The 57,202-nt window shown below is 62.4% G+C and carries 51 protein-coding genes (1 of these 51 only partly in view); 20 read left to right on the top strand and 31 right to left on the bottom strand.

What is annotated here, in order from left to right; genetic code table 11:
* Positions 1 to 157: 157 nt before the first annotated feature.
* Positions 158 to 661 carry a hypothetical protein gene (locus tag BSY16_RS28160; RefSeq protein ID WP_150130169.1) on the top strand — a complete coding sequence of 168 codons (504 nt, stop codon included), beginning with the start codon at positions 158 to 160 and terminating at the stop codon, positions 659 to 661.
* A 12-nt stretch (positions 662 to 673) separates the two neighbouring features.
* On the opposite strand, the gene BSY16_RS28155 is transcribed toward BSY16_RS28160, so the two are convergent.
* From BSY16_RS28155 to BSY16_RS28115, 9 genes are all read right to left on the bottom strand, one after another.
* Complete coding sequence (locus BSY16_RS28155) at positions 674 to 1,186, bottom strand: 2'-5' RNA ligase family protein (RefSeq protein WP_083243244.1); 513 nt, start codon at positions 1,184 to 1,186, stop codon at positions 674 to 676.
* A gap of 110 nt (positions 1,187 to 1,296) precedes the next feature.
* Positions 1,297 to 3,456 (bottom strand): adenylate cyclase, encoded by a 2,160-nt coding sequence (locus BSY16_RS28150; protein ID WP_069063756.1) that lies wholly within the window; start codon positions 3,454 to 3,456, stop codon positions 1,297 to 1,299.
* A 216-nt stretch (positions 3,457 to 3,672) separates the two neighbouring features.
* Positions 3,673 to 4,551 (bottom strand): DMT family transporter, encoded by an 879-nt coding sequence (locus BSY16_RS28145; protein WP_069063063.1) that lies wholly within the window; start codon positions 4,549 to 4,551, stop codon positions 3,673 to 3,675.
* Between the two features lie 151 nt (positions 4,552 to 4,702).
* A complete protein-coding gene (locus BSY16_RS28140; protein ID WP_069063062.1) occupies positions 4,703 to 6,136 on the bottom strand; it encodes an aldehyde dehydrogenase family protein in 1,434 nt (477 codons plus the stop codon).
* Between the two features lie 12 nt (positions 6,137 to 6,148).
* Complete coding sequence (locus BSY16_RS28135) at positions 6,149 to 6,880, bottom strand: MBL fold metallo-hydrolase (protein ID WP_069063061.1); 732 nt, start codon at positions 6,878 to 6,880, stop codon at positions 6,149 to 6,151.
* Positions 6,880 to 7,971 (bottom strand): ABC transporter ATP-binding protein, encoded by a 1,092-nt coding sequence (locus tag BSY16_RS33195; protein WP_069063060.1) that lies wholly within the window; start codon positions 7,969 to 7,971, stop codon positions 6,880 to 6,882. Before BSY16_RS33195 ends, BSY16_RS28135 begins: the two co-directional genes overlap by 1 nt.
* Entirely contained in the window at positions 7,968 to 8,756 is a 789-nt protein-coding gene (locus tag BSY16_RS28125; protein WP_069063059.1) for an ABC transporter permease, read from the bottom strand. Before BSY16_RS28125 ends, BSY16_RS33195 begins: the two co-directional genes overlap by 4 nt.
* A 1-nt stretch (position 8,757) precedes the next feature.
* The gene (locus BSY16_RS28120; RefSeq protein WP_069063058.1) at positions 8,758 to 9,621 is read right to left on the bottom strand and encodes an ABC transporter permease; all 864 of its coding nucleotides are present in this window, start codon (positions 9,619 to 9,621) and stop codon (positions 8,758 to 8,760) included.
* 185 nt (positions 9,622 to 9,806) lie between these two features.
* Positions 9,807 to 10,883, bottom strand: a complete 1,077-nt coding sequence (locus tag BSY16_RS28115) for a polyamine ABC transporter substrate-binding protein (protein WP_069063057.1) — start codon at positions 10,881 to 10,883, stop codon at positions 9,807 to 9,809.
* A gap of 129 nt (positions 10,884 to 11,012) precedes the next feature.
* Here BSY16_RS28115 and BSY16_RS28110 point away from each other — a divergent pair, with 129 nt between their 5' ends.
* The 3 genes from BSY16_RS28110 (at position 11,013) to BSY16_RS28100 (ending at position 13,284) form a co-directional block, all read left to right on the top strand.
* Entirely contained in the window at positions 11,013 to 11,639 is a 627-nt protein-coding gene (locus BSY16_RS28110; protein ID WP_069063056.1) for a TetR/AcrR family transcriptional regulator, read from the top strand.
* Between the two features lie 7 nt (positions 11,640 to 11,646).
* Positions 11,647 to 12,039 carry a YybH family protein gene (locus tag BSY16_RS28105; RefSeq protein WP_069063055.1) on the top strand — a complete coding sequence of 131 codons (393 nt, stop codon included), beginning with the start codon at positions 11,647 to 11,649 and terminating at the stop codon, positions 12,037 to 12,039.
* A gap of 261 nt (positions 12,040 to 12,300) precedes the next feature.
* Positions 12,301 to 13,284, top strand: coding sequence for an N-acetylmuramoyl-L-alanine amidase (locus BSY16_RS28100; protein ID WP_069063054.1), 984 nt, complete (start codon positions 12,301 to 12,303; stop codon positions 13,282 to 13,284).
* Positions 13,285 to 13,433: 149 nt separating this feature from the next.
* On the opposite strand, the gene BSY16_RS28095 is transcribed toward BSY16_RS28100, so the two are convergent.
* Positions 13,434 to 14,606 (bottom strand): aminotransferase, encoded by a 1,173-nt coding sequence (locus tag BSY16_RS28095; RefSeq protein ID WP_150130168.1) that lies wholly within the window; start codon positions 14,604 to 14,606, stop codon positions 13,434 to 13,436.
* 17 nt (positions 14,607 to 14,623) lie between these two features.
* Positions 14,624 to 15,640: a LysR substrate-binding domain-containing protein gene (locus tag BSY16_RS28090; RefSeq protein ID WP_069063052.1), complete on the bottom strand. Its 1,017-nt coding sequence runs from the start codon at positions 15,638 to 15,640 to the stop codon at positions 14,624 to 14,626.
* Between the two features lie 297 nt (positions 15,641 to 15,937).
* On the opposite strand from BSY16_RS28090, the gene BSY16_RS28085 reads away from it, so the two are divergent.
* The 5 genes from BSY16_RS28085 (at position 15,938) to BSY16_RS28065 (ending at position 20,614) form a co-directional block, all read left to right on the top strand.
* The gene (locus BSY16_RS28085) at positions 15,938 to 17,026 is read left to right on the top strand and encodes an ABC transporter substrate-binding protein (protein WP_069063051.1); all 1,089 of its coding nucleotides are present in this window, start codon (positions 15,938 to 15,940) and stop codon (positions 17,024 to 17,026) included.
* Positions 17,027 to 17,102: 76 nt separating this feature from the next.
* Complete coding sequence (locus BSY16_RS28080; protein WP_069063050.1) at positions 17,103 to 18,137, top strand: ABC transporter ATP-binding protein; 1,035 nt, start codon at positions 17,103 to 17,105, stop codon at positions 18,135 to 18,137.
* Complete coding sequence (locus BSY16_RS28075) at positions 18,134 to 18,988, top strand: ABC transporter permease (RefSeq protein ID WP_069063049.1); 855 nt, start codon at positions 18,134 to 18,136, stop codon at positions 18,986 to 18,988. Before BSY16_RS28080 ends, BSY16_RS28075 begins: the two co-directional genes overlap by 4 nt.
* Positions 18,985 to 19,782: an ABC transporter permease gene (locus tag BSY16_RS28070; RefSeq protein ID WP_069063048.1), complete on the top strand. Its 798-nt coding sequence runs from the start codon at positions 18,985 to 18,987 to the stop codon at positions 19,780 to 19,782. The genes BSY16_RS28075 and BSY16_RS28070 overlap by 4 nt, the downstream gene beginning before the upstream one ends.
* A 49-nt stretch (positions 19,783 to 19,831) precedes the next feature.
* Positions 19,832 to 20,614 (top strand): carbon-nitrogen hydrolase family protein, encoded by a 783-nt coding sequence (locus BSY16_RS28065; RefSeq protein ID WP_069063047.1) that lies wholly within the window; start codon positions 19,832 to 19,834, stop codon positions 20,612 to 20,614.
* Here the strand turns inward: BSY16_RS28065 and BSY16_RS28060 are convergent.
* From BSY16_RS28060 to BSY16_RS28030, 7 genes are all read right to left on the bottom strand, one after another.
* The gene (locus tag BSY16_RS28060; RefSeq protein ID WP_069063046.1) at positions 20,611 to 21,489 is read right to left on the bottom strand and encodes a DMT family transporter; all 879 of its coding nucleotides are present in this window, start codon (positions 21,487 to 21,489) and stop codon (positions 20,611 to 20,613) included. The genes BSY16_RS28065 and BSY16_RS28060 overlap by 4 nt on opposite strands.
* 72 nt (positions 21,490 to 21,561) lie before the next feature.
* A complete protein-coding gene (locus BSY16_RS28055; RefSeq protein WP_069063045.1) occupies positions 21,562 to 23,232 on the bottom strand; it encodes an amidohydrolase in 1,671 nt (556 codons plus the stop codon).
* Positions 23,233 to 23,253: 21 nt separating this feature from the next.
* Positions 23,254 to 24,435 (bottom strand): serine hydrolase domain-containing protein, encoded by a 1,182-nt coding sequence (locus BSY16_RS28050; protein ID WP_069063755.1) that lies wholly within the window; start codon positions 24,433 to 24,435, stop codon positions 23,254 to 23,256.
* Between the two features lie 77 nt (positions 24,436 to 24,512).
* Complete coding sequence (locus BSY16_RS28045; RefSeq protein WP_069063044.1) at positions 24,513 to 25,547, bottom strand: extracellular solute-binding protein; 1,035 nt, start codon at positions 25,545 to 25,547, stop codon at positions 24,513 to 24,515.
* 16 nt (positions 25,548 to 25,563) lie between these two features.
* The gene (locus tag BSY16_RS28040; protein ID WP_069063043.1) at positions 25,564 to 26,376 is read right to left on the bottom strand and encodes an ABC transporter permease; all 813 of its coding nucleotides are present in this window, start codon (positions 26,374 to 26,376) and stop codon (positions 25,564 to 25,566) included.
* A complete protein-coding gene (locus BSY16_RS28035; protein WP_069063042.1) occupies positions 26,369 to 27,295 on the bottom strand; it encodes an ABC transporter permease in 927 nt (308 codons plus the stop codon). Before BSY16_RS28035 ends, BSY16_RS28040 begins: the two co-directional genes overlap by 8 nt.
* 2 nt (positions 27,296 to 27,297) lie before the next feature.
* Positions 27,298 to 28,395: an ABC transporter ATP-binding protein gene (locus BSY16_RS28030; RefSeq protein WP_069063041.1), complete on the bottom strand. Its 1,098-nt coding sequence runs from the start codon at positions 28,393 to 28,395 to the stop codon at positions 27,298 to 27,300.
* A gap of 255 nt (positions 28,396 to 28,650) precedes the next feature.
* On the opposite strand from BSY16_RS28030, the gene BSY16_RS28025 reads away from it, so the two are divergent.
* Together BSY16_RS28025 and BSY16_RS32575 are read left to right on the top strand one after the other, a co-directional pair.
* Complete coding sequence (locus BSY16_RS28025) at positions 28,651 to 29,337, top strand: GntR family transcriptional regulator (protein WP_069063040.1); 687 nt, start codon at positions 28,651 to 28,653, stop codon at positions 29,335 to 29,337.
* 87 nt (positions 29,338 to 29,424) lie between these two features.
* On the top strand, positions 29,425 to 29,592 hold the full coding sequence (locus tag BSY16_RS32575) for a hypothetical protein (RefSeq protein WP_171902492.1): 168 nt from the start codon (positions 29,425 to 29,427) through the stop codon (positions 29,590 to 29,592).
* A gap of 121 nt (positions 29,593 to 29,713) precedes the next feature.
* Here BSY16_RS32575 and BSY16_RS28015 read toward each other — a convergent pair whose 3' ends face one another.
* From BSY16_RS28015 to BSY16_RS28005, 3 genes are all read right to left on the bottom strand, one after another.
* Positions 29,714 to 30,979, bottom strand: a complete 1,266-nt coding sequence (locus tag BSY16_RS28015; protein WP_069063038.1) for an FAD/NAD(P)-binding protein — start codon at positions 30,977 to 30,979, stop codon at positions 29,714 to 29,716.
* 112 nt (positions 30,980 to 31,091) lie between these two features.
* On the bottom strand, positions 31,092 to 31,562 hold the full coding sequence (locus BSY16_RS28010; RefSeq protein ID WP_069063037.1) for an RrF2 family transcriptional regulator: 471 nt from the start codon (positions 31,560 to 31,562) through the stop codon (positions 31,092 to 31,094).
* A gap of 43 nt (positions 31,563 to 31,605) precedes the next feature.
* The gene (locus tag BSY16_RS28005) at positions 31,606 to 32,967 is read right to left on the bottom strand and encodes an FAD/NAD(P)-binding protein (RefSeq protein ID WP_069063036.1); all 1,362 of its coding nucleotides are present in this window, start codon (positions 32,965 to 32,967) and stop codon (positions 31,606 to 31,608) included.
* Positions 32,968 to 33,417: 450 nt separating this feature from the next.
* On the opposite strand from BSY16_RS28005, the gene BSY16_RS28000 reads away from it, so the two are divergent.
* From BSY16_RS28000 to BSY16_RS27960, 9 genes are all read left to right on the top strand, one after another.
* A complete protein-coding gene (locus BSY16_RS28000) occupies positions 33,418 to 34,524 on the top strand; it encodes an acyl-CoA dehydrogenase family protein (RefSeq protein WP_069063035.1) in 1,107 nt (368 codons plus the stop codon).
* A gap of 232 nt (positions 34,525 to 34,756) precedes the next feature.
* Positions 34,757 to 35,374, top strand: coding sequence for a helix-turn-helix domain-containing protein (locus tag BSY16_RS27995; protein WP_069063034.1), 618 nt, complete (start codon positions 34,757 to 34,759; stop codon positions 35,372 to 35,374).
* Between the two features lie 39 nt (positions 35,375 to 35,413).
* Complete coding sequence (locus tag BSY16_RS27990) at positions 35,414 to 36,490, top strand: extracellular solute-binding protein (RefSeq protein ID WP_069063033.1); 1,077 nt, start codon at positions 35,414 to 35,416, stop codon at positions 36,488 to 36,490.
* 59 nt (positions 36,491 to 36,549) lie between these two features.
* Positions 36,550 to 37,437, top strand: a complete 888-nt coding sequence (locus tag BSY16_RS27985; protein WP_069063032.1) for an ABC transporter permease — start codon at positions 36,550 to 36,552, stop codon at positions 37,435 to 37,437.
* 4 nt (positions 37,438 to 37,441) lie between these two features.
* Positions 37,442 to 38,227 carry an ABC transporter permease gene (locus BSY16_RS27980; protein ID WP_069063031.1) on the top strand — a complete coding sequence of 262 codons (786 nt, stop codon included), beginning with the start codon at positions 37,442 to 37,444 and terminating at the stop codon, positions 38,225 to 38,227.
* Positions 38,228 to 38,229: 2 nt separating this feature from the next.
* Positions 38,230 to 39,345 carry an ABC transporter ATP-binding protein gene (locus BSY16_RS27975; protein WP_069063030.1) on the top strand — a complete coding sequence of 372 codons (1,116 nt, stop codon included), beginning with the start codon at positions 38,230 to 38,232 and terminating at the stop codon, positions 39,343 to 39,345.
* Positions 39,346 to 39,361: 16 nt separating this feature from the next.
* Positions 39,362 to 40,747, top strand: a complete 1,386-nt coding sequence (locus tag BSY16_RS27970; RefSeq protein ID WP_069063029.1) for an NAD(P)/FAD-dependent oxidoreductase — start codon at positions 39,362 to 39,364, stop codon at positions 40,745 to 40,747.
* A 27-nt stretch (positions 40,748 to 40,774) separates the two neighbouring features.
* Complete coding sequence (locus tag BSY16_RS27965) at positions 40,775 to 41,134, top strand: cupin domain-containing protein (protein ID WP_069063754.1); 360 nt, start codon at positions 40,775 to 40,777, stop codon at positions 41,132 to 41,134.
* A gap of 465 nt (positions 41,135 to 41,599) precedes the next feature.
* Positions 41,600 to 45,106: a FecR domain-containing protein gene (locus tag BSY16_RS27960; protein WP_150130233.1), complete on the top strand. Its 3,507-nt coding sequence runs from the start codon at positions 41,600 to 41,602 to the stop codon at positions 45,104 to 45,106.
* 91 nt (positions 45,107 to 45,197) lie between these two features.
* Here the strand turns inward: BSY16_RS27960 and BSY16_RS27955 are convergent, their stop codons facing one another.
* The 10 genes from BSY16_RS27955 to BSY16_RS27910 form a co-directional block, all read right to left on the bottom strand.
* On the bottom strand, positions 45,198 to 45,539 hold the full coding sequence (locus BSY16_RS27955; RefSeq protein WP_069063028.1) for a RidA family protein: 342 nt from the start codon (positions 45,537 to 45,539) through the stop codon (positions 45,198 to 45,200).
* A gap of 19 nt (positions 45,540 to 45,558) precedes the next feature.
* Positions 45,559 to 47,346 (bottom strand): alanine racemase, encoded by a 1,788-nt coding sequence (locus BSY16_RS27950; protein ID WP_069063027.1) that lies wholly within the window; start codon positions 47,344 to 47,346, stop codon positions 45,559 to 45,561.
* 3 nt (positions 47,347 to 47,349) lie between these two features.
* On the bottom strand, positions 47,350 to 48,597 hold the full coding sequence (locus BSY16_RS27945; RefSeq protein WP_069063026.1) for a D-amino acid dehydrogenase: 1,248 nt from the start codon (positions 48,595 to 48,597) through the stop codon (positions 47,350 to 47,352).
* Between the two features lie 64 nt (positions 48,598 to 48,661).
* The gene (locus BSY16_RS27940) at positions 48,662 to 49,681 is read right to left on the bottom strand and encodes a C45 family autoproteolytic acyltransferase/hydrolase (RefSeq protein WP_069063025.1); all 1,020 of its coding nucleotides are present in this window, start codon (positions 49,679 to 49,681) and stop codon (positions 48,662 to 48,664) included.
* Between the two features lie 6 nt (positions 49,682 to 49,687).
* Positions 49,688 to 51,142 carry a biotin carboxylase gene (locus tag BSY16_RS27935; RefSeq protein ID WP_069063752.1) on the bottom strand — a complete coding sequence of 485 codons (1,455 nt, stop codon included), beginning with the start codon at positions 51,140 to 51,142 and terminating at the stop codon, positions 49,688 to 49,690.
* 106 nt (positions 51,143 to 51,248) lie between these two features.
* On the bottom strand, positions 51,249 to 52,691 hold the full coding sequence (locus tag BSY16_RS27930; RefSeq protein WP_069063024.1) for an aldehyde dehydrogenase family protein: 1,443 nt from the start codon (positions 52,689 to 52,691) through the stop codon (positions 51,249 to 51,251).
* Between the two features lie 7 nt (positions 52,692 to 52,698).
* On the bottom strand, positions 52,699 to 54,321 hold the full coding sequence (locus tag BSY16_RS27925) for a 5-guanidino-2-oxopentanoate decarboxylase (protein WP_069063023.1): 1,623 nt from the start codon (positions 54,319 to 54,321) through the stop codon (positions 52,699 to 52,701).
* A 3-nt stretch (positions 54,322 to 54,324) separates the two neighbouring features.
* Positions 54,325 to 55,278: an agmatinase gene (speB, locus tag BSY16_RS27920; RefSeq protein ID WP_069063022.1), complete on the bottom strand. Its 954-nt coding sequence runs from the start codon at positions 55,276 to 55,278 to the stop codon at positions 54,325 to 54,327.
* 96 nt (positions 55,279 to 55,374) lie between these two features.
* Positions 55,375 to 56,247, bottom strand: a complete 873-nt coding sequence (locus tag BSY16_RS27915; protein ID WP_069063021.1) for a universal stress protein — start codon at positions 56,245 to 56,247, stop codon at positions 55,375 to 55,377.
* Positions 56,244 to 57,202, bottom strand: the 3' portion of a protein-coding gene (locus BSY16_RS27910; protein ID WP_069063020.1) for an APC family permease. Its footprint extends 535 nt past the window's final position; 959 of the gene's 1,494 nt are visible here — the last part of the coding sequence; the start codon falls outside the window, past its right edge — the gene reads right to left on this strand; it ends in the stop codon at positions 56,244 to 56,246. Before BSY16_RS27910 ends, BSY16_RS27915 begins: the two co-directional genes overlap by 4 nt.

Genomic DNA, 57,202 nt, shown 5'->3' with positions numbered 1-57,202 from the left:
GGGGATCAGGTGGGCGGCAACGTGGTTACTTCCAAGGGCGCCATCTTTCTTTCCGGCACCGTCGACTAGAAGAGCCCGGGCTTGGAAAGCAGTTTGCCGCGCGCCGCGCGCGTGCTAGGCAGTCGCGCTTTGATCGAAGGGCTGCGGGCGAGGTTTCATGAGCGTTGGATTGTATGCTGATTACGTCGCGGACTTGAGGGCGCTGTTTTCCGAGCTGGATCGGCATCCCGACCTCTTCCAGAGTTTTGACACACGCCTCGAACTGGCGGCCGCCGGCGGCCTTGTCGTCTACGAGACGAAACGGCGCAAAGGTCAGACGGACAGCCTCTATTATGGCCGTTCCGCTGAGACCGCCGCCAACCAGCAGATTTCACAGGCGGCGTCCTTTGCGGCGATCGACCGTTTTTTCGCTCTTGGCCAGTTCGTGGCCCTGACTGGTAACGGGACGCAGGCGCGCGCGTTGGATGGACAATATCCGCATTGCGCGGTCAATTTTTCCTATCGCAAGAAGGGCCAGTCCAAGGCCAGGTCCATGCTCATGGTGTTTATCGGTTTCAACGATGAAGCGGACGCATTGGCCTATGTGTCGGCGAACGACGATCCATCCGCCCTTGTTGCCGAGCGGCCGTACCGCGGGGTGCGGGCCTTCGAGTGGAAGTAAAGAGCCGGCTAATCAGCTGCGCGCAGAAAACAGGCACGATTCAAGCGGCGCCCATGGCCCGTCGAGATACTGCCAGATATCGATGCCGATGATCCTGATCTGGCAGGGAACGAAGTCCTCCGACAGCATCTCGAAGAGCACATCGGCCTGGGTGTGGGGCACGCCGTTCTGCACGGTGATGTGCGGCCGCCACGTCTGACGGTCCTGTGGGCCGAGCGTCGGCAAAAGATGCGCCCGGAGATTTGACCGAATTTCCATCAATTCCGGGGATGTGATCGTGAAAGCGGTTCCCGCACCGAGATGACGGACGGCACTGACTTCCGCCAGGATCGGCCGGTGCCCGGCTGCCTCGGTGCGAACGCATGCACGAATGTTTTCAACCTCTTCGCAGGGTAATTTATGAAACATCGTGAGGTGGGCGCGCAGAAAATTGCGTTTGGCTGGGAAATGCCGGCTGCGAAGCGCGTCGAACGGAAGGAGGTCTGCCTGCTCGATCCGCGCCGTGATGATGACCGGAGCCTTCAAAACCTTCACCTCAAAATGGCAGCCGCTCTGCCGGCCTGGCGGTCTAGGTATACCGCGGCCGCATCACGAACAGCTCTGAGCGAAGGAAGTGGCGTGTCGCATCTTGTCCGTCAAGGAGAAGAAAAAACGGCTGCTGCTGAACCCCTGACGGGAGCGACGCTGCCGGATACGGGCATTCCCGCTTTGCGAAACACTGAGAGCAGACTGACCTGATCCTTTGACGGGATCTTTCCTATCTTGAGCTCCGCCGCAATGTTCCGGAGGAAATCCGGCCGCATCCGAGTGAATGTCTTGCTTGCCTGTCGCGCGTCCTCCCGCAGTCCGGCGCCGAAGACTGCCGCCTGAGAGTCACCAAGCATATGGGCCGCGAGCACGCGGGTTCCGTGATAATGTCCGTCCCCGCCCGGGTTGAGGGCAAGCGCCTGATCCAGAAGTGCCGCACCTCGGTCCCATTGCCCAGCGATGGCCAGCCTGGTTCCGAATTCCCCGATCAGTTCCGTATCGTTCGGATTTGCCGCCAGTGCCTGTTCTCCGACCCGTATCGCCTCGGCTACTTGCCGATCGAAGAACAGCGCCGTCATCAGCGCCTGAAGGCCACGAACGTTGGCGGGGTCCAGCTGGATGGCGGAGCGTGCTGCCTGAAGTGCTCGTTGCAGAGGTGCAGCGTCATCGGATTTCGGATTGAACCCAAACCGCTCCTCATCGAGATAGAGAACGGAAAGGATTGCCCAGGCAGTGGCGTATCCAGGATAGCGTGCGACAGCCCCCTCCAGACAGTTACGAACGTCTGCATGACGCTCCGCGCTCAACGCCTTGCGATATGTGTAGAAGTTCAAGGTGCAGGCATAGACCCCAAGATCATCGGGCGGCAGTTTGGTGTTACTTGCCTGGGCAATAATGCCGTATGGCTGCGCGATGGTCGCCGCCACCTTGTTTGCCACGTCGGTCTGTATGGCGAAGAGGTCGCGGGAGCGCAGGTCATTCTCATAGTCCTTCGACCACAGGATTGCACCATTGCTGGTATCAAGAAGCCTTGCCGTCACCCGGATGCGGCTGCCGGTCGTCTGCACGCCACCGGAGAGCAGATAGGGCGCAGCACCGCCATCCCGAGCCTGCGACATGCCGACATCCGACGGCAGGGATTGGGACGTTTCGCGGCTGAGCACCCTTATCTCCTTGAACCGGGGGAGAGCGGTCAGCAGTTCTTCTGTCAAGCCGTTTGTATGGATTTGGGCGTCGGGACCGTTGCCGAGGTTGGCAAAGGGGGCGATTATGAGCGTTGGGAGTCCAACCCCCAGCATATCAGCCTGCTGGATCGCTGTGTCCTCTATCGTCCAGCGGCTGATCCCGTGGGCGGAGGCGCCCAGGCCGGCGATGGCAACAATCGCAAACAGCAATCGGCTTCTGCCCTGCCAGAGCGCGCCAGTGGTCGGGCCGGCGCGTTCAAACGGCCGGAGCTGGTTGCGGGGCGGTGCCTCCGAACTCTCGTTGTGCCAGGAAAAGACTGGAACATATCCGCCTTTCGGCACGTTGATCCTTACAGGATCGTTCTGCCCGGCAACCAGATAATAGCGTTCCAGTGCGCGCCGTAGCCTGCCCGCTTCGATCCGCACGACGGGATCGTCCTGCGAGAAACTCTCCGATCGCTTGAACACCTCGATCGCGATGGAATGCCCTTTAATTCGCGCTTCGCGCCCGGCCAGCGTTTCTTCGACGATATAGGTCAGGAAAAGGCCCACTCGTCCCGTTTTGGGAAATTCGAGGCTTGAATCGAGACGCTGTAGCTGAGCGCGAACATCCTGCGCTCCCGGCGGAGGGCGCATAGGCGACCCGGCGCATCGTTCGAGTGTGCCTCCATTCGCGCATCGCTGCTCGTCTACATTGGGCTGCCCATCGTTCGGTATGCTTTTTATGGAGAAGCTCGGAACGTAACTGCCCTTGGGAATGCCGATGACGATCGGATCGGCTTTGCCGGACGTCAGGTAGTATCGCTCCAGGGCACGGCGGAGGTGGCTGGCGGCAATGCGTACAATGGGATCAGCCTGTGGATCGAAGGCATCGCTTCGCCCGAACACCTCGAGCGCTATGCTATAGGCCTTTATACGATTGCCCCGGCCCGCCAGTGTCTCCTCGACCACATATTCGAGCAAGCGGCACTCGCGTTCGGTTGCATCGAAGGCAGCGCTCTGTCTTATCCGCGCGAGTTGGCCGCGGCACGCGATGGTGTCTGGTCGCGATCCTTCCGCCCCAGAATAGGCAGCATAAATCATGACATCCCCCGAAGCGTGGAAGCACGGGGCCGCGCCGGCCACGGCTTTGCCTCACACCAACTTCCGTCGAAATGCTATAGATTGCGGGTGTAGGCCGCAATAGCGACAACCATCGCGTGGTTACCGGAAATAGCAGGCCTATTGTTCAGGGATGCAAATTCCAGATACCAACCTCACGCCGGCGGCCCGCAGGCGCGGAATATCGGTGGAGAAATGTCATCCGCGCCGCGCGACAAGAATGCCCGCAAGCACGATCAACCCGCCCACGGCCTGCATCATGCCGACCGGTTCGGAAAGCACGAGCCAGGCAAGGATTGCGGCGACGACGGGCTGCAATAGCAAGGTCAAGGAGGAAAAGGCGGTCGGTAGATAGGCCAGCGCGTAGGTAACGAGCCCCTGACCGCTGACATGGCTGATAAAGGCGAGGCCGACGACCATTGCCCAGCCGAAGAGCGTGACCGGCATCAGGCTGCCTTCGAAGAACAAGGCAATGGGCAGCATGCAGATGGCAGCCGAAAACGTCGTCCACACCATGATGCGCAGTGTCGAGAAGCGCGACCGGACATGGCCGATCGCCAGCATGTAGCAGGCGTAGAATATGGCGGCGACGATGGCCGTCGCGTCGCCCGCAAGCTGCCCGCCGCCAATGGCCGCCGGTCCGCCCTTCAGGACGACGATGCCGGCCAGCGCCAGCGCGAGCCCCGTCAGGAATATGGGGGTGATGCGTGTGCGGAAAACCAGCCAGGAGCCGAGCGTCACGAAGACCGGCGCCAGATTGGCGAGCAATGTCGCGTTGGCGACCGAGGTCATGTGCAGCGAGAGGTGCCATGCGACAAGGTCGATGGCGAGGAAAGCGCCCGGAAGGAGCAGGACGACGTAGTCCCGCAGCCCAGAAGGCCGCTCGTCCGCCTCCTTCGTGACACGTGAGATCAGCAAGAAGGGCAGCAGCGCCAGCGAGACACGCCAGAAGCCCGTCGCCAGCGGCCCTACTTCGGACAAGCGGACGAAAATAGGCGACCCGCCAATGGCCGCACCACCGATCAGGAGAGCGATGAGAGCAAAGCGGGCGTGCTGGGAGCGGGTAATCTGGGACAAGGTGACAGTCCGATGGTCGGGAAAGCAGCGGGCTATCAGACCGGGGTGATTTGAACCAGCCGGGTCAGGCTAATTTAGCGAAAGTCCATTGAACACATAAGAAGAGCGGCGTCCCTTCGAGCGCCGCTCCGATTCTATGGCAAGACGGCCGTCAGGCCGCGTCGGGGCGGTGAACGGTCTTCACTTCAAGGAAGTCTTCCAGCCCGAACATGCCGCCTTCACGGCCGTTGCCGGACTGCTTGTAGCCGCCGAACGGGCTGCCATACCGGTGCGGTCCGCCATTGATGTGCACCATGCCGGCACGCAGCTTTGCGGCGACGCGTTCCGCGCGGTCGGGATTGCCGGTCTGGAGATAGGCGGCAAGGCCATAGGCGGTGTCGTTGGCGATCGCGATTGCTTCCTCTTCGGTGTCGAAGGGGATGATCGCGAGTACGGGGCCGAACACCTCTTCACGAGCGATGCGCATGTTGTTGTTGACGTCGGCGAAGATCGTCGGCTTGACGAAGTAGCCGGTCTCGAAACCCTCCGGCTTGCCGGGGCCGCCGACCAGGACGCGTGCGCCTTCCGCCACACCTGCCTCGATCAGCGCCTGAACGCGGCCGAACTGGACGTGCGAGACGAGCGGGCCGATGTGTTCGCCGGCCTCTTCCGGATTGCCGACCTTAGCTTCCTTACCGGTGCGTTCGGCGATTTCGACGACCTTGTCATAGACCGAGCGCTCGACGAGCATGCGCGTCGGCGCATCGCAGGACTGGCCTGAATTGTTGAAGCATTCGCGCACGCTGCCGGCGACGCGATCTTCGAGGTCGGCATCGGCGAAGACGAGGTTCGGCGACTTGCCGCCGAGCTCCAGCGTCACGCGCTTGACAGTCTCGGCCGCATCCTTGCTGACGGCGATACCGGCGCGGGTGGAGCCGGTAAAGGACATCATGTCGACGTCCTTGTGCTTGGAAAGGGCTGCACCGCATTCCAGGCCGTCGCCGTTGACAAGGTTGAACGTACCCGCCGGGAAGCCCGCCTCGTGCACCATCTCCGCATAGAGCAATGCATTGAGCGGGGTGAATTCCGAGGGCTTCAGCACGCAGGTGCTGCCCGTCGCCAGCGCCGGCACGACCTTCAGCGCGATCTGGTTGATCGGCCAGTTCCAGGGCGTGATGAGACCGCAAACACCGATCGGCTCGCGGCGCACGACGTCGCCGTTCGGAAGCACTTCGCGGGCCTTCAGGCGCTTCAGTCCGTCGATGAAGCCCTGGAGGTGGCCGACGCCGACATCCGCCTGCTGCTCGGTGCTCATGGAGATCGGCGCGCCGAGTTCCAGCGTGATGGTGCGTGCCATTTCCTCATAGCGGCGCTTGTAGATTTCCAGCAACTTTTCGAGCAGTGCCAGGCGTTCTTCGACGCTGGTCTGGCTGTAGGTCGCAAAGGCCCTTTTGGCAGCGGCGACGGCGCGATCGATATCGGCGGCGGTGCCCATGGAGATGACCGCGATCGGCTTTTCCGTCGCCGGATTGATCACCGGGAGGTCATTGGGCTTCAGCGGATCGACCCACTGGCCATCGATGTAGAATTTGCGCTTGTCGAGCATTCTGGTCTCCCGTCAGTTCTTCTGTTTTTCATCGAGCCAGCCCTTGATGAGCTGGCGGTATAGTTCCCCGCCGAAGCTTGGGAAATGGCCGCCATGGACCAGCCGCACCGGCAGGGTCACGAGCCGCTCCATCGAGGCGATGTAATCCGCCAGGTTGGAATGGTAGGTGTCCTCGATCAACGGTCCATCGTAGACGATGTCGCCGGAGAAGAGAATTTCTGTTGCCTTTTCGTAGAGCGCAATACCCCCCGGGGAGTGGCCCGGCGTGTGGATGACCTCGAACTGGCGGTCGCCGAGGTCGATGACGTCACCGTCTTCGAGGATACGCGTCGCCGGGGCTCGTTTCACCGCATAACATTTCGAGCAATAGGGCTCGGGGGGCAGCGCGTCGAAGATGTCGTCGGTGACATAAGGGTCGGCGAGCGTGTTTTCCCGTGTCGGGTTGGCGAGAAGATCGGCCTCTGCCGAATGCACGGCGCGGCACTTGAACTCATGGTGGCAGCCGATATGGTCGAAATGCGTGTGGCTCGCCACCGCGATCAGGTCACGCTCCGTCACAAGCGGCACCCATTCGCGCAGGGAAACCACACCCATGCCGCTATCCACCAGCATGTCGCGCTCACTTCCGCGGATATGCCAGACATTGCAGCGATAGAATTCCTGGATGTAGGGCTCGGAAATAGACGTCACGTCGTCGTCAAGGCGACGCACGCTGTACCAATCCTCCGGGCGGATGCGCTGCATTATTGTCCCACTCCCGCTCCGTCCTGAAGCACGACGATGCTATCCGCCTTCAGCCGAAGGTCAAGCTCTGCGCCGACTTCCGGCATCTCTGTTTGCGGCAGGTGTGCCGTCAGCGCCAAGCCGTCCGCCGCGACATGGCAGCGATGATGCGTGCCGAAGAAGGCGCTGCCGGTGATGCGGCCGCGACCGAGCGAAACGGTCGGGGTTGCTGCATTGGCGCTGCGGAAATGCTCCGGGCGGATGCAGAGCGTGACGTCGCGGCCCGCAACGGGAAACCCGGACACGAAGGCGGAGGCGGGGAGGGCGACGCGGCCGAGCACGGTTTCCACTTCCGTCTCGTTTGCCGCCGTGCCGCAGATCTTCGCCGGCAGGAGGTTTACCTCACCCATGAAGCCCGCGGAAAACAATGAGCGCGGACGCATATAGATCGAGGCGGGGGTGCCGACATCCTCGATGCGGCCCTTGTTCATCACCACGATGCGGTCGGCGATCGCCATCGCCTCTTCCTGGTCGTGGGTGACATGCACGAAGGTCGTGCCGACACGCTTCTGGATCGCCTTCAGCTCATCCTGCATCTGCCGGCGAAGCTTGAGGTCGAGTGCGCCGAGCGGCTCGTCGAGCAGCAGCACGTCCGGATCGACGGCAAGCGCGCGGGCAAGCGCCACGCGCTGTCGCTGGCCGCCGGAAAGCTCGTGCGGCTTCTTGGCGGATGATGCCTTCAGGCCAACGAGATCGAGCAGCGAAAACGCCTTCTCGTATCGTTCCGCCTTGCCCATGCCGCGCATACGCAGGCCGAAGCCGACATTGTCGCGCAGGCACATATGCGGGAAGAGCGCATAGTCCTGGAACATGGTCGTGGTGGGCCGCTTGGCGGGGGAGACATGGGTCATGTCACGCCCGCCGATCGCGATCGTGCCAGAGGTCGGTTCGATGAAGCCGCCGAGGATGGAAAGCAGGGTCGTCTTGCCGCAGCCGGAAGGGCCGAGCAGAACGATGAACTCGCCGGCGGCTATATCGAGCGAGACATCGTCGAGCGCCCGGAATGCACCGAAGACCTTGGTGGCGTTACGAATGGAAACGTCGGCGGTCATGAGGATTTCCCGGTTTTGCGGAAGACGGTGAGCTCCATGAGGATGAGGAACGCGACCGAGATGAGGAAGACGACGCTGCCGATGGCATTGGTCCCGGGATCGAGACCGGAGCGCAGCATGCTCCAGATCTCGACCGGCAGCGTGACGTCGAAGCGCGACAACAGGAAGGCGACGATGAACTCGTCCCAGCTGAAGGTGACGGAGAGGAAGAAGGCGGCGAGGATCGACGGCAGCAGCATGGGCGCGGTAATGAGCAGCATGACTTGCCAGTCCTTTGCGCCAAGATCACGCGCCGCCCGCTCGATATTCACCTGATGCCCGCCCATGGAGGCATAGATGATGGCAAAGCAGAGCGGCAGGTTGATCACGACATGACCGATCCCGACGGTCAGGAGCGAAAGCCGCATGCCGGTGAGGTTCAGCACCGAGAGCAGGCCAAGACCGATGATCAGCGTGCTGACCGTCATCGGCGCGACGATAAGGCCGCGCAACAAGCCTGAGGCCGGCAACGTATAGCGGGCGAAGGCGTAGGCCGCGAGGAAGCCGAGGATGCAGGCGGCCGCCGAGGAGAGGACCGCGACGATCAGGGAATTGCCGAGGGCCGCCATCAGCTTGCCATCGGAAAAGATCGCCTCGTACCAGCGCAGCGTCAGTCCGTTCAGCGGCGGCACGGGAAGCGTACCGTCCTGGAAGGAGAACAGCACCAGCACGATAACCGGCAGGAAGATGAAGAGGTAGATCAGGCCGGCATAGAGGGCGGCCAGCGTCGTGGTGAGGTGTCGCATGTTACGTCCTCTCCATCTTCAGCCAGCGCGCGCAGGCGATATAGGCGAGTGTGACGACGGCCATCAGCACCAGCGACATCGCGGCCGCCATGGGGAAATCAGCGCGCCGTCCGAGTTGCAGCATGATGACCTGCGGCAGGACCAGTTCGTTGTTGCCGCCGAGAATCTGCGGTGTGATGTAGTCGCCGATGCACAGCACGAAGGTGAGGAAGGCGCCGACCATAATGCCGGGCAGCGTCAGAGGCAGCACGACATGCCAGAAGGTTTGCAACGCGTTGGCCCCAAGATCAGCCGCCGCGCGCCGATAATTCGGCGAAAGCTGGATGAGGTTGGCATAGATCGTCAGCGTCAGCAGCATGACGAAGAAGTGCACGAAGCCGATGACCGTGCCGGTGCGGTTGGCGGAAAGCTCCAGCGGTTCGGCGATCACGCCGAGCCAGAGCAGCGCCTGGTTGACGACGCCGCCCTTGGACAGAACCAGCAGCCAGGAATAGGAGCGCACCACATAGGACGTCCAGAACGGCAGGATCGCCATGACGAGGGCGAAGCGCTGCCATTTTTTCGGCACGCGCTCGGCGATGATCCAGGCGAGCGGGTAGGCGAGGACGATGGAGATGACGGTGACGACCGCGGTGATCTCCAGCGAGACGACGAGGCCTTTGAAGAGGTGCGCCTTCCCGAAGAAGGCGATGTAGTTGTCGAGCGTCCAGGTGGCGACAATCTCGCGCCCCTGCCGCGTCCAGAAGCTGAGCGCCACCATATAAGCGAAGGGCACGAGGAAGAAAAAACCCGTCCAGAGCAGCGCCGGCAGGGCAAAGGCCCGGGCCTTGCGGCGTTCCGCGCGCTCATAGGCAGTGGCAGTCATGGGGCCAGGTCCTCGTCGGTACTTGGAGCTTGGATCCTCGGGTCAAGCCCGAGTATGACGAAAGAAGAGAAGCGGGGTGACGCAGAAACGGTACCGCAGGCCGCACCGTTCGATCGGGCGGGCTCACACCCTCCCCACCGTCATCCCCGGGCCTGACCCGAGGATTAATGCATCCCCCAAAATCCTTACTGCTGCAACATCTCCGTCCAGACATCCTGCATCGCCGCATCCATGTCGGCGTCGGCGACCGGATAGAGCTGCGAGTTCTTCAGGTAGTCCGGCTGCTTGTCCCAGCGCAACGCCGCCTTCTGCGGATCGGTGAGGTGCGCGCCCGCCTTGGCATTGGCCGGCATCGCCCAGTAGCAGGAGGAGGTGGCAAGCCGCGCCTGGCCTTCGGGGCTGACGATGTACTGCACGAATTTCAGCGCGAGATCCTGCTTTTCGGAGGTCTTGAAGACGCCGATGGACTGTGCCCAACGAAGGGCGCCCTGCTTCGGGATCGTCCAGTCAAGGTTAGGCTTCTCCGCCGAAAGACCGGCCGTCAGCCACTCGCCGCCACCGACGACGATATCGACCTCGCCGGTCGCTAGTGCGGTCTGCGAGGCGACGACGTCGCTCACCTGGCGGGCGACCTTCTTCATCTCGAAGAGCTTTTCCTTGATCGCCTGCAGATCGTCCTGCTTCAGGTCGGCCGTCTTCTTGCCGATGCCGACGCCGGTCAGGCCGACCATCGGCAGGTAGTAGTCATAGAGCGCGATACGGCCCTTGTACTTGTCCGACCAGATGACCGACAGGTCGTCCATGTCGGCCGGGTCGACTTTCGTCTTGTCGTAGGAAATCGTGTTGTAGCCGAATTTTTCGGTAATGGCGTAGACCTTGCCGTCCTTGGTGGTCGTCTCTTCCATGCGCACTTCCGGGAAGAGATCGCCGAGCGGCAGCTTGTCGGCCGGCATTTCGCCGAGAATGTCCATGTCGATGGCGCGCGGTACGTCGACGGCGTCGATCACCAGCACATCCCAATCGCCGGGGCGGGACTGCTCGATGATCGAGATCGCAGCACCCGTGCCTTCATATTCCTTGAGATTGACCTTGACGTTGTTGGCCTTCTCGAAGGGCTCGACCAGCGCCGGATCGGTATGGTCGCACCAGACCAGCGCGTTCAATTCGTCCTGTGCCTGCGCGGCGGCCGACGACAGGGCGATGGCGGCTGCGGTGGCGAAAAGCATGCGGCGGCGGAGGCCGCCAGAAACGGTTTTGCTCATTATCTTTCCCTCTGGTGCAGGCTTTCGGCCTTTGCGGATGGCACTCGTCGCGATGCCTTGAGAAAAAGATTGAACGAGTTCATTTTTTAAGTCAATCTCATTTTTGAGGAGATTCCAACGGAGGATTCCATGGCTGGATTGCGTGCAAAACAGAAGGCGGACAAGACGCGTCGCATTCTCGAATCCGCGACCACGCTGTTTCGCGATCAGGGCTATGACAGCGCCCGCATCGAGGACATCGCCGAGATGGCAGAAGTCTCCGTCGGCACGCTCTACAACTATTACCAGAACAAGGGCGACATCCTTGTCGCGACCGTGGCGATGGAAGTCACGGAAGTGCTGGAGGCCGGCGCCCGCATTGTCGCCAACCCGCCGCTGAACGTTGCCGAGGCGTTGCGCACGCTGATCGAGCAGTATTACGACCACTCGCTCTACTATCTTTCCAAGGAAATGTGGCGCACCGCGATGGCGATCTCCATCCAGCAGCCGGACACGCCGCTTTCCCGGCGGTATACGGAACTCGACGGCCAGCTTTGCGCCCAGGTGGTCCAGCTTATCGAGACATTGCAGGTGCGCGGTGTGGTCCATGCCGGCGTGGACGCAAAGGCCATGGGTGAGGTTTTCTTCAACAACCTCAACATGATGTTTATCGAGTTCTGCAAGGTGGACGCCATGCCGCTGGAAGACTTGAAGACGCGGGTCAATGCCCAGCATGCGCCGATTGCCACCCTTATCAGCAGCATCAAGATCGTTTGAGGAACGCATGACCGAAACGGAATCCACCGTGCTTTCCGCCGCCGATGCCTTGGTCAGCGCGTTCGCGCGGCACGACCGTGATGCCTATTTCGCGGCCTTCGCACCCACCGCGACCTTCCTCTTCCACAATCTCGACCATATGCTTGAAGACCGGGCCGCCTACGAAGAGGAATGGGCGCTCTGGGAGAGCCGCGACGGGTTTCGCGTGCTCGGCTGCCGCTCGACGGACCGCCAAATCCAGCTCGTCGGGGATGTCGCGATCTTCACCCACGCCGTCGAGACCGATATCTCGATGGGCGGCGAGACGATGACGAACAACGAGCGTGAAACCATCGTTTTTTCACGCGATCCGGCAGGTCGGTGGCTCGGTGTGCACGAACATCTCTCGGTTCGTCCCTGAAGCGCCGAGATTTCGTACTCGCGCCTATGTGCGGTTTTCCATGCGCTTAATCAATTAAAGATTGCGATGTCGAGGCAGAGTGATATTCTGCCCGCTAATATACGAAATGTTGGTCTGGAGTTTTCGCGCCGTGGTTTCACGACGCGGACGCGCCTGTTTATGCCCGCAGTAAATTGATTTCGGGGGGCGCCATGCTTTGCATCGGCGGGGGTATTTTCGCATCGGTTCGACATCAATCGTCCATTCCACGGGAGGGCTTCCATGGATACGAAGTACGGCTTTACGCGTTTCACCCTCACAGAATTCGAGCAATGGCTGGGAACGATCTCGGTGACCCGCGTGGTCGACAAGGTGCAGGAACACCACACCTGGAGCCCTCGTTATGCGCAGTTTACCGGCAACAACCATTTCGAGATGCAGAAGGGCATGCGTGATCACCACGTCGGCCACAATGGCTGGGCGGATATCGGCCAGCACCTTTCCATTTTCCCGGATGGCATGATCGTCACCGGCCGCCCGATGAACAACACGCCGGCCTGTATCTATGGCAACAACAGCCGGTCGGTGTGCATCGAGAATGTCGGCGACTTTGACACGGGACAGGACCAGATGACCGACGCGCAGAAGGAGGCGATCGTCAAAGCCACTGCTGCATTGGTTCGTCGCTTCAGCCTTGCCCCGGTGACCACCAACAACATCGTCTACCACCACTGGTACGATCTCAACACGGGTCAGCGGACGAACGGCACTGGGGTCACGAAAACTTGCCCCGGCACGGCATTCTTTGGCGGCAACACCGTTGCCGACTGCCAGAACAATTTCCTTCCGCTCGTCGAGCAGGCTTTGACCGGCGTGCCGTTCTCGCCGCCGGCTGCAACACCCACTTACGGCGTCGTCGTTTCCGACACGCTGAATGTCCGGGTTTCTTCAAGCGCCTCGGCCGCTCTTGCCGCAACACAGGGGCCGCTGGAGACCGGCGCGGTCATCCGCGTTTTCCGGGAAGAGAACGGCTGGTACAAGATCGCCAATTCCAAGGAATACTGGGTCTATGGAAAATGGGTCAAACCGGTGACCCAGCGCATCGTGAACACGGACGATTCGAAAGGGCGTGCCGGCCCCGGAACTTCTTTCGAAATCCTGCGGAGCTTCATGAAGGGTGAGGTGGTCTATGTCCACGAGACATCCGGCAATTGGTCGCGGATCGCACTTGACGAGCTCTGGGTCAATTCCTCGTTGATCGGCTGACGGAGTGATGCCCCGTCGTGCGGCGGTTGTTGCCGGTGATCAACGCGCCTTCGATGCCGAGCGCCTCCGGGTGACGCCTGCATCCTTATAAGACGCACTCCAGACGGTTATCTCAGGAGCGCGTCATTCAACCGGTAACAAACACCGGATCAGCCAAGGACGAATCGATTGAGCCGATCCTTCAAGAGAGCGATCGTGTCGACGTCTGCATTGGCGAAGGCGAAGCGCAGATATCCTTCCTGCCCTGCGCCAAAGTAGCTGCCCGGCAGGCAAAGCACGCCGGCTTCCTTGGCGAGCCTTTCGGCCACCACGGCGGACGGCGTTTCGCCGAACGGATGGCCGATGAAGGCAAAATAGGCGCCGACGGCACCGACACGCCAGGCGGGCACGGCGGCCATGGTGGAGAGCAGGCCTTCGACGCGCCGCGCAATTTCGCGACGGTTTTCCTCGCGCCAGTCGGCCAGCAGGGGCAGGGCGGTGGCGACCGCGGCCTGGGCGGAGCGCGGCGGACAGATCTGCAGGTTGTCCATGATCTTTGCCACCTGCTCGACAACCCCGGCGCCGGCCGTGATCGCACCGAGACGATGGCCGGGGATGCAGAAGGATTTCGAGAAGCTGTAGAGGCTGATAAGCGTGTCTTCCCAGCCCGCGCGACCGAAGAGGTCATGTGGACGCCCTGCACCGGCCGGTAGGAAGTCGCGATAGGTCTCGTCGAGGATCAGCCAGACGCCGCGTGCGGCGCAGAGTTCGTAGATCGCTGCCAGTAGCTCCGGTGGATAGACGGCCCCGGTCGGGTTGTTCGGCGAGACGAGGGCAACGGCGCGCACATCCGGCGTGATGCCGGCGGCGAGCGTTGCAATGTCCGGCAGGAAACCCTTTGCCGGGTCGCAGGCGGCGAACCGGGTCTTGATACCCAGCATGGCCAGGGTGGTTTCCTGGTTGAAATAGTAGGGGTCGGTCATCAGCACGGCATCGCCGGCGCCAGCCACCGCCATGGCGGCGCAGATGAAGGCCTGGTTGCAGCCCGCCGTCACATGGATGTTGCCGGCGGAAAGCGCCACACCGTAGCTCTCGGAAACATGCGCCGCATAGGCCGCGCGCAGCGAATCCTCGCCCTCAATCGGCCCGTAACCGGTATAGGCGCGCGAGGCGGCATATTCGCCGAGCAGGCGCAGCATGTCCGGGTGCGGCGGGTAGCCGGGCACGGCCTGCGAGAAATCAATCATCGGGCCACTGCGGCCATCATAGGCATCGCCCCAGGCGAAAACCGAAGGGATGGGCGGGGCGGCGAGGGTTTCGACGAGCGAATTGAAGCGAGGCATGGTCATTTCCGTTAAAATCAGGCGCGGGTCTTGCGTTGGGGGCTGGCGGTGGCCCGGCGTTTGGCCGGGGCCGAAACCGGACGATGGGCTTCGACCAGACGGTTGCCGCGGCCGCGCAGATGCGTGCGGGCGGAGGCCTGCGGTTCGGGCAGGGTTTCTTCGAGAGCGGCGAAGACCCAGTCGATGAACACTTTGACGAGGGGTGACTGGCGGACGGACGGACGGCAGGCGACATAGAAGGCGTCGTTGGCCGGTACTGTCAGATCGAACGGCACGACGAGTTCGCCGCGGGCGATCAGGTTGCTGGCGGTGATCGTATCGCCGAGCGCAATGCCCTGACCATGCAGTGCAGCCTCGGTGGAAAGGCGGGCGTCGCTCATGAAATGCTGGCGGCCGCGCACCATGTCGAGCGCGTCGGCCGCCGCCAGCCAGGTGTTCCATTCCCTGCCGTCGTCACCATGGAACAGGGTGTGGTCTGCAAGGTCGCGTACGGAGCGCAGCGGCCGGCTGTTGAGCAGCGTCGGGCTGGCGACCGGGAAGAGCTTGAGATGCGACCACAGCCGCGTCCAGCTATCGGGCCAGTTGCCGTCGCCGTAGAGCATACAGACATCGGTATCGAGCGAGCGCAGGTGGTCCGGATCGTTGGAGGCGATCAAGGTGACGCGCACGCCCGGATACTGGTCGGTGAAGGTGTTGAGGCGCGGGATCAGCCAGAGCGAGAGGAGTGCGGGCACGCAGGTGACGGTGAGATCGCCATGGGCTTCCGGCTGCTTCATCAGGGCCGTCGCCGCCGCGATCTCGCCGAAGGCATTGGTGACGGCGGGCAGCAGCAGCGCGCCCTGCGGCGTCAGTTTCAATCGTTTTCCGCCGCGCTCGAAAAGCGTGGTTTCGAGGGATTCTTCGAGTGCGCGAATCTGGTGGCTGACGGCGCCGTGCGTCACGTTCAACTCCCGCGCCGCCGCCGAAACGGCACCGCGGCGGGCGGTCGCCTCGAAGGCGCGGAGCGGGTTGAGCGGTGGCAGGCGCGAGGCCATATAGGGGGATCTCACATGTGAGTTTTTCTCACGGCAATTTCTATAACAACGCTAATTGCTTTTCCAAGCGTTTTATTACGATACTGTAAAAAACGAGGGCAAAGCCCCGGGGGACGATCAGGAGGCTTCAGGCGCTGGAGACGGCGCGGCACGCGTCAAATGGCGTGCAAAAATCTTCTCGAAAATCCGGACCCGATTGCTTTCAGGCCTTCCGTGGCGCAAAGCGCCTGGCGTAGAATACGACAATGGGAACGCTCCGACCGGATCAACGGTCGGCCTAACAGGAGAAAGACGACTATGCGTGACATCCTCAAGACCAATGTCAGCCGCCGCGCGGTGCTGGGTGCCGGCGTTGCCGGTGCTTCGTTGCTCGCCATGCCGGCCGTGCTGCGTGCACAGGACAAGTCGCTGAAGGTCGGCGTCTACGGGGGCTACTTCAAGGACTCCTTCGACAAGAACATTTTTGCCGAATTCACCAAGCAGACGGGCATTGCCGTGGAATCGGTCGCCGAGCCGACGGGTGAGGCCTGGCTCGTCCAGCTCGAGCAGGCCGCCAAGGCCGGCCTGGCGCCCGCCGACGTTTCGATGATGTCGCAGGTCGCCATGCTGAAGGGCCAATCGACCGAGCTCTGGGCACCGCTCGACATGGCGAAGATCCCGAACGGCTCGAACCTGATCGACCATTTCGTGAACAAGTATCCGGATGGCCGCGTCGCCGGCATCGGTGCCGTCGCCTGGTACATCACGCTCGTCACCAACACCGATGTCTTCAAGGAAGCGCCGACCTCCTGGACCGCGCTGTGGGATCCGGCAAATGCCGACAAGCTCGGCCTGCTCGCGCTCGTCTCCAACTCCTTCCTGCTCGAAGTGACCGCAAAGACGCATTTCGGCGGCACCAATGCGCTCGACACCGAGGAAGGTCTCCTCAAAGCCTTCGAAAAGCTTGCCGAAGTCAAGCCGAACGTGCGCCTGTGGTATCGCGATGAAGCACAGTTCGAGCAGTCGCTGAAGTCGGGCGAAATCCCGATGGGCCAGTACTACCACGACGTGACGGGCCTTGCCGCCAAGGATGGCCAGCCGGTCCGCTCGACCTTCCCGAAGGAAGGCGGCATCATGGATTCCGGTTGCTGGGCGCTGTCGCGCGCCTCGACGAAAGTCGAGGAAGCTCACACCTTCATCAACTACATGAGCCAGCCGGCGATCCAGGCGCTGCTGTCGCGCAAGGTCGGTACCGCTCCGACCGTCAAGCGCGACCTTCTTGACCTGACGGCCGAAGAGTTCGCAGCCGTCTCCTCGGACATCGAACCGATCATTCCGCGCTACGACCTCTACACGTCCAAGGCCGACTGGCTGAACCAGAAGTGGACGGAAATGATCGCGGGCTGATCCCGATCATTCCTCAAGACAACCGGCCGGCTGCCTCAGCCGGCCGGTCTCACAACAAGCGCCGAACGGAGCTAAAATGTCCGGATTGACCCTCCAGAATATCGTCAAGCAGTTCGGCCAGTTTACGGCCGTCAAGAATGTCGAACTGACGGTGCCGCATGGCACGTTCGTCTGCCTTCTCGGCCCCTCCGGCTGCGGCAAGACCACATTGATGCGCATGGTCGCCGGCCTCGACCTGCCGACGAGCGGCGCGATCAAGCTGGACGGCAAGGACATTACCAACGTTCCGACGCACAAGCGCGACCTCGGCATGGTCTTCCAGTCGTTGGCGCTCTTTCCCCACCTGACGGTCGGCGAGAACATTGCCTATTCGTTGCGCATCCGCGGCATCGGCAAGGAAGAGCAGAAGAAGCGCGTCGACGAGCTTCTCGCGATGATCCATCTGACGGGCTATGCCGACCGCCCCGTGGCAAAACTTTCCGGCGGCCAGCGCCAGCGCGTGGCGATTGCCCGCGCTCTCGCCATTTCGCCAAAACTCTTCCTGCTCGATGAGCCGCTTTCCGCGCTCGATGCGAAGCTGCGCGAGGCCATGCAGGTCGAACTGCGCCAGCTGCAGCAGCGCCTCGGCATCACCACCATCGTCGTCACGCATGACCAGCGCGAGGCCATGACCATGGCCGATACGGTCGTCGTGATGAACAGCGGCGAGATCCGCCAGGCCGCGGCACCCGTGGAAATCTACCGCCGCCCGGCCGACACCTTCGTCGCCGACTTCATCGGCATGACGAACCTCATCGATTTCAACGCCAACGGCAGTGGGGCCAATGTGCTCGGCGCCTCGGTTTCAGGTCTTGCCATTCCCGCAGGCCTGAAATCCGGCATCATTTCGGTGCGCCCGGAAGACGTTCATCTCACCGCACCCGGCAATGCCCCGATCACCGGCACCGTCACCTTCGTGCGCGATCTCGGCGGCACGATCGAGACCTTTGTCGAAGCCGGTGGAAAGCAGATCGTCGCCGTCTCCATGCCGAACGCCCGGCCGGACGTCGCCGTCGGCCAGTCGGTCGGCCTCCAGCTCAACCCCGCAGACTGCGTGGTGCTGAAGTCATGAGACGCGAAGCCCCGCAAAAACTCACCGACTATGGCCCGCTGTTCTTTCCCGCGGGCATGCTGATTGTCTTCTTCGTCGTGCCTTTCGCGACGATGATCGCCGTCTCGTTCTTCCGGCGCGATCCGTCCGGCTTCTACACGCCGGACTTCGTCTTCGACAATTACGCCCGGTTCCTCAGCCTGTTCTTCGGCAAGGTGCTCGGCTTCTCGCTGTTTCTCGCCGTCACCGTCGCCATTTGCTGCGTCGTGCTGGCTGTTCCCTTCACCTACCTGCTGTCGCGCGCTAAACGCCGGACGCAGGTGCTCTGGCTGGTCGCCCTGCTGTCGATCCTGTCGCTGTCGGAAGTCATCATCGGTTTTGCCTGGTCGACATTGTTTTCACGCACTGCCGGCATCACCAACCTGCTTGTCATGCTCGGTGTGATGGACCAGCCCGTGGCGTTGAACCCGAGTTTTGGCGCGGTGCTCACCGCCATGACCTACCAGGCGCTGCCCTACACCGTGCTCGTGCTCTATCCCGCTCTCGTTCGGCTCGACCCGACTTTGACGGAAGCCGCGCGCACGCTCGGTGCATCGCCGATAAAGTCCTTCTTCACCGTCGTCGTGCCGGCGCTGCGTAACACCATCGTCGCCACGCTGATCATGGTCTTCATCTTCGCGCTCGGCTCCTACCTGCTGCCGCAGATTCTCGGCCGACCGCAGCACTGGACGCTCTCGGTGCTCATCACCGACCAGGCGATCTACCAGTCGAACATGCCGTTCGCCGCCGCCATGGCCGTGTTCCTCGTGCTCGTCACGCTCGGCCTCGTCGCACTCACGGTCATCGCCGGCCGCAAGGGAGAAGCCGCATGACCGGGTTCCTGCAGAAGGCCTATTTCAGCCTCATCGGCCTCTTCCTGTCGCTGCCGATCATCGTCGTCGCCGGTGTGTCGGTGAACGAGAAACAGGATCTCGCCTTCCCGCCGAAAGGATTCTCGCTGGGCTGGTACGGTGAGATCTTCGCCAATGTCGAGTGGCGCAACGCGCTCTTCGCGTCGATCACGCTCGCGGCCCTTTCAGCCGCCGTGGCACTTCTCATCGCGCTGCCGCTCGCCTGGTTCCTGTGGCGTCGCCATGCGCCGTGGGCAAACATCTTTCAATTGCTCGGCGTCGCACCCTTCACGCTGCCGCCGGTCATCACGGCGCTCGGCCTGCTCACCTTCTGGGCGACAACCGGCTTCTATGGCCAGCCTGCAACTGCCGTCATCAGCCATGCCATCTTCTTCGTGACGCTGCCGCTGGTGACGCTGTCGCTCGGCTTCTCCTCCATCGACCGCTCGCTGGTGGAAGCCGCCGCAACGATGGGCGCAGACGATCGCACGATTTTCCGCACCGTCGTCCTGCCGCTGATCCTGCCCTACCTCGTCTCGGGGTATGCTTTCGCCTTCGTCTTGTCGCTCAACGAATATATCGTGGCGTACATGACGATCGGCTTCACGATGGAGACGCTGCCGATCAAGATCTTCAACGCGTTGCGCTATGGTTATACGCCGACGATGGCCTCGGTCACGGTGCTGTTCGTGGCGATCGCCGCCACCATCTTTGGCCTCGTCGCACGCTTCGGCGACCTGCCAAAGCTGCTGGGCGCCATGTCGTCGAAGGATTAGAGAAACGGTTCCGCGTTCGGAAACTGTGTAAAACAAAACGGGAGCCAGCATGCGGATCGCCGCCCTCCAGATGCACGCCATTGCCGGTGACGGCGAGGCCAATATCGAGCACATCGCGGCTGCGGCCGCGGATGCCGCGGCGGGCGGCGCCAAGCTGCTGATCGTGCCGGAGCTTGCGGTCACTGGCTACGGGGCAGGGGAGTCGGCATTTGCGCGGCTTGCTTCACCCGCGACCGGCGACGTTGCGACACGCCTCAGTGCCATTGCGCGGGAAAACGGCATTGCCATCGTGGCCGGTTTCGCCGAGCAGGAGGGCACGGTAACCTACAACAGCGCGCTCTTCACAGACGGCATCGGCACCAATGCCGTCTACCGGAAGTCCCATCTCTACGGTGAGTACGAGCGAAATGCCTTCAAACCCGGCGTTCCAACCTCGGTCATGGTGGAGCTAGGCGGTATCCGTCTCGGCATGCTGATCTGCTACGATGTGGAGTTCCCCGAAAACGTCCGCCGCCTTGCACTTGCCGGCGCCGAGCTCGTCGTGGTTCCGACGGCGCTACCGAAGGGGTCTTCCGGCACCTTCATCGCCAATCATATGATCCAGGTCCGCGCCTTCGAGAACCAGGTTTTCGTCGCCTACATCAACCATTGCGGCGCCGACGACAATTTCACCTATGCCGGCCTGTCGCGCATCGCCGCCCCAGATGGCAAGCTGCTTGCCGAAGCCCCCGCGGAAGGGGAAACCCTGCTTTTTGCGGAAATTCGCCCGGAAGACTATGTCAGGTCGCGGGAAGAAAACACCTATCTCGTTGATCTCGGCCGACCGGGCTAGAGACTGATCAAGCCCGTGCCGATCACCGCCAGCGCCGCGCCCACCCAGGCGGGCGCGGGCGGCACGATGCCGGTGCGCGCCCAGATCATCGGCAGGATAACGACTGGCGTCATCGACGATAGCGTCGAGACGATCCCGACATTGCCATGTGCCAGTGCCGCCATCAGCAGCGACATGCCAAGTCCGACGCCGAAGAAGGCAGAGCCGACTGCAAAGCCAAGCGACCGTTTCGTGATGGTTGGCGCGGGCTTCAACATCGGATGCGGAACGACCATCAGCAGCACGAAGAACGCGGCCGCAAGGCCCGAGCGCACGGCCATCGCGGTGAACGGTTCGACGCCGCTCGCCATGGCAGGGCGGGCGGCGAGGCTGCCGAGCGCCTGCCCGAAGGCGGTAACGACGCCGAGCGCTATTCCAAACCAGGGCGTGCGCTCGACAGCCGTGGTCTTCGACGGCGAGCGGGCGCCGATCGCCAGCAGGATGCCGAGCAGCACGCAGGCGATGCCGATGCCCTGCTGGCCGGACAGGGTTTCGCCCAGGAAGACATAGCCGAGCAGCACTGCGAAGGGCGAGGTGAGCGAAAAGAGCAGGGCGGTGGTGCGAGGGCCAGCCGTATAGATCGTCGCGAAATAGGTGGTGCTGGCGATGATGATACCGAAGAGACTGGAGGCTGCCAGGTAGCCGAACTGCCAGAGCTCCACGGTGCGCCAGCCGCCGATGACGAGCGACACGACCCCCGTCATCAGGAAGGCGGCAAGCATCTGCAGGCGAGCGAGATCGAGGAGCGGCAGGCGACCCCGCAATTCGCTGACGAGCATGCCGCTCATCGCAATGCAGACGGCGGCGGAAAGGGCGAGGATTTCGGCGATGTACATGAAAAGACCGGGCGATTGATCGCCCGGCCTATCGCATGGATTTGCCCTAGTCGATAGGGCTTCTTTTCCGGATCAGGCCTGATAGGTGATGCGGCCGTCGCAGATGGTGGTGACGGGACGCACTTCGGCGAGGCTGGTGAACTCGGTTGCCTCCACGTCGGCGGAGAGCACGACAATATCGGCGAGGTAGCCGGCCTTCAGCACGCCCTTGCGATCCTCCATGAACTCCACCCAGGCGCCGTTCTTCGTATAGGCGGCAAGTGTCTCGTGCAGGGAAAGGCGCTCGTCCTTCATACCGTCCTTCCAGACGTCGCGTGACATAGCGCACTGGATGCAGTTCATCGGGTCGAGTGGCGAGACCGGCCAGTCGGTGGCAAAGACGATCTCCGCACCGGCATCGACCAGCGTGCGCCAGGCGAAGGCATAGGGCCAACGCGCCTCGCCGATATAGGAGAGGTACGGTTCGAGCGGCAGGCCGGCGCTGCCCGGCGGGTGGGTCGGCTGCATTGATGCGACAGTGCCGAGCTGCTTGAAGCGCGGAATGTCGTCGGGATGCACGACCTCGATGTGCTCGATGCGGTTGCGGCTGTCGCGCTTGCCATTCGCCTTGATGGCGGCCTCGTAGCCATTCAGCACCATGCGCACTGCGCCGTCGCCGATGGCATGCACCGCCACCGGCAGGCCAAGCTTGTCGGCCGTAATGGCGACATTGTCGAAATGCTCCTGCGAGAACAGCGGATCGCCCTTCAGGCCCGGCTGATGGCAATAGTCGTCGACGAAGACGGCAGTGCCGGATTCCGTCACGCCGTCCATGAAGAGCTTCACGAAGTCCGAACGCAAGCGATCGGAATTGAAACGCTCACGCCAGGCGGCCGCCTTGGTCTCGATGTCCGAGAGCGGCATGAAATTCTTCATGTGGAAGGGCATGCGCACGCGTACCGGCAGGCCGACCGTCTTCTCGATCTCGTCCAGCATTTCCAGCTGGTAGAGGCTGCCGTCCATGTTCTGCAGCGAGGTGATGCCGAGCGAGGCGACGTAGGCGAGGCCTTCCTTGATGATCTCGATGTCGCCGGCGCGCTGTTCCGCCGTCACATGGTCCGGATCGCCGCCCGTGCCGACGCCGAGCATTTCGCGCCCGCCTGTTTCGCTCAGTGCGGAAACGGGGCGGATGGCATTGCTTTCGCGCAGTTCACCACTGGCAAGCCCATCCTCAGCCATGACGATCTCGTTGCCGATGCCGACATCGCCACCTTCAAGAATGCCACCGAGTTTCAGCGCCAGCGTATTGGCCCAGGCGGTGTGGTGGTCCGGCGCGAAGATCAGCACGGCGCGATCCGGCAGGATGCGGTCGAGGTGGTGGCGGGTTACGCGCTCGTCGTCGGAGAGGATCGTGTAGTCCGCGTGCTGCGCGATCAGCAGGTTGCGCTCCGGATATTCTGCGGCATAGGCCTTCAATGCGTTTTCCAGCGCATCAAAGCCTTTCATGCCGTAAAGCGAGAGTTCGCGCAGTTCTGCGGAACCGCCGAAAATGTGCATATGCGCTTCGTTGAAGCCTGGCAGCACCGTGCCGCCCTTGGCATCGATGACATGTGTGTCAGGACCGGAAAAGGCATCGATCTGCGCTTCGGAACCGACCGCCAGGATGCGGTTGCCGGAAACGGCGACGGCGCTCGCGCGTGGGTTCGCCTCATCCATCGTCAGCACCCGCGCATTGCGGATGATAAAACTCGCTTCGGTCTGCATGGCGTGTTTCCTCGGTGTTTTTTAGATGGACCGGCGGCAGAGCGCCCGGAAGAAGGTGAACAGGTCCTGGTTCTCCTCGTCGCCCAGCGGATCCGGCTGGGACGAGAGCTTGACGATGACCGTCTCGGTGCTCGGATCGACATAAAGCCACTGGCCGTGAATGCCGATTGCGGCAAAGGCGCCGTCCGCTTCGCCGGATTGATACCATTGGCTGCGATAGCGTCCGTTCGGCAGGTCGACATTACGGCCCTGCTGCCAGGCTTGCTTGTCGCCATTCTCCTGCATGTCGCGGATCCACGCGGCGGGCACGATCTGTCGGCCATCCCGGGCGCCGTCATTGCGCAGCAGTTCACCCAGACGGGCTAGATCGCGGGCGGTCATGGAGACGCCGCCGGCGGTGCGCGGCGTGCCGATCGAATCGACCGTAATATCGGCGTTGCCCTTCGCACCCATCGGTTTCCAGAGGAGATCGGAGGTGAGGTCGGCGAAACGGGCGCCCGTCGCCCGCTCGATGATGACGCCGAGCAGATCAGCGTTCGGCGAGGCATAATAGAACGGCCCGCCATGCGGACGCTCGGCCTTCTGCAGTGTCAGCAGGAAAGAGGCCAGCGTTTCCGGCTCGGCGCCCACCATCGGCGGGTTCCAGAGCATCGAGCGGCGATAGCGCGCGAAGGCGCCGTAGGGATCGAGATAAGCTTCCTCGAAATCGAGGCTGACGCGCATATCGAGCACGTCGCGATAGGTGCAGTCGCCGTAGACGCTGCCCTTGGCTTCCGGCAGGTAGTCCGTCACCGGCCGGTCGGGATCGAGCAGACCATCCGCCTCCAGAATACCGGAGACCACGGCCGTCAGCGACTTGGAAATCGAGAAGACGAGGTGCGGCGCGTTGGGATCGGCATGCGGCGGGTAGTATTCCGCAACGATCTCGCCCTTGCGCATCAGTACGAAGGCGTCCGTATGGGCAAATTCGAGGAAGGCGCGGGCGGTGGACGTGCCGGCAAGGCCCGTTTCCATCGCCGCATCGAAAAAGGCGTCGCTGGCGAGCGGCTGCTCGGCGGTCACGACGTCCGCTGCGATCACCGCAGTCGGCACGAAGTCGCGAACATTCTGAAAGGTCCAGCGGCTGAAAGGGGCGGTGCGCCAATTGGCGAGCGTAACATCGGCGCGAGCAAACCCGTGCCTGTCCTTGAAGGTCTTGATCATGAAAAATCCGACCGAAGTGCGGGAAGGCGAATTGCCTTCCCGCATACGGAAGTCCTCGTTTTATGCGGTCGAGCCGCTTACTTCTGCAGTTCGGTCCAGAGCTTGGTGTAGAGTTCCTGTACTTCCGGAGGGCAAGCAAGGTTGAACTTGCCGGCTGCCTTCAGTTCTTCCGGAACGACGATTTCCGGCGCATCCTTCATCTCAGCCGGCATGAAGGCTTCGGATCCCTTGATGCCGTTTGCATAACGGCCGAAGGCCGAGAGCATGGCGGCATTTTCCGGGTCCATGATGAAGTTCAGGAAAAGCTTGGCGTTGTCGACGTTCTTAGCGTCCTTGAGGATGGCGGCGTTGTCCATCCAGACCGGGTAGCCTTCCTTCGGATAGCCGTAGATGACATCAGGGTTTTGCAGACGCGAGCGGAACGAGGCGCCGTTCCAGTTCGTGCCGGCGGCAATGTCGACCTTGGAATATTTCTCGATATTGCCGTAGTCCATCGAAAGCCACTTCGGCTTGGCGGTCGCCAGAAGATCGCGGGCCTTTTTCAGGATTGTCAAGTCGCCCGTGCAGGGCTCGCCGCCGGCATAGGTGACGACCATGTGCATGACGTCGGACATTTCCGGCAGCACGTTGATCTTGCCGACAAGTTCGGCTGGCGGATCGAGGAAGATCGCGGAGGTGTTCGGGTCACCCGAATAGATCGACTTGTTGACGGTCACGCCGGTGGTACCCCACAGCCACGGAACCGAATAGTGACGTCCTTCGTCGAACGGCACGCTCACCCACTGTGGGTCGACGTTCTTGAAGTTCTCCATCTGGTTGGGCTCGGATTGCAACAGCAGACCTTCCGAGATCCAGATCGGCATCACGCTCGCGGACGGCACGACGATGTCGAAGCCGTGGCCGCCCTGGCGGATCTTTGCCAGTGCGGTGTCGTTCGAGTCGTAGTCGGTGATCGTCACCTTGACCTTGTGGGCCTCCTCGAACTTCTTGATCATTTCGGGGCTCGTATAGTTGCCCCAGTTGAAGATGTTGAGTTCTCCCTCGGCATGCGCGATGGCGGTGGAGGCCATCATGCCGGCGGCAAGTGCGAACAATCCCAGTTTGGTTTTCATTCCTGTTCTCCTTTATCTATTGATTGTCTTTGTTGGGGTTCCGGCTGAGGAAGAAGAAGAGCGTGACGATAGCCAGCGACAGCACGAGGAACGCTGTCGAGATCGCGTTCATTTCGGGTGTCACCACGCGGCGCAATTGCCCCAGCATGTAGGTCGGTAGCGTGTCCTGGCCGCCGGATTTGACGAATTCGGTGATGACCACGTCGTCGAGCGAGATCACGAAGGCGAGCATCATGCCGGCGAGAATGCCCGGCCAGAGCAACGGCAGCGTGACGTAGCGGAAGGTCTGGAACGGTGACGCGTAGAGATCCGATGCGGCACGCTCCAGCGAGAGATCCATGCTTTCGAGGCGTGCGCGGATCGGCATGTAGGCGAAGGGGATGCAGAAGGCCGCATGCGCGACGATGAGGTAGCCAAGGCCGGAGTAACCGGTCCACACCTTGACGCGCGAGAAGAGGATCAACAGCGCCACGGCTGTCACGATTTCCGGCACCAGAAGCGGCATGTTGATGACGGAATACTTGAAGGTGAGGCCGCGGTAGGGCGCCGTGCGCGTGGTGGCGATGGCCGCGAGCGTCGCGCAGGCCGTCGCAATCAGCGCGGCGATAGAGGCGATCCGGAGCGAACGCCACGATGCCTCGATAACCTGTTGGTTGTTCCAGGCGCTCTGGAACCACCGAAGCGAAAAGCCTTCCCAGGTGGCGATCGACATGCCCGAATTGAAGGCATAGACGACGAGCGTCGCGATGGGCAGGTACAGGAGGAAGAAGCAGAACATCGCAATCGTCGCGAAGCCCGGCTGCCGCTTGATCGAGAAGGACTTAGCCATGGGCGCTGCCTCCCGACTTCGATGCATTGCGGACATAATAGAGCATCGCGAAGAGCACGATGATAACGAGCGTGACGGAAAGCGCAGCACCAAGCGGCCAGTTTCGACCCTGGCCGAACTGCAGCTCGATCAGGTTGCCGACCATCAGGTTCTTGCCGCCGCCGAGAACGCGCGGCACCACGTAGGACGACAGTGCCGGTACGAAAACGAGGATGGAACCTGCGATGATGCCGGGTTTGACCAGCGGAATGATGATGCGCCACAGCACGCCGAAGCGTGAGGCGTAGAGATCGTAACCTGCCTCAATCAGCCGGAAATCCAGCTTTTCCAGGCTTGCATAAAGCGGCAGAACCATCAGCGGCAGGAAGACATAGGTCATGCCGAGCATGATGGCGAAGTCGGTGAACATCATTTGGATCGGCGCGGAGATGATGCCGATCTTCAACAACAGCGTGTTGATGATGCCTTCCGAACGGATCACCTCCTGAATGGCGAAGGTGCGGATGAGCATGTTCGTCCAGAAGGGAATGGTGATCAGGAACAGCCAGAGCGAGCGGTTGTGCGGTGCGCGCGTGGCGATGAAGTAGGCCGTCGGAAAGCCGAAGATCAGGCAGAACACCGTCGTTGCAAAGGCGAGCTTGACGCTGCGCCAGAAAATCGAGAAATGCGCGTCCGCAAGGGAGACGGTGTCGTCGAAGATGTCGCGTGTAAAGAGAACGTTGAACCAGCCCTCCGTCGAAAACTCCCATTTCACGTCGCCATAATTGCCTGGTGCGAGAAAGGAGTAGACCAAAACGATGAGGAGAGGGCCGACGCTGGCCGCGAGGATGAGGAGGAGGGCTGGAGCACTGAGCATCCAGCGATCCCGAACATGTTTCTTTTGCCGCTGTTCGGTGGCGTCCTGAGCGCTGAGCGTCATGGCTAGTCCCTCAGAATCTGGGCGACATCGTCATTGATGGCGATGCTGACGCGTTCCTGCTCGGAGAAGCCGCAGGGGCCGCTCTTGGCATTCTGCTGGCGCACGATGAAGGTGCCGCCACCATCGACCTTGACATGGAAATGATTGTCCGTGCCGAGGTAGACGATGTCGTCGAGCACGCCCTCCAGCGCGCCGGAGCCGGGCGGACCGAGACGGGCATGTTCCGGGCGGACGACAATGGTAACCTTGCCCTTCGGCGTGATGCCTTCCGGATAGGTCGCGGAAATTTCCGCGCCGGAGGAAAGCCGGACGCGGGCGCTGTCGCCGGCAACGGAAACGACCTCGGCTTCCAGAAAGTTCGTCTCGCCGATGAAGTCAGCGACGAAACGTTCGGCCGGGCGATCATAGATGTCCCAAGGCGAGCCCACCTGGCGGACCTTGCCCGTCGACATGACGGCGATACGGTCGGACATGGTGAGTGCTTCTTCCTGGTCATGCGTGACGAAGACGAAGGTGATGCCGGTTTCCAGCTGCAGGCGCTTCAGTTCCATCTGCATGGACTTGCGCAGCTTCAGGTCGAGCGCCGAAAGCGGCTCATCGAGCAGCAGCACTTTCGGCCGCGGCGCGAGGGCGCGGGCGAGCGCCACACGCTGCTGCTGGCCGCCGGAAAGCTGCGTGACCGGGTTGTTGCCACGCCCTTCGAGATGCACGAGCTTCAGCATGTCCTTGACGACGGAGTCGATCTCCGACTTCGGCTTGCCGAGCATCTTGAGCCCGAAGCCGATGTTTTCCGCGACCGTCAGGTGCGGAAAGAGGGCGTAGTTCTGGAAGACCGTGTTGACGGGGCGCTGGTTCGGCAAAAGGCGGGAAATATCGGTCCCATCAAGCAGAACCTGCCCTTCGGTGGGCAGTTCGAACCCGGCGATCATGCGCAGGAGGGTGGTCTTGCCACAGCCGGAAGGGCCGAGAAGGGTGAAGAATTCGTTCGAGCGGATTTCCAGCGTCACGTCATCGACGGCCTGGAATGTGCCGAACCATTTCTTGATGCCATGCAAGCCTATAGCTCCGCCATGGGCTGCGGTCGTTCGGGTATCAGTCATCGGTTCCCCGTTTTTCGACCGACGCTCGAGCTTCCTCCGCCCAAACCGCCGGCTGTCCTCTGTCCGGCCGCTGATCACGGCTCTTATGTGATAGGCTTATCTTGCTTATGATCACAACAAACCATAATTTGATCAAATCTGTAAAGGGCCATTTTAAGCTTTGCGACAATATCAGTTTTGCGTGCAAAGCTCCTGAAATTCAGCCCTGAGGCGTGAGGCCGGCAAAAGCCGGGCCTGCAGAGGGGAGGGTACAGCATGTTCGTGGCAGCCAGTCGTGAAGCGTCCGAATCCGCCAAACAATGGGTCTACCGTGTGTTGCGGCGGGGTATCATGACGGGGCAGTTCGAGCCGGGCGATCCGGTGACGATCAATGGATTGGCCGAGGCGCTTGGCGTCAGCGCCATGCCCGTGCGCGAGGCATTGCACCGGCTGGTTTCGGAAGGGGCGCTGGAACTGCTCGACAATCGCCGCGTCCGCGTGCCGGATCTCGACCCGCAGAGTTTCGAGGAAGTTCTTGAAGCCCGTGTCGCACTGGAAACCCGTGCCGCCGAACGTGCCATGCCCTTCATCGACGACAGGCGGCTGACCCGTATGCGGGCGTTCGACCAACAGGCCGATCAGGCACTGGCTGTCGGTAATTTCGGGCGGCTGGTGGAGGCGAATTTCGATTTCCACCGCTGCCTCTACGAGGCACGGCCCGGCACCGTGATGCTGCCGCTCATCGAATCTCTCTGGTTGCGTCTCGGGCCCTTCATGCGCCGGGCCGGTGAGACCCTCTCGCAAACCTATCAGGTCGATCGCCACGCCGAGGCGCTTGCCGCCATCGTGCAGCAGGATGCCGAAGCCCTGAAGGTGGCGATCGCCGCCGATATCCGCGATGGCACCGGCTATCTTGGCCAGGGCCATTTCGCGCGGGTTGCGGCTTTGGCAAAAACGGGCTGAAGATGGTTGATCCGCTCGGTCGGCTCTTGCCCTCCGATCCAAATCGCGTAAGTCATTCCCGTGACTTGCAGTGCGATGGAGGGCGCCTTGAACGACAACAATGTTCTGAAATTCGAACGCCGGAAGCCGCAGCAGGACAACGGGAACAAACCTGAGGTGCCGAGGCCGAAAAAGGGACTGATCTGGATCGCCGTTGTCATCGTGATCGCGCTCGTCTGGGCGTACTACCAGTTCATGGCGCCACAGAGCCTTTGACACGCTGGCCTCGAGCTGCTCCTCGAAGCGCCAAGTGGCAGCGTTTCCGGCCGATCACACGAAGGAGTCACATAATCAGCATTATGGAACTATCGGGCGCACTAGTGTATCTGCACGCCATTCAAGATCGCGATGATGCCACGGCGAAAGTGTGGCGCTGCATGTCGAGGACTGCCCGATAGGCTTGCCGCACTGTTTCGGCGAAGACGAACGGGCCTGGGCGGAGGCTTGAGGCGGCTGTGCCGACCAATGACAGGCCGGGCAAAGGGTTGCCGTCAACAAGGAGGCCTCCGCTGTCGTTGACGCTCAGCAGGCCTAGGTCCGCGCCGAGCAGTCGAGCGAGTGCCGAAGCCGAGGGCGTTTCGCGACAGTCGATCGTGTTGTCGTCTTTCCTTTGCGGGAAGCGCGACGAAACGAAATGCGTGCGCCCGGTTTCGAGTTCGGCAACGAGACGGCGGTGAATGTCGCGTGCGATGCGGACTGAAAACTGTCGATGCAGGTCCAGGAGGTGGCGGCGATAGTGGTTCCGTTCCTTTTGCGGCAGGTTGCGCCAGACGACGGAAAGGCGAAGGGAGGCCGTGTCGACCACCGACTGCCACTGGCCTGTTTCCCGGTTCTCTGCGCTGCGACACTCCCGGCGGATGTAATGGAAGGCATCCCGGAGCGAACGGCTGGCCGGCGGCGGGCCGAAATTTGCCCTGTCATGGCCGCGCCCATGGGGTTGCGGCAGGCTGCCGGTTGCCGCGCGGACATTGACCGGCCCGGCATAACCGCTTGCGCGCAGGTCAAGGAGGATCGCCGCAAAGCGCGGGCCGTTGCCGAGGAGTGTCAGTACCGGCGGTTCTTCGCATTGGGACAGCCGATCGGCAGCCGCATGGGCCGCGCGCCAGGAATCGGCTTCGCGTTGTGCTGCCCCTAAGCCGGTGGCAATGAAGACATGATCGAACTCGGCCCGGTCCCCTTCCCGGAAACGGAGCTGGACGCGGTCGTTTCGGGGAACGGCATCGCGTACCTCGCCAAGGAAGGTGCGGATGCGAATGTCCTTGCGAAGGCTCAGGGCCTCGCTGAAGCGGGCCAGCACATAATCCCGGAAGAGCGCGCGGGGAACATGCAGATCCTGCGGCCCGCGCAACGAGGCAATCGCACCATCGGCCAAAAGGCTGCCGTTCAGCCAGTCGGCGAAGTCGTCGGGACGATCGGGGATGACCGACAGGTCACGCGCCGGTTCGGTGGCCAGGGCCTTCCCAGCGGGGCCATTGCCGAAGGCACCCGGCGCGTCCTCCGCATCGATCAGCCAAGCTTCGAAGGGCTGATGAAACCGCTTCATGAGGGCGATCGTCGTGGCAAGGCCTGAGAGGCCTGCCCCGATCACCGCAATTTGCATCATCGGGCTCTCTTGCCGTGCGGGCCTTTCAATGAACATGCAATACCCCTTCCCTGCACCCTGGAACGAGACGTCTGGCAGCATGATAACGCTAATTTCTGTAATTTCTACCTTTTTAGTGTATTTTGTTGGCGACTAGGTTTTTGATAGCAATCGGCCCGTCGATCGCGCCTTCGGACGAGGCATCCAGAAGGTCGGCGAGAGTCGTATTGTCGAGGATTTCGCCGTATACGAAGGCAATCCGCGCAAAGACACGGCGGACGGTGCACTGCTTTTTATCGCGGCAGTCCCGGCAATAGCCGCCATTTGCGAGACATGCGACAGGCACCAACGGCCCCTCAGTTGTGCGCAGAATGGCGCCGAACGTGATTTCATCCGGGCGTCTCAGCAGCAGATATCCCCCGCGTTGGCCTCTTCGGCTTGCGACAAAACCGGCCCGCTTCAGCTCCAGCAATATCTGCTCCAGAAACTTCTTCGGGATGCTTTCGCGGCTGGCGATCACAGAGATGGGCAGCGGGGCTTCGGGATGCATCCGGGCGAGAGCACGCAGCGCACGCAAGGCGTATTTGGATTTTTGCGAGATCATGGGGCCTTGCTCCCGCGTAAGGGCGCGGCGCGTGGCGAGCCTGTCATCTGGCGGAAATCCTCGCGCTGATGTTTTCGGCAACCGAACGCGCCTGGACGCGGATATCGGGTACTGCGGTAATCTCCCAGTGACGCCCGGCGGTCAGCGGCCCCATGGCGTAGAGGCCGGATTTGCTGTTCCCACCGACGGCAAAAGCCGCAGAATTTTCACCGACGTCGATGCCAAGTCCGGCAGGGTCCGATCGCACCAGTCCGTGATCGGCGAGGCTTGTCAGAAGCGGTGAAGCCTTCACCGTACATCGGTCGAAACCGGTGCAGTTGACAATCAGGTCCGTGGATAGCGCCAACCCGTCGCGGGTCTTGATCCGGACCTCGAGCCGCCCGCCCACCAGTCGCACCGCCTCCAGCCGCCCCTTGTGGCAACGAAGTTGCCCGGATTGTTGAAGTGTCTGGATTTGACGTGCGACGCCAGGTGCCATCCGGTGACGGTGAACACTCCAGAAGGTGGCGGCATGACGCAGAAAGCGCGCTTGCTGGGTGGGGCTCCAGCCGGTCCATATCGCCTGGGTAATCGGGCGCAGACCGTCCATGACGGCCCGCCAGTCTGGTGCGACTCCTGCTTCCGCGCGCAGGATCGCAAGCATTTCACTCACCTCGCCGCGTCCCGGGATGAGCACCGGTGCGGCGGGATCGGCGCGTTGGTTAAGGTGTGCTTGCGGCAGCAGAGCATGGCGCGAGAGGGCGTGGATCTTGCCACGAAAGCCCCGCTGTTTGAGCAGCAGGCATTGGTCGGTCATGGTCAGGCCGGTTCCGACGAGCAGGACGTCGCCATCGCCGGGCAAGCGTTCGAGCCAGTCTTCTGCCCAGGGATCGTGCACGATGAAGGGCTGGATATCGGAAGAAAGCTGGTCGGCCGGAAGAGGCAGGCGCGCAGTCCCCACCCCCGTGCAAAGCGCTGCGAAGTCGGTCACAAGCTGCGTTCCGTCCGAGAGCCGGAACGTCAGGCCGCCATCCTGCGCAGCCTCGGCGCTGCAGGCCTCCGCATCGACGAGGGTGAGAGCAGCGCGATTGGCCGTGCGCTTCAAGGCGGCATCGAGGCTGTCGCCGAGATATCGGCCGTAGAGTTGCCGAGGCACGAAATCGTTTCCTGCCGCCGACGCGCCATTCTCGGCCAGCCAGTCGACGAAATGGTTCGGCCGATCAGCAAAAAGGCTCATGCGGCCAGCCGGCACGTTCAGGAGAAGGCAGTCAGGATTGGCGGCATAGGCGATTCCCCGCCCCCGTTTGCGCGTTGCGCCGACGAGACAGACCCTCGCTGTTGCCGGCAACACGTCGACGAGGTTAAGCGACAGGGCAATGGCCGAAAAGCCCGATCCGATGACGGCAACATCCGCGTGTGTGGTCATTCAAATTCCTCCTGCGAGGATCCGCTCCGGAAGGTAGGTGCTTATCTCTACTAAATATATCGATTTTAATTTTTCTCAATACGCTAAACAAAACGCCGGCATTATCCGCCAGGTTCCCCTCACCGTCCCGGGCAAGTGCCTTGTATGGGACATGCGGAATGGTAGAGTGCGGGCGAACATGCTCGTGTCGGTCGGACTTGAAGCCGTGGATGCGGGAACAAAGAGCTCGCGCACGAATTTCTCGCGGCGAGCGCTGGGTTCCGCTAGATCGCCATGAGTGCTTTGAAAACGTTAAAGGTTTCGCAGTTCGGTCGGTTCTGGACATGCAATCTGTCCGCCGCTTTCGCGGCAGAAAAACGGAAATAAACTATACAGTCTCTATAGAATGTGATCTTTTCACTTGTCTCAGCCTGTGCGCCCTGAAACCACCTTCAGCAAGGAGCAGACGACATGGGTACGATTTCATCGCCGCTTGACCGACCCATTCGAACCGCCGCCGTCATCAGCACGGAGGACGAAGCGATTGCGGTGGCACGCACGATCGCGGGTGTTTTTGGCGGTTCTGGACAGTCTCTGGAAACGGCGGAAGCGCGGCTTGACCTTCTCTCACGCTCAGGTCTGCTCGGCGTTTCCGTACCGACCGATCACGGCGGCATCGATGTCTCCAACACCATCCTCGCCACCATCTGTACTGAAGCGGCGGCGCAATCGGCAACGCTCGGTGAAATTCTCGCCGCTCATTTCGTCGGTCTGGAGCGTGTTCGAAGTTTGGGTGCGGAGGGACAGCACAACACGGTTTTCTCCGCAGCGCTTGCCGGCGCGCGGCTTGCGGGCGCCTCAGTACAGCGCAAGGAGGCGCCGACGGATGCGTTGACGCTGGTTCCGCATGGCCTTGGCTGGCGCTTGAACGGCGAGGCATTTTGTACCCCCTGTACGCGGCATGCTGATTGGGTGCTGGTGCCGGCGCGGCCCGGTGGGGGCAAGACGGCCGGACTGCTGCTTTCGGTTCGTGTATCGGGCCTGCGCTATGCCGCAAACACTTGCGAGCCGGCAAACGGAAAGCCGCAGCCGGCTGAACATGTGCTTTTCAAGGATGTCGTGGTCGACGGCGATACCCTGCTGCATCCCGCTGGCGAGGGCGTGCAACGCTCCGTCCCCCACGACCTCGAACTGCTTCTCGAAGCGTCGCGACATCTCGGTGCGGGGCGCCGCGTGTTTGTGCGTATGCTGGATAGAGCGGATGCCGCACCGTTTATCGTCGGCATGCTTTCGGCACGGCTTGCAGCGGCGGATGCAATGATCGCCGAAGCCGGACGCGCGATCGATGCCGCCCAGATCGGGCTCGCCGAACATCATCGCACCAACGCCTTCCTCGCCGCCGCCGCCGCTCTGGCCATTGCCCGGGAAGCGGCCGACCATGTCAAGGATGCAGAGACCGCGCGATCCGGTGACGCAGCGTCAACCGGTGGCCTTCCCGGGCACTTGCTTTCTGCTCTGCAGGAAAGCGGGCAAATTCATCTCGATCTGCACCGGCATCGTGAGGACGGGGAAAAGTAGGCCGCAAGATTCAAGTGATCTGTGCAGTTTTCTATTCAACAATTTGTATTATATATATTTTTTGTATTCCATGCTAACGTTTCCTGTCAACGAAACAATGCAAATCATGGCGCACGCCCTGCATGGGCAAAGGTGAAACTCACGCTTCGTTCCGCATAAAACAGCCAATGGTGAAATTCGCTGTTGCCAAGCGCCAATCCACTTAATACAGTGTTAAGTGAGAGGTGAGGCCATGGACGATATCGCTGTTGCTGCGAAGAATCAGGCTGTTGTCGGTGAGAAGGTCAAGGCTTTCCGCACCGCCCGACGCATGTCGCTGCGCACGCTGGGAGACGCTACCGGCACGACCGCGAGCTTCCTCAGCCAGCTCGAACGTGGTCTCAGCGGCGTCAACATCAGCACGCTGATGCGCATTGCCGGAGCACTCGGCATCAGCCTCACCGACCTTTTCGACGATGGGTCTCCGCCCGTCGGCCGCGTCCTGCGCAAACATGAGCGCCCTGCCCTGCCTCCGGCCGAGGGGTATCGCAAGATGCTTCTGTCGCGGCGTCCGATCCGCGACATGGAAGTCTATATCGGTGAATTCGATCCCGGTGGCTCGACGGGCGACAAGCCTTACAGCCATGGGGATTCGCATGAACTCTTCTTCGTTCTGCAGGGCAAGGTAGAGCTCACCCTCGGCGAGGAACGCCATGTGCTGTCGGCCGGCGACAGCATCGAATATCCAAGCTCGGTTCCGCACAAGACCGAAAACATCGGCACGGAAACCGCTGAAGTCCTCTGGATGATCGCGCCGCCCACAAGCGTCGCGGATGACCTCGACAAATACCTGCCACGGCCGGGCTCGTAACCGCAGCAGGAACAACGCACGCGAGCGCTACTGGGAGTAATGACGATGAAGAATTTTGCGAGGGCTTTCGCCCTAACGATGACGTGCGCCCTGGCGTTGCCGGCGTTTGCACAGGAAAAGCCGGTCGCCGGCGAAGTGAAGGAAGGCTCGCTCAAGGGCAAGACGCTGACCTTCGTCTCCTATGGCGGCATCTACCAGGACGGCCAGGTGGCCGCCCTTCAGGATTTCGTCACGAAATCCGGCGTGACGCTGCTCAATGACGGCCCGACGGAAATCGCGAAGCTGAAGGCGCAGGTCGATGCCGGCAACGTCACCTGGGATGTCGTCGATACCGCCGACCTGCCGCCCTACGTCCATTGCGGCACGCTGTTCCAGAAGCTCGACTTCTCCAAGCTCGACGTGTCGAAGATCCCGCCGAACCAGGTCGGCGAGTGCTCGGTCCCGGCGATGAACTATGGCGTCGTGCTGATGTACAAGAACGAGACCTACAAGGACAATCCGCCGAAGAACTGGGTCGATTTCTTCGACACGGAGAAGTTTCCGGGCAGCCGCGCCATCGACGGCAGCGGCGATCCGACAGGCGGCCTGATCGAGCAGGCCTTCAAGGCAACTGGCGGCGATCCGAAGGCGATGACGGCCGATGACATCGAGAAAGGCATCCAGAAGCTGCGCGATCTCGGCCCCGACACGATCTATTGGAAGACCGGCGCTGAATCGCAGCAGCTCGCCGAATCCGGTGAAGCCGACATGGTCATGATGTGGACCGGCCGCGCGATGACCGCCGTGAAGAACGGCGCACAGTATACGCCGGTCTGGCAGGATTGGCTGGTCGTCATGGACCAGATGACCATTCCGGTCGGCGTCAAGGATACCGATGCTGCCTACGCCCTGCTCAACGCCTATCTCGGCGCTCGCTCGCAGGAGATCCTGACCGAAAAGACCTCCTACACGCCGATCAACCTCGACTCCAAGCCGAAGGTGGATGACGTCACCGCTGCATTCCTCACCAGCACGCCGGAGCGTATCGGCCAGAGCTATCAGCAGAACATCCCGTTCTGGGTGAAGAACTTCGATCTCGCCGCCGAGAAGTGGAATGCGCTTCTCTCCGGCAACTAAGCCTTGATCCCTCGCAGGTCCGGCTTCGGCCGGACTTGCTTCCATGACGGGAGATCTCCATGACCACCGCCACCCCCGACCTAGCCGCCAGTGCCGAACAGCCCGGCTTCCTTTCACGATTTCGCCCCCGTGGCGCGGTCTGGCTTGCGGCGCCCGCCGTGCTGGTGCTCGTGATCGCACTGGCCTATCCGCTGGCGATCGTCGTCGTCCGCAGCTTCACCGAGCCTGCGCCGGGCATCGACAACTACGTCTGGTTCTTCCAGTCCGCGGTCAACAGGACGGTGCTGCAGCGGACCTTTGTGGTTGCCGCCTGGGTCACACTGGTTTCGCTCATCTGCGCCTACCCCTACGCCTACGCCATGACCATCGTCGGCAAGAATGTCCGGCTGGTGCTGATCCTTTGCGTGCTCGTGCCCTTCTGGCTAAGCGGCGTCGTGCGCACGCTGGCCTGGGTCATCCTGTTGCAGGATTCCGGCGTCATTAATTCCTTCCTGCGCGGCCTCGGCCTTTCGCCGGTCAAGCTGATCCGCACGCTGCCCGGCGTCATCATCGGCATGACGCAGGTGCTGCTGCCCTTCATGATCCTGCCGATCTATTCCGTGATGAAGGGCATAGATACCCGCCTGTTGCAGGCCGCCCGCAGCCTCGGCGCAAAGCCCTGGCGCGCCTTCGTGCAGATCTACATGCCGCTGTCGCTACCCGGCGTCTATGCCGGCGTCATCATCGTCTTCATCCTGTCGCTCGGCTTCTACATCACGCCGGCACTGCTCGGTGGCCCGCGCAGCACGATGCTGTCTTCGCTCGTGCAGAACCAGGTGTTGAGCCTGCTCAACTGGGGCCGCGGTGGTGCCATGGGCGTCGTTCTGCTGGTCGCAACCTTCGTGCTGCTCGCCATCGCCGCCCCGCTGATGCGCCAGAAACACGCCAGCTCGCGCAGGGAGGCCTGAGCCGATGCCTTCTTTCCCGCGCGTTCTCCTCGGCCTCTTCTGCCTGCTCGTCGCCGTGCTGTTGCTGGCGCCGACGCTGGTCGTGATCCCGATGTCGTTCAACGGCAACAAGTCGCTGGCCTTCCCACCGGTCGGTTTCTCGTGGCAATGGTACGGCAACTTCTTCACCAATCCGGACTGGACGACGAGCTTCACCAACTCGCTGTTCATCGCCCTCATCGTGGCAGTGGTCGCAACTGTCGTTGGCACCCTCGCCGCCTTCGGCGTGACCCGCGCGGCGGCGCGCACAGGCGGGCTGCTGCGGGCCCTGCTGATCACGCCGATGGTCGTGCCCGGGGTGGTTCTGGCGATCGGCATCTATGCCGTCTATCTCGACGCCCATCTGGTCGGCACCGTCACGGGCTTCGTGCTGGCGCACACCATGCTCGCCATTCCTTTTGTCCTGATCGCGGTGCAGGCAAGCCTCGAAGTCTTCGATCGCCGGCTGGAAACGGCGGCATCGAGCCTCGGCGCCGGGCGGCTGACGGTGTTTCGCACGGTGACGCTGCCATTGATCCTGCCGGGCATCCTCTCAGGCGCGCTCTTCGCCTTCATCACCTCGTTCGACGAAATCATCGTCGCGCTGTTCATCACCAGCCCCTACCTGAAGACCCTGCCGGTGCAGATCTACTCGTCGATCACCCGCGACGCCGACCCGACGGTTGCCGCCGTCGGCACCCTGCTCTTCATCGCAACGTCGCTCATCATCATTGCCGGCCTGCTCTTCGGCATGCGCCGTGGAAGGACATGACTATGAATGCACCCCAACGATCCGCTGGTGCTGCGATCGAAATCCGCAAGGCCTCGAAGCGTTATGGCGCTTTCGTGGCCCTCAACGACATCGATCTCCACATCCGCCCCGGCGAGTTCATGACACTGCTCGGCCCCTCCGGTTCCGGTAAGACGACGACGTTGAACCTGATCGCCGGTTTCACCGACATCAGTTCCGGCACGCTCGAAATCGGCGGCAAGAGTGTGACCGGTCTGCCCTCGCACAAGCGTAACATCGGCGTGGTCTTCCAGCACTACGCGCTCTTCCCGCACATGACGGTCGGCAAGAATGTCGCCTATCCGCTGACGCTCCGCGGCATCAAGGGCGAGGACCGCGAACGCCGGGTCAAACGCGCGCTCGACATGGTGAAGATGGCGGATTTTGCCCATCGCTATCCGAACGAGCTTTCCGGCGGCCAGCAGCAGCGCGTGGCGCTCGCCCGCGCGCTGGTCTTCGATCCGCCCCTGCTCCTGATGGACGAACCGCTCGGCGCGCTCGACAAGAAGCTGCGCGAATGGCTCCAGCTCGAGATCAAGCGCATCCATCGCGAACTCGGAACGACCTTCGTCTACGTCACCCACGACCAGGAGGAGGCGCTGGTGCTGTCTGATCGCATCGCCGTTTTCAACGGTGGCCGCATCGAGCAGATCGGTACGGGACGTGAACTCTACGACAATCCGGCGACGCTGTTCGTTGGTCGCTTCATCGGCGAATCCACCGTATTGCGGGGCGCAAGCGAAGTCTCCGGTAATGACACGATCATGACCATCGGCAACGACAGGATCGTGGCGCACAGCCGCCTTGCCGCCGATGCCCGGCCGGTCATGCTCCTGCGGCCGGAGCGCGTGGCGCTGAAGCGTGCCGGTACCGATGTCGTGACCGGCGAAAACCGCCTGTCCGGCTCGGTCGCGGAGGCGATTTATCTCGGCTCCGGCTCGAAATACGAAATCCGGCTGAACGACGGCACGATCGCCGTCGTCCGCAGCCCGCTCGGCGCAACGGATTTCGCCATCGGTGACAGCGTGGACATCGCCTTCACGCCTGCCGACCTCATTCTTCTTCCCGACGATGCCAGCGCCGACGTGACGCTGACCTGAACCCGAAAGCATCCCCATGGACGTCAAGACCAACGGCAACATTTCCTTCTGGTACGCCGATATCGGCGGCATTCCCCAGAAGCGCCCTCCCCTTCCCGGTGATCGCGAGGCCGATGTCTGCATCATCGGCGCCGGCTATACCGGCCTGTGGACCGCCTACTACCTGAAGAAGGCCAATCCGAGCCTCAATATCGTCGTGCTCGAGCGGGAATTCGCCGGCTTCGGCGCATCGGGCCGCAATGGTGGCTGGCTCTCCGGTGGCTTCAGCTGGTCGCGTGAGAAATACGCAAAAACCTCCAGCCGCGGCGCCGTCGTCGACATGCAGAACGCCATGGCCGGGACCGTCGACGAGGTCGAACGCGTCACCAAGGCCGAGGGCATCGACGCAGATCTCATTCGCGTCGACAAGATCATCGCCGCCACCAACGCCGCCCAGCTTCAACGCGTGCGCGAAAGTTACCAGTTCGATCTCGACTGGCAGATGCCGCCGGAACGTGTGCAGCTTCTGTCAGCGGACGAGGCCGCAAAGCACATCAACATCGCTGACCTCCGCGGCGCCATCATCTACCGCGGCATGGCCCGCGTGCAGCCGGCCAAGCTGGTGCGCGGCCTTGCACGTGTTGTCGAAGGCCTTGGCGTGTCGATCTATGAGGGAACCAGCGTCACCTCGTTCGAGAAAGGTCGTGTCGAAACCGACCGCGGCACGGTGCGCGCGCCCTACATCATCCGTGCCACGGAAGGCTTTTCCGCGGGCCTGCCGGGCTATGAACGGACATGGCTGGCGCTGAACAGCGCCCAGATCGTCACCGAACCCGTACCGGATGCGCTCTGGAAGCAGATCGGCTGGGAAGGCCACGAACTGCTCGGCGACGCGGCGCACGCCTATTGCTACGCCCAGCGCACCCGCGAGGGCCGCATCACCATGGGCGGGCGCGGCGTACCCTATCGCTTCGGCTCGAAGACCGACGTCAACGGCCAGACGCAGCAGGCGACCATCGACGCGCTGCACGGCATCCTGACGCGGCTTCTCCCGCAGACGAAATCGCTGAAGATCGACCACGCCTGGTGCGGCGTGCTCGGCGTGCCGCGCGACTGGTGCACGACGGCCGGTTTCGATCGCTCGACGGGTATCGGCTGGGCCGGCGGCTATGTCGGCCTCGGCGTCTCCAGCTCGAACCTCGCCGGCCGCACGCTTGCTGATCTCGTGCTCAACCGCGAGACGGAACTGACCGGCCTGCCCTGGGTGAACCGCACGGTCCGCAAATGGGAGCCGGAGCCGTTCCGCTGGCTCGGCGTGCACTCCATGTACCAGCTCTACCGCATGGCGGATGACCGTGAATTCGCCGGCCAGCCGCACACATCGAAGCTGGCGGCACTCGCCGACAGCATTACCGGCCATTGAAACACGCACTTTAAGACAGGACATATGATGATCAGTTTTGAGAATTTCGGCGACCTCCTGAGCCTCGATCTCGGCGCCTTCGCGTCGAAACAGACCTCGCTCGAGGGCAATCAGGAGGAGGCGGCCGTCGCCCTCTGGACCAGCCCCGACGGCAAGATGGAAACCGGTGTGTGGGAATGCACGCCCGGCCGCTTTACCGCCGACCGCAGCGACCACGCCGAAATCTGCCACCTGCTTGTCGGTCGCGTGACGCTGCACAACAGCGACGGCACGGCAAAGGAGATCGGCGCAGGCGAGATGTTCGTGCTGCCGCTTGGCTGGCGCGGCGAATGGACGATCCACGAGCAGACCCGCAAGATCTACACGATGGTCGCTGCCGGCGTTTAAGCTGCTTTGAAAATTCGCCCATTGAGACAAATGGAAGGGCCGGGACATGAAGCCCCGGCCCTTCCATTTTATCCACCGCCCTTCGATAGCCCGTGAATCTGAAAGCATTTCGAACATAAATCGAAGATTGCCCACAAAATGAAAAGGCAGTATCTGTACGCCACGTTCGCGTTCAACTTGCATCCGTTGTTATCGATATGCTGCTTTCCGCCCTTGCATAAGCATCGGCAGTTTGTGAGGCCTCGTCGTACCCAAGCCGGATGACGCGATCTTTCGCATCCTGGTGGGGGAGTTGGGTTGCACGGACGGGATTTGCATCGATATCGAAGCGGACTGAAGCCGCTTGTGGCGAGCGTGTTGCATCTGGCGGCGGCGGCAAGCCTCGTCGGCCTGTTACCTGATCGTGCGACGGCCGATCCTGTGGATCGCAGCGGTTCGGTGGCCGGTTCGGTGATCGAGCAGAAGATGGGCGAGGAAGTCCGCTTCGTCGATTTTTCGAACTGGCAGAACGTGGTGCGTTACCAAAACCTTCTGGGCGGGGACGTGTTGCGCACCAACGCCGTCGGCCAGCTCGCCATTCTTTTCGCAGACCGCACCCAGGTACGGCTCGGCCGCAATTCCGCGCTGCAGGTCAAGCAGATGGCGCCGGGCGGCGATACCACGCTGAACCTCCAGTCCGGCACGATGTGGGCCCGCGCCCAGCGCGGCGGCCAGGGTCTTGCGGTGGAGACCCCGGCAGCGACGGCGGCAATCCGCGGCACGGACTGGACCCTGACCGTCAAGGGCGACCAGACCTCGCTGGTCGTACTCGAAGGCCAGGTCGAGCTGAAGAACGAACTTGGCAGCGTGGAAGTCTCCCAGGGCGAAGCCGCCGTTGCGTCTGTCGGCCGGGCGCCGCAAAAATTCGTCATCGTCACGCCGGACGACCGAGAGCAGATGCTTTTCTATCTGACCCTGCGGGATGGCTTCACCATCATACCGGCAACACCATTGCCGCTCAATCGCATGCGCGAGGAGCAGGCGCGGGTCTCGGCTATTCCGCCTGATGCGCGCAGTGCAGACGACTGGCTGGTTCTTGCGGAGGTAAGCTTGAGCCTCATCGGGCGCGACGCGGCACGCGTCGCACTCGCCGAGGCCAGGAAGGGGCGACTGACACCTTCCGGCAGGGCGCGTGCCGCCATGGCGGAGGCTTTGCTGGCCGGCGCCGAGACACGCTACGCGGACGCTGCGCGTCTCTTCGCAGAGGCGAAATCCGGGCTGGATCCTGTCCGCCGCGGCATCGCCGCCTATGGGGAGTATTATGCACGCTCACTGGCGAGCCCCGAGCTTGTATTGACGCCTCCGGGAGAGGTTCGGGACCCCTACTCCGCCGTTATGAAAGCCTACACGGTTGGCTTCCTCGAAGACATTCCCGCAGCGATCGCCGTTATGCGCGACGCGGAGGCACGCTTTCCCGACGAATCGTCGCTTCCGGCAATCCGTGCGCTCCTTGCCCAACTCATAAACGACCGCGAGCAGATGCGCGAAGCGGTCGATCGCGCCCTCTCCCTCGATCCCGACGATCCGCTTGCCTTGGCTGCCCGTGCACGGTTCCTGGTCGATTTCGAAGGAAATCTAGAAGGAGGACTCGCGGATCTGACACGCGCGACCGAGCTTGCGCCGGGTTCCTCCTCGATGTGGAACGATCTGGGCCTTCTGCAAGATGCGCGCGGTGCTACGCGTGCAGCGGAAGCTGCACTGATACGGGGAATCGAGCTCGACCCGGAAAGTCCCATCGGGCACGCCAACCTCGCGATTTTCTATCTCGATCAAAGTCGCATGAAGGAAGCCAAGCGCGAAATCGATCTGGCGATAGCCGCCGATCCTGCCTTCAGCTTCGCCCTGCTCGCCCGCGGCCGCTACTACCTGCAGACCGGTGACCTGGAAAAGGGCGTGGACGATATGCTTGCCGCCTCCACCGCCAATCCCGGGCACTCGCAATCCCAGCTCCTGTTGGCGGCCGCATACTACGAAAGCGGCGCCCGGGAACCGGCCGACCAGGCGCTCGACAATGCCGACCGGCTCGACAAGAACGACCCGGTCATTTCGTCCATGCGCACCTCGATTGCGATTGACGACTATGATGCCGAAGGAGCGATCGAGAACGCCCAGGAATTCCTTCGCCGATCCCGTGCACAGGGCGGCCATTTTGCGACGCTCGACGCCAATCAGAATGCCGGCTCCACCCTGAACAACGCATTTCGCCTACAAGGACTGAACGCGTGGGGACAGTATTACGGTGATGCCGTTTTCGATCCCTTTGAAGGCAGTTCCTACGTCGACCAATCGATTCGCGGTGGCACAGACCCACTGACAAGTTCATTTCTTTTCGGCGAAAACGTCATTACCGACAATCCGAACAGCAAATCATTTTCGTCGTTCTTCCAGGGCCTGTTGTTCGACCCACACATGATTTCCAGCCGGTCTCGTTCCGCCAATCTTCTGCGTCGGCCATTCTTCGAGGGATCGATCGGTATCGGCACAACCCTCAACCCGGGTACAGAAGGGTGGGTCGGGGAGCTGGAGCTTCAAAGCTATTCGAACGAGCCGGTACCCTTCAGCGGCTATCTGAATCTGCAATACGCGGATTCGCCGGATAGAACGCGCACGGTTCTCGACAGCGGCATTCTTACCCGCAACAGCGAAAACGAACAGAAGATCAAGGGGTTGAATGGCTATCTCACCTCGACCCTAACGCCGGATGATCGGCTGGTCGCCTACGCCAGCCACAGCACGTCCGGCTTCGAGTTCAATACGCCCTACATCAATCTCTTTTTCCCCGGCCGTCTTTACGGGGTGGACACCACTTTCACCACGGCCGGTCTCGGCTGGAGCCACACGATAGACTATCGCAACGTGGTGAATACGGCGCTGCTGTTTTCCTCGCTCGATTTCGAGCGAAGAATGCGAGAGGAAACTCCGCCGTTTTTTCAAGATGGCACGACGGTGTTCGGGCAGAAGAGCTATGTCGCTGCGGTCAATCATGTCGTCGAGAGCGACAATCTCACCTGGCGTTATGGCGTGGAAGGCGGCGTTCTGAACAATTCGTTCGATATCCGGGTCGAAACCTCCGACATCCCGGCGGTCAGCGCGTCCACCCGCGACGAAAGCTACTTCAGCAAAGCCTATGTCGATCTGTTGCATGATATTACGCCGGATCTGAAGGCTGAATACGGCCTGTTTGGAACCGTTCTCGGGGGCAGCGAAAGTGACGCCGAGCATCTTGAACCACGCGCGGGGTTTGCCTGGATACCTGCCGAGGGGCATTGGCTGCGAGCAGGCTACATTCGCCAAACGTCGGATATGACGACACCGACGCTTGCCCCCATAGGGATCGTCGGATTGCAGGCCAATGATTTCAGCGTAGGGTCCGATGGTTACTCGGACACATTGGCACTCAAATGGGATGCCGAATGGACGGATCGTTTCTTCACGACGGTCGACTACCAGCACCAGACCTTTCACGACCTGACCGTGAACGACGCATTGCTCCTATCAAGCTACAGCTTCAGCAGGGCGGAAGCCGATCGCGTCGCCGTTACGGCCAATCTCGCACTGCCTCATGGCTTCGGCCTTTCGGCAACCTATGCGTTGGCGTTTTCCGAGGTGAAGGATCAGACGAGCCCTGCTTTCGGCCGGGCCTTGCCCTTTCTGCCTCGCCACACGGGACAAGTCGCGGTTACCTATGTGAGCGACGCCAATCTGAAAGCGACGTTGGCCGCCAACTATGTCGGCGAACGCTATGGAGATGTCACCCCTCGCAAACTGGATGACTACTGGACATTGGACGCCGAACTGACCTGGGAGCCATTTGACAAGAACATCGCTTTCGAAGCCAGTGCCTACAATTTGCTGGACGAGGATTTCGAAGTCATGCCGGGTTTCAACGGATGGGGCCGAGTGTTCAAGGGAATGGTGAAGATTCGCTTCTAACCAGCTATGCCTCAACGATATTCTCACACTGAGAACGACAAAGCCGGCCCAGTTGATGCTGAGCCGGCTTTGTGTTGTTGGCTCAAAATGCTCAGACGAGCGCCGTCACCTGGATTTCGACCAGCAGTTCCGGGGCCGCCAGGCGGGCTTCTACCGTGGCGCGGACCGGGAGGTTGTTCGGGTCGACCCACTGGTCCCAGACTTCGTTCATCTGGCTGAAATGGGCGATGTCGCGCAGCCAGATGTTGGCGCTGATGAGCTTGGCCTTGGAGGTGCCGGCCTCAGCAAGCAGGCTGTCGATCGTGGCCAGGATGTCGCGGGTCTGTGCAACCGTGTCTGCGCCATCGCCGGTGACGCCGGCGGTCGTGACGATGCCGTTGACGACGACGGCTTCGCAGAAGCGCTTGCCGGGCTTGATACGCTTGATCATCAAAAATCTCCCTTGGTTGTGATCAGAGAATGGTTTTGCCGAAGGCCGACAGGATGAAGTTGGCGCATTCCGCGCCGATCGGCGATGGCAGCGCGGCATCAATGCCGGAAATGCTGAGCGAGCGCAACTTGCCGCTGAGCGCCGCCATTTCCATCGCCGAGTGGGTCTCGCGCACCGTAATGCCGCCGATGCCGCCGCTCCAGCCGGACATGTCGGTCACGGTCGGCGAATAGCAGAGATGGAAGCCGCGCGTACCGGCGGACGCGATGGCGATCGCCTCGCGCATCGCCTGGCGCAGCCCCACGGCATCGATTTCCGCCATGGTGAAGATGCGCATGCGCGAGGCCTTCAACGCCGCCGCCTCGTCCGGCGCCGCGTTGCGAAGGCCGATCAACACGATGTTCTCAGGCGCGACATGCGGTGGCAGGCGATCCAGCATGCGGCGCAGCACGGCGTTTTCCGCCGGCGGCGCGACGGTGTCTCCGTCCGGCATCATCGCCGCGTCGGAATCGATCCAGATCATGCCCAGCGCATCGTGCCGACGGCCCGCGTTTTCGACAAAACGGATGACATCACGCCTGCGGGCACAGACGGAGAGCGTCAGCGCATTTTCATTCGCACTCCGCTCGAAACCAAGATGATCGATGCGCTCGGCAATGTTCTGCACGACGACGAGCGCGCCGCCAATGGCGTCCGTCCCGATCGCATAGGTCCTCGCCTCGCTCATCTCGTACACATCCCGCATCGGAACCTTCTCTACATATTCGGAGGTCATCACCGTCAGCAGCGCACCATAATTCATGCGGAAGCTGACATTTTCGCCGACGGCCAAGGGCGGGTCGGCGTCGGTGAGGTCGAGCACCAGGTGGTCGCTTGATGCGCCGAGAACCCTGACGCCCGGTCGGGTTGGCATCAGCCCCTCGGCGATCACGTCCTCGCGGCCGATATTGGCGATGCCGCGCAACCGGTCGCCCTCATCGACGAAGATCGGCACATTGCCGAAGGCATCGATGCCGGATTGGCCGATCGGCATGGAGGGTTTTGTCTTGACCTCCAGCAGTTCGCCGGTGAGTTCGAAGGCATCGCGGTCGAGCGCTCCCCAGGGGTCGGTCAGGAACGTGTCGCGCCCGCCCTGCAGGATCGCCTCGCCGATGCGCAGGTTGTTGATTCCGGCCGGCATGCCTCCTGCAAGCAACAGCGGCAGCGAGGAGGAATTGCCGCCGGAAACCCAGTCGAGCGGGTGACCGGTAATACTCTCCACCTTGTAGGCATGCGCGACGAGCTGCGTCAGGTTTTCCTGAGTGGGTATGATGGCGCCGAAACAGGTGAGGTTCGTGCCGACGCCGGCGATGCGCACGCCCGGCAGGTCCATCACCGCTTCGACGGTCGGGATCAAGTCGCTCGGCCAGATGCCTTCACGCAGATCCCCGAGGTCGATCATCAATATGACGTCGTGCACGCGGCCAAGCCGCTCGGCGACGCGCGAAATCTCGCGCATCAATTGCAACTCGGATTGCAGGCTGATGTCGACGGTGCGTACGAGCTCTTCCACGCGCGTCAGTGGCGGGCTGCGCAACAGCATGATCGGGCAGTCGATGCCGGCATCGCGCAGGCGACGGATATTCTCGAAGCGGGATTCCGCAATGCCTGCCACACCGCCGCGCAGCATGGCGCGCGCGACCTGCGGCATGCCGCAGGTGCCCTTCGTCACGCCGAATGGCGTAATGCCGGACTGGCGGCAGAGATCCACAACGGCACGGGCATTGTGTTCGATGCGGGCAAGATCGATGGAGATTTGCGGGTCGGACATGCATCAGTTCCTATAAAGGAGGCCCGCGGTGTCGATCTCCGGCTTGCGGCCCGAAACAAGATCGGCGACGAGTTTTCCGGAACCACAGGCCATCGTCCAACCGACATGGCCGTGGCCGGTATCGAGGAAGAGGTTCTCGTAGCGCGCCCGTCCATGGACCGGGACGGAGCCCGGCATCATCGGACGCAGGCCCGACCAGAGCGTAGCCTTCCTTTCGTCGATGGCACCGGGGAAAAGGTCGTGCGCGGTGCGAAACATGTTCGCGAAGTCGGCGGGCTTGAACGTGCGGTCGTAGCCGGCGAATTCGGCGGTAGAGGCAAGGCGCAGCCGATTGCCGAGGCGCGAATAGGCGATCAGCCGATCTTCGTCGACGCCGCCCATGGTCGGCCCCTTTTCCGCATCGATCGCCAAGGTCGCGGTATAGCCCTTCACCGGATAGACCGGCACGTCGATGCCGATCTTGCGCGCCAGCAACGAACTCTCCGGACCGAGCGACAATACCGCGGCGTCACAGGCAACAGGCCCCTTGTCCGTCAGCACGGCCTTGACCCGGCTGCCCTGGATATCGAGGCCGGTAACCGTCGTTCCGAAGCGGAAATCGACACCGTTGCGCATGCGGGCCTGTGCGGCGAGGCTGCGGGTGAAGAGGGATGAATCTCCCGTCTGATCCATCGAGGAAAAGACGCCCCCGGCAAGCTGGTGTTTGACGGCGGCCAGACCCGGTTCCAGCACCGCCAGACGTTCACGATCCACCACTTCGATCGCAAGGCCCCGGTCGGCGATGTACTGCATGTGTTTGACGCCGGCATCCATGCTTTGCTGCGAGCGATAGAAATAGAGAATGCCCTTGCGCCGCTCTTCATAGGAGATGCCGGTCTCTTCCTGAAGCGCGTTGATACATTCACGCGCGTAGAAGGCGAGGCGCAGCTTCACCTCGGTGTTGGCGTTGGCACGCGATTGCGTGCACTGCATGAGAAAACGCAGGCACCAGGAGAGAAACTGCGGATCGAGGCTGAAGTGCACCTTGACGCCGAGATCGGAGCGAAACAGCGATTTCATAAAGGTGGTGAGGGCGGCCGGCGAGGCCCAGGCGGTGGAATCGCCCGGCGAGACGAGGCCGGCATTACTCTGGCTGGTGCCGCGCGCCACGTCCTCGTGGCGCTCCAGCACGGTCACGTCATGGCCATCCTTCGACAGATACCACGCTGCCGCCGTGCCGACGACGCCGGCCCCCAGAACGACTACTTTCATGACACTCCCCTCACCCTGGCGCAGTTTCGCTTTTCCGCTTTGCGAAACGGCCAGCCTTTTGTTCTTAACTGCTCACCGCACCCTGCTTGAAAGTCGGTGCGAAGCCGCCGGAATCCCCGTCGTTAAAGCGGATGATGCGCACCTCGTCCTGGAATTCGGCGCAGGATTGCCGCCAGACCGAGCCCGGCCAGACGAGCTCCACCGAGGCATCGAGTGGCCGGTAGACGGCTGTGTAGAGCGTGCCGTAGCCGCGTCCATAGGATGTCTGGTAGACCGGCGGGCGAAGAAATCCGGAAAGAACGCGCTCGACATCCGCCGACCCGGCCAGCGACTTTTCCACCGCCGCCTCGCGCTCAACCGACTTGGTGGTCTCGGCATGGCGGGCCCATTCGACGCCGTGCTGGTGGTTGGTGCTGACGCGCCGTTCCACCACCTCGGCCGGGCGATCCGGATTGACATAGACGGTCGCGTGATTGCCCTGCCGGTCGATGACGGCGATCGAATAGGACATGTGTACGGGAATGCGCTGCAGCATGGCGACGGCCTCCGCCGTGGTGCTTGCGAATTCCAGCACGTAGCGTAGCACGACGGGAATGCCGAACCCCTGCCCCGCGGCGGTGCGCCCGCCAAAGGAGAGCGAGACCGCAAGCCCGTCCTCGTTGATGCCGTCTAGCACGCCCCAGAGACAATCGACCACGGCCAGTACACGCCTGCCGTTGAAGCGGGAGGCGAGCCAGGTGCCTTCGAGAAGGCGCGGGCTGTAGTCGTAGTTGCGGATCAGCGCCGGTTCCGCGCCGGTCAGGATCGCCTGCGAACAGCCGCCGACATAGAAGGGCGGGCACCACATGGAGAGGAAACGTGCCTCGAGGTCACCGTCGCCGGCCGTCGCCACGATGGCCTCGTAGGTCGGCAGCAGTTCCGGCATGTGCTTGCGCAGTGCCTTGAGGCTCATGAAGTAGGTCGGGCGCGAACGAACCCCGTCGCGCACGAACCAGCGGCTATAGGCATGCCAGTGACGATCGAACACCCGGCGCCATTTGGGGCCGGGCATGTCTTCGTCGATGGCTTCGAACTGGAGGTCCATGGCGTCCTACAGGATCTTGAACGAGCCGGCTTCCGGCGCTTCATCGCGCTGGATTTCCGTCAGCGGCTTGCTGAGATATAGGCGCTTGATGCCCTTGATCCAGTTGCTGGCGCGCTCGTTCAGCTCGAATTCGTCGTCCATCACCCGTCCGCGCGTGATCAGGATGCCGAGGTCGGCGCCCTCGTAGCGGTAGTCGCCGGGACCGGTGATACGCAGGAAGAACGCCTCCTGCTCGCTCTCGATCGCCTGGCGGTGATAGTCGAAGCGGTCATAGGACACGCTGCCATCCGGCGCCATGTGATAGATGCCGGTCGCCGGCGCGTGGGTGACGATGTCGACGAGATCCTCGGTCGACTTGATCACCACCTGCGACCAGGAATCGATGAACTCTTTCTGCGCCCAGCGGTTGTTCAACTCCTCGACGTCGAACTTGTATTCGATGCCGGAGAATTCCATCAGGTGGAACAGGAAGAGCGGCGCATCGGCATAGGCGAAGGCGGCGTGGTTGGTCATCGAACTGGCGCCGCAGATGCGCGGGTTCAATTCGCCGAGATAGACCTCGTTGTCCTCGACGTCGATCAGGAAGTCGAGGTCGAAATAGCCGCGATAGCCCTCTTCGCGCAGCTGGTTGCCGAAGCGGTACGCCATGTCGCGCGCCTTGGCACGGATCTTTTCTGAAAACGCGCCCGGAAAGATCTCGTTGCCGCACCAGCCGCCCTTGTAGGGCGTCAGCGCCGGCTGGCCGACGACTTCCGTCAGAAGCGGGCCGACGAGCGTGCCGGAGCCGGTCGTGCAGGCCTCCATCGTCGCGCCGCGGCACTTGATGCGCTTCATGATCTTGACTTCGCACTCCGCGGAAATCTCCGCGGCGTGACGATTGTAGTCCTCTTCGCTGGCGATGAAGAACGTCGTGTGGCCGCTGTCGCCGAAGGCGGTCTGCACCACGAGGTCCTTGCCGATGCCGGCCTTTTTCGCCGAGGACAGCAGTTCCTCATAGGTGCGGGCCGGCGCCAATGTGTTTGGCACGGAGGGCACATCGGCCTTGTTGCCGATGCGCACGGTCTCCATCTTGTTGTCGCAGCGCTGGCGCAGCTTTGCCTTGGGGAACCAGATCTCGATGCCGAGCTCCTCGCAGATTTCCTCGGTCTGCTCGTCGAACATCAGGAAGGTTGCGACCGCACGACCGCCGCGCTTGGTGATGTAGTCGATCACTTCCTTGTGCTGCAGCAGGTAATTGTTGATGTCCTCGATGCTCTCGAATTCGGCATGGGGGATTTCGGAGGGGACGAAGACGTTCGGGTGCCGGCCGTCGAAGCAGTCGATATAGCTGACGAACTTGAAATTCCGTACCCATTCGTCGATGCCGATCAGGTTGAAATTCGTCGCGGAGATGAAATAGATCGGGCGCTCGTTGCGGTGCATGACGACGCGCAGGTCGGCCACGTTGCGAATGGTTTCCATGATGTACCCCTCATTTTTCTTCGAGTGCTTCTTGCGCTTGTCGCGCTTCTTTTCGTTCTTCCGCTCTTTCTTCTTTTTCGACATGCCCCCCGGTCCGTCGTTTGGGTTATCGTTTCAAGCGTGACGTGACGTGCTTCACCTCAAGGTAGGACGACAGGCCCCACGGCCCGAGTTCGCGCCCAATGCCGCTCGCCTTGAAGCCGCCCCAGGACGTCTGAACGAAAATCGCCTGCGGGCTGTTGATCCAGACATGGCCGGCCTCGATGGCATTGGCCACACGGTTCGCCTGCGCGTCGTCACCACTCACCACGGTAGCGACGAGGCCGAAATCGCAGTCGTTGGCGAGCGCGACAGCCTCTTCCTCCGTTTCGAAGGTGCGAATGCAGAGCACCGGCCCGAAAATCTCCTCGCGCCACAGAGCGCTCGTTGTGGGCACATCGCCGAAGATTGTCGGTTCGATGAACCAGCCGTCCAGACCGGCAGGCTTGCCGCCGCCGGCGAGTAGGTTCAAGCCCTCGGCTTTGCCACGCTCGATACAGGCCAGCACCTTGTCATGCTGCGCCTTCATGGTGACCGGGCCGATTTCAGTGCCCTCATCCAAGGGATCTCCGGGCTTCAACGCCTGGCTTCCAGCGATTATGGCGTCCATTAGCTTTGGCGCAATTGATTTTTCCACCAGAAGGCGAGAGGTCGCGGAGCACATCTGGCCGGCATTGAAGAAGATACCGCCGAGCACGCATTCCACCGCCTCGTCGAAATCCGCACTGGCGAAAACGACGATGGGCGACTTGCCACCAAGTTCAAGGCTCACCGATTTCACGCCCGGGGCGCCTGCCGCCATGACGCGTGCGCCGACAGCGTTCGAGCCGGTGAAAGAAATTTTTGCGACATCCGGATGCGTCGTCATCGGCGCGCCGACACGCTCGCCGGTGCCGGTAATGATGTTCAGCACACCGGGCGGCAGGCCGATTTCTTCGACGATAGCACCCAGTTCCAGTTCCACGACGGGCGTGATTTCCGACGGTTTCAGCACCACCGTGCAGCCAGCGGCAAGTGCGGGAGCGACCTTCCAGGACGTCGTCACCAGCGGAAAATTCCATGGCACGATGAGGCTCGCGACGCCTGCCGGCTCCTGCCGCAGCCGGGCGTGAAACCCATCGTCAGGCAAGGTGACATCCGCATCCTGCCGATCCTGCAAGGCGATGGCTTGTTCGGCATAGTAGGCAAACGAGGCCGCAGCATCGGCCATGTCGATGCGTGCCTCACCGAGCGGCTTGCCGTTGTTGCGCGAAGAGAGGCGGGCCAGTTCTTCAGCGCGATCTTGAAGCTTTTCAGCGATGGCGGCGAGGTAGCGGGCACGCTCACGGCCACCGGCGTCGCGCCAGGCCGGAAAGGCAGCCTTCGCCGCCGCCACAGCCTTGTCTACGTCCGCCGGCCCACCGGCCGAGACCTCATGGTAGGCGGTGCCGCGATAGGGATCGAAGACCGGGATGCGGCCGGGCTCTACAGGCTCCAACCATTTTCCATTGATGAAGAGCAGGTTCCGCATCTTTGCCTCACGCGGCGAGGGTTTGAGCGAGCTGTGAGCCGGCCTGGATTTCGATGATGGTGGGCACCTTGCGGGTGGCGGAGGCTTTCAGTTCGCTTTCCAGCTCGGCGAGCGAGGTCGGACGCGAGGCTTCGCAGCCGAGTGCCTTGGCGAGGCCGACGAAGTCGGGGGTGAAGATGTCGACGCCGATCTGCGGGATGTCGCGTTCGGCCATGAAGGCCTTGATCTCGCCGTAGCTGGTGTTGTTCCAGATGACGACGGCGGTGGCGATGCCGGCTTCCACGGCGCTCGCCAGCTCCTGCACGGAGAATTGCAGGCCGCCGTCGCCGATCAGGCAAACGGAGGGACGGTCGGGGGCGCCGAGCTTTGCGCCGAAGGCGGCCGGCAGGCCGTAGCCGAGCGTGCCATAGCCGGTCGACGAGTTGAAGAAGGAGCGCACCTGCGGCGCCTCATAGAACTGGTTGACGGCATAGACCGGCTCGGTCTGGTCGCCCGCCACCGTGGCTTCGGGCAGCGCCCTGATGATGACCTCCATCAGCTTGCCATGGGTGCGGCAGGCGGGCCATAGCCCGGCCTCCACTTTTTCCCGCACGGTTTTTGCCCGCGCGGCACCGTCCCCGGCAGTCCTGCCCTCGCCGAGCGCGGCGTTGAGACTTGTGGCGGCAAGCTTCGCGTCGGCGGCGATCGGCACGTCTGCGCGCAGCCCGGTGACGATCTGCGCCGGGTCGATGTCGATGCGGATCAGCGGGCCGCCGAAGGAAAGCGGTTTTGGCTCGGGATACATTTCCGTCTCGCCGAACTCCGTGCCGATGGCGAGGATCGCATCACTTGTCGCAAGTTCGTCGAGCAGCGGCGGCATGCTGAGATTGCCGGTCATGATGCGCGGGTCGCCGGGCTTCAGGATGCCGCGGCCGTTGATCGTCATGAAGACCGGTGCGTCGAGCTTTTCGGCGATGGCGGCGATCTCGGCCGCCGCATCGGCAGCGCCGCCGCCGGCGATGATCAGCGGGCGTTTGGCCGCCTTGAGGATCGTCGCCGCCTTGGCGATGCTGGCGGGATCGGCCGCGGCACGGCCGGGCAGCGGCCAGGCGTCCGTCGAAAGATGCCCGGCCTGCGCCACGATGACGTCGAGCGGGATTTCGATATGGACGGGGCGCGGGCGGGCCGAATGGAACACGGTGAAGGCGCGCGCCATCACCTCTGGAAGCTGCGCGGGATCGAGCAGCGTGTGGCTGAAGGCACTGACGCCCGCCACCAGGTTGCGCTGCGAGGGCAACTCGTGCAACCGGCCCTGGCCCATGGCGAGTTCGCTTCGGGCATTGACCGCGGAGATGACCAGCATCGGCACGGAATCCGCATAGGCCTGGCCCATGGCGGTGGCGATATTGGTCATGCCGGGGCCGGTAACGATGAAGCAGACACCCGGCTTGCCGGTCACGCGCGCATAGCCGTCGGCCATGAAGCCCGCGCCCTGTTCGTGGCGCGGCGTGACGTGGCGGATCCTCGTGGCCGGCAGGCCGCGATAGAGTTCGACCGTATGCACCCCCGGAATGCCGAAGATCAGCTCGACGCCGTAGGATTCCAGGAGACGGACGAGATATTCGCCTGTTGTAAGCCGGGTGTCTGCCATTGTTTATCGCCTCTTGACGCCCGGAAGGACGCAAAGCATTTCGAAGAGAAGGTTCGCCGCCGTGATCGCCGTGTTGCCGGACGGATCATAGGGCGGCGAGACTTCGACGAGGTCGCAGCCGACAAGGTTCAGGCCCCAGCAGCCGCGGATGATTTCCAGGGCCTGGATGGTGTTGAGGCCGGCGATCTCCGGCGTGCCGGTGCCCGGCGCAATCGACGGGTCGAGGCTGTCGATGTCGAAGGTGAGGTAGACCGGGCGGTCGCCCATCTGCGCGCGGACTTCCTCCATCAGCGGCGTCAGCGACTTGTGCCAGCACTCTTCCACCTGCACGACGCGGAAACCCTGTTCGCGCGGCCAGTCGAAATCGTCGGCGGCGTACCCCGTGCCGCGCACGCCGATCTGGATGCAGCGTTTCGTGTCGAGCACGCCGGCCTCGACCGCCCGGCGGAACGGCGTGCCATGGGCGATCGGCTCACCGAACATGTGTTCGTTGATATCGGCATGGGCATCGACATGGATGAGGCCGACGGGGCCGTATTTTTCGGCGATGGCGCGCAGGATCGGATAGCTCAGCGTGTGGTCGCCGCCGAGCGTCAAGGGCTTGCAGCCGTCCTTGATGATGTCGCGGTAGGCGTCGGTGATGATGTCGACGCATTTCGGCAGGTTGAACGTGTCGATCGCCACGTCGCCGATATCGGCGACCTGCAGGCTGTCGAAGGGGGCCGCACGGGTCGCCATGTTGTAGGGGCGGATCATGCAACTCTCGGTGCGGATCTGGCGCGGCCCGAAGCGCGTGCCCGGCCGGTTCGAGGTGCCGATATCCATCGGAATGCCGACGAAGCAGGCATCGAGCCCCTCGCTGGTCGGCTGCGTCGGCAGCCGCATCATCGTCGCAGGCCCGCCAAAGCGTGGCATTTCGTTGCCGCCAAGCGGCTGGTTGTAAGTCTTGGTCGTCATCTATTTTCCTCCGGCGGGGCGGTGTTTCATGTCTTTTGCCCCATCCTGAATGGTACTCTACGAGACTTGTCCGAGCGGCTGGAATACCCTTTTTGATTATTCTTCGGCGCGCGGGAGGATGAGGCAGGGCACCGGCGCGTTGTGCACGATCTTGCGGGCGTTCGAGCCGAGAAAGACCCGCATCAGCGGCCCCAGCTTGCTGGAACCGAGAACGAGCAGTTCGCCTTCCTCCCAGGCGAGCGACTCGAAAGCCGCCTTCCAGGTCGGGCCGTCGGCGATCTCGGCGGAAAGCCCCGCCTGTCCGGCAAGCAGGGTGGTCTGCGCATCCCGTGCCTGCTCGCGCAGCACGTTGGAGACGAAATGCTCCGCGTCGTAGCCGGCACCCGTTGGATACATCTGCTTGTCGCGCACCACGAAGGTCACGAGACGAAGCGGCACCGAGTATTCCTGTGCGAGTGCCGCACTGCGGGCGACGATGCCAGGCGCGGAAGATGAACCGGAATAGGCGGCGCTGAGCCGGCGAATACGGCTCTCGGGGCCGGCCGAATAGCCATGCGGCGCCACCGCGATCGGCAGATGCGCGGAGCGCAAAAGTTCCGTCGTCACACCGCCCTCGCCGAAGCGGCCGAACGGGGCCTCGCGCGCCGAACCGAGCACGAGGCAATCGGCGCCGATCTCGGAGGCGGTCCTGGTGAGGCCTTCGCGGGCTGAGGAGGCGGAAACGGCGAGGAACTCCGCGACCACGTCGTCGGGAAGCGATGCCTTCGCCTCGGCCTGCACCGCGGCGGTGTGTCGGGCGAGGAAGCTGCCATATTCGCCGTCGACACGCGCCGGCGAAGGATGGCCCCAGGTGTCGGGCGTCACCGTACAGGCAACAAGCGATGCCTTGCAGGACCGGGCGAGCACCGCGCCGAGCGCCAGTGCCTCCTGCCCGCCCTGGTCGGCGGATAGACCGACGAGGATCTTCATTCTGCCGCCTCGCCGAGACCTTCCGGCTTTTCGAGCCGCGAGTTGCGGGCGGAGTAACCGAAATAGACAAGTGCGGCGATCGCCACCCAGACGCCGGTAATGGCGTAGACCATCCAGCTCAGCTTGAAGATCAGGTAGAGGCAGGCGACGATGCTGAGCACCGGCAACACCGGGCCGAAGGGCACGCGATAGCCGCGCGGCATGTCGGGCTGCGTGTAGCGCAGGATGAGCACGCCGGCCGAGACCACGGAGAAGGCAGTCAGCGTGCCCATGCTCGTCAGGTCCCAGAGCAGCCCCGAGGGCACGAAGGCGGCGATCAGCGACACGAAGACCGCGACGATGATCGTGCAGGCGACCGGCGTCATGCTGCGCGGATCGACCTTGTGGAAGATCGATGGCAGCAGGCCGTCCCGCGACACCGCAAAGAGGATGCGCGACTGGCCGTAGAGCACGATGAGCGTGACCGAGAAGATCGAGATCACCGCGCCGGCGGCCAGCAGGTTCGCCGGCCAGGCGGCACCCGTCAGGTTTTGCAGAATCGTGGCGAGGCCCGCCTCCTGCCCATCGAAGGCATCCGCCGGCTGCACGCCGAGGGCGGCCAGCGCCACCAGCACGTAGAAGCCGGTGACGATGACGAGTGCCGATATGATGGCGATCGGCAGGTTGCGCCGCGGATTGATCACTTCCTCGCCCGCCGTCGAGACGGCATCGAGGCCGACGAAGGTGAAGAAGATTGAGGCCGCCGCCGCCTGCACGCCGCCAAAACCGCTCTCGTTGAAGAAGGGCATGAAATTCGCGCTGTTGAAGGCACTGCCGGCGATCACGATGAAGAGGGTCAGCACGGCGAGCTTGACCATCACCATGATGGCATTGGCCCGCGCCGATTCCTTGGCGCCGCGCAAAAGCAGGATGCAGCAGAGCATGACAAGGATGACGGCCGGCAGGTTGATGAGGC

Origin of the sequence: Sinorhizobium sp. RAC02 (genome assembly GCF_001713395.1) — a bacterium.
Lineage (GTDB): Bacteria > Pseudomonadota > Alphaproteobacteria > Rhizobiales > Rhizobiaceae > Shinella.
The sequence above is the reverse complement of the archived record's forward strand: the minus strand, read 5'-3'. Positions and strand labels throughout refer to the sequence as shown.

Coding starts and splice junctions, on each gene's coding strand:
- BSY16_RS28160 (WP_150130169.1), top strand. CDS start 158: ATGAGCGTTGGATTGTATGCTGATTACGTCGCGGACTTGAGGGCGCTG.
- BSY16_RS28150 (WP_069063756.1), bottom strand. CDS start 3,456: ATGATTTATGCTGCCTATTCTGGGGCGGAAGGATCGCGACCAGACACC.
- BSY16_RS28140 (WP_069063062.1), bottom strand. CDS start 6,136: ATGCTCGACAAGCGCAAATTCTACATCGATGGCCAGTGGGTCGATCCG.
- BSY16_RS28135 (WP_069063061.1), bottom strand. CDS start 6,880: ATGCAGCGCATCCGCCCGGAGGATTGGTACAGCGTGCGTCGCCTTGAC.
- BSY16_RS33195 (WP_069063060.1), bottom strand. CDS start 7,971: ATGACCGCCGACGTTTCCATTCGTAACGCCACCAAGGTCTTCGGTGCA.
- BSY16_RS28125 (WP_069063059.1), bottom strand. CDS start 8,756: ATGCGACACCTCACCACGACGCTGGCCGCCCTCTATGCCGGCCTGATC.
- BSY16_RS28120 (WP_069063058.1), bottom strand. CDS start 9,621: ATGACTGCCACTGCCTATGAGCGCGCGGAACGCCGCAAGGCCCGGGCC.
- BSY16_RS28115 (WP_069063057.1), bottom strand. CDS start 10,883: ATGAGCAAAACCGTTTCTGGCGGCCTCCGCCGCCGCATGCTTTTCGCC.
- BSY16_RS28110 (WP_069063056.1), top strand. CDS start 11,013: ATGGCTGGATTGCGTGCAAAACAGAAGGCGGACAAGACGCGTCGCATT.
- BSY16_RS28105 (WP_069063055.1), top strand. CDS start 11,647: ATGACCGAAACGGAATCCACCGTGCTTTCCGCCGCCGATGCCTTGGTC.
- BSY16_RS28100 (WP_069063054.1), top strand. CDS start 12,301: ATGGATACGAAGTACGGCTTTACGCGTTTCACCCTCACAGAATTCGAG.
- BSY16_RS28095 (WP_150130168.1), bottom strand. CDS start 14,606: ATGCCTCGCTTCAATTCGCTCGTCGAAACCCTCGCCGCCCCGCCCATC.
- BSY16_RS28090 (WP_069063052.1), bottom strand. CDS start 15,640: ATGGCCTCGCGCCTGCCACCGCTCAACCCGCTCCGCGCCTTCGAGGCG.
- BSY16_RS28085 (WP_069063051.1), top strand. CDS start 15,938: ATGCGTGACATCCTCAAGACCAATGTCAGCCGCCGCGCGGTGCTGGGT.
- BSY16_RS28080 (WP_069063050.1), top strand. CDS start 17,103: ATGTCCGGATTGACCCTCCAGAATATCGTCAAGCAGTTCGGCCAGTTT.
- BSY16_RS28075 (WP_069063049.1), top strand. CDS start 18,134: ATGAGACGCGAAGCCCCGCAAAAACTCACCGACTATGGCCCGCTGTTC.
- BSY16_RS28070 (WP_069063048.1), top strand. CDS start 18,985: ATGACCGGGTTCCTGCAGAAGGCCTATTTCAGCCTCATCGGCCTCTTC.
- BSY16_RS28065 (WP_069063047.1), top strand. CDS start 19,832: ATGCGGATCGCCGCCCTCCAGATGCACGCCATTGCCGGTGACGGCGAG.
- BSY16_RS28060 (WP_069063046.1), bottom strand. CDS start 21,489: ATGTACATCGCCGAAATCCTCGCCCTTTCCGCCGCCGTCTGCATTGCG.
- BSY16_RS28055 (WP_069063045.1), bottom strand. CDS start 23,232: ATGCAGACCGAAGCGAGTTTTATCATCCGCAATGCGCGGGTGCTGACG.
- BSY16_RS28050 (WP_069063755.1), bottom strand. CDS start 24,435: ATGATCAAGACCTTCAAGGACAGGCACGGGTTTGCTCGCGCCGATGTT.
- BSY16_RS28045 (WP_069063044.1), bottom strand. CDS start 25,547: ATGAAAACCAAACTGGGATTGTTCGCACTTGCCGCCGGCATGATGGCC.
- BSY16_RS28040 (WP_069063043.1), bottom strand. CDS start 26,376: ATGGCTAAGTCCTTCTCGATCAAGCGGCAGCCGGGCTTCGCGACGATT.
- BSY16_RS28035 (WP_069063042.1), bottom strand. CDS start 27,295: ATGACGCTCAGCGCTCAGGACGCCACCGAACAGCGGCAAAAGAAACAT.
- BSY16_RS28030 (WP_069063041.1), bottom strand. CDS start 28,395: ATGACTGATACCCGAACGACCGCAGCCCATGGCGGAGCTATAGGCTTG.
- BSY16_RS28025 (WP_069063040.1), top strand. CDS start 28,651: ATGTTCGTGGCAGCCAGTCGTGAAGCGTCCGAATCCGCCAAACAATGG.
- BSY16_RS28015 (WP_069063038.1), bottom strand. CDS start 30,979: ATGATGCAAATTGCGGTGATCGGGGCAGGCCTCTCAGGCCTTGCCACG.
- BSY16_RS28010 (WP_069063037.1), bottom strand. CDS start 31,562: ATGATCTCGCAAAAATCCAAATACGCCTTGCGTGCGCTGCGTGCTCTC.
- BSY16_RS28005 (WP_069063036.1), bottom strand. CDS start 32,967: ATGACCACACACGCGGATGTTGCCGTCATCGGATCGGGCTTTTCGGCC.
- BSY16_RS28000 (WP_069063035.1), top strand. CDS start 33,418: ATGGGTACGATTTCATCGCCGCTTGACCGACCCATTCGAACCGCCGCC.
- BSY16_RS27995 (WP_069063034.1), top strand. CDS start 34,757: ATGGACGATATCGCTGTTGCTGCGAAGAATCAGGCTGTTGTCGGTGAG.
- BSY16_RS27990 (WP_069063033.1), top strand. CDS start 35,414: ATGACGATGAAGAATTTTGCGAGGGCTTTCGCCCTAACGATGACGTGC.
- BSY16_RS27985 (WP_069063032.1), top strand. CDS start 36,550: ATGACCACCGCCACCCCCGACCTAGCCGCCAGTGCCGAACAGCCCGGC.
- BSY16_RS27980 (WP_069063031.1), top strand. CDS start 37,442: ATGCCTTCTTTCCCGCGCGTTCTCCTCGGCCTCTTCTGCCTGCTCGTC.
- BSY16_RS27975 (WP_069063030.1), top strand. CDS start 38,230: ATGAATGCACCCCAACGATCCGCTGGTGCTGCGATCGAAATCCGCAAG.
- BSY16_RS27970 (WP_069063029.1), top strand. CDS start 39,362: ATGGACGTCAAGACCAACGGCAACATTTCCTTCTGGTACGCCGATATC.
- BSY16_RS27965 (WP_069063754.1), top strand. CDS start 40,775: ATGATCAGTTTTGAGAATTTCGGCGACCTCCTGAGCCTCGATCTCGGC.
- BSY16_RS27960 (WP_150130233.1), top strand. CDS start 41,600: ATGGGCGAGGAAGTCCGCTTCGTCGATTTTTCGAACTGGCAGAACGTG.
- BSY16_RS27950 (WP_069063027.1), bottom strand. CDS start 47,346: ATGTCCGACCCGCAAATCTCCATCGATCTTGCCCGCATCGAACACAAT.
- BSY16_RS27945 (WP_069063026.1), bottom strand. CDS start 48,597: ATGAAAGTAGTCGTTCTGGGGGCCGGCGTCGTCGGCACGGCGGCAGCG.
- BSY16_RS27940 (WP_069063025.1), bottom strand. CDS start 49,681: ATGGACCTCCAGTTCGAAGCCATCGACGAAGACATGCCCGGCCCCAAA.
- BSY16_RS27935 (WP_069063752.1), bottom strand. CDS start 51,142: ATGGAAACCATTCGCAACGTGGCCGACCTGCGCGTCGTCATGCACCGC.
- BSY16_RS27930 (WP_069063024.1), bottom strand. CDS start 52,691: ATGCGGAACCTGCTCTTCATCAATGGAAAATGGTTGGAGCCTGTAGAG.
- BSY16_RS27925 (WP_069063023.1), bottom strand. CDS start 54,321: ATGGCAGACACCCGGCTTACAACAGGCGAATATCTCGTCCGTCTCCTG.
- speB (WP_069063022.1), bottom strand. CDS start 55,278: ATGACGACCAAGACTTACAACCAGCCGCTTGGCGGCAACGAAATGCCA.
- BSY16_RS27915 (WP_069063021.1), bottom strand. CDS start 56,247: ATGAAGATCCTCGTCGGTCTATCCGCCGACCAGGGCGGGCAGGAGGCA.